Source organism: Corynebacterium sp. MSK073, assembly GCF_030232085.1.
Lineage (GTDB): Bacteria > Actinomycetota > Actinomycetes > Mycobacteriales > Mycobacteriaceae > Corynebacterium.
In genome coordinates this window covers 1-57,671 of record NZ_JASPIY010000004.1, presented here as the reverse complement: position 1 = coordinate 57,671, position 57,671 = coordinate 1, and the positions used below count along the sequence as shown (strand labels likewise).

Sequence of the window (57,671 nt, the reverse complement as noted above, 5' to 3'; positions counted from 1 at the left end):
GGCCTTCTTTTCGGCATTCGCGCGCTCGCGGCGCCGGCGTGCCTCATCTGTAGCACGGGCATCGAGATACTTCTTATAACCCATGTTGTAGACATCCGCCTCGCCGCGCACCGCGTCGAGGAACCAGACCTTATTACACACGGCCTCGAGCAACTCGACGTCGTGGGAAATCATGACCAGTCCGCCCTCATGCTTGGACAGGAACTGGCGGAGCCAGACGATGGAATCCGCATCTAGGTGGTTGGTCGGCTCATCGAGGAGCAACGTGGTCTGGGATTTACCCGAGCCTTCGCTGGCTGCAAAAAGGATCTGTGCCAGCTCCACGCGGCGGCGTTGGCCACCCGATAGCGTCTTGAGTTTTTGATCCAAAACGCGCTGAGGCAAGCCTAGGTTATCGCAGATTTGGGCGCACTCGGAATCAGCCTCATAGCCGCCCAAGGAGTCGAATTGCTCTTCCAACCGGGAGTATTTACGGATGGCCTTATCGCGGAATTTCTCATCCGTGGCCGTTTCCATCAGCTCTTGCTGCTTGGCCATGCGCCGTTTAATATCATCCAGCCCGCGGGCAGAAAGCACGCGCTCGCGCGCGGTTTGTTCGATATTGCCTTCGCGCGAATCCTGCGGAAGGTAGCCAATCGGACCCGAGCGAGACACCGTGCCGCCATAGGGCTCGGTCTCGCCGGCCAAGATGCGCATGGTCGTGGTCTTTCCCGCACCATTGCGGCCCACTAGCCCGATGCGGTCGCCGGGCTGGACGCGGAGGTGCTGTCCGGGGGCATCGAGAAGCGTGCGGGCGCCTACGCGTACCTCAAAATCATTGGTCACAATCACGACAAGCCAGTCTAGCAATCAAAGCCCAAGGCACTAATTCACGCAAAAAAGCGGCGGTAATACTACCGCCGCTTTCCCACTATTCCGTGGTGATTAAACCGCAAAGCCCAGAGCTTGGAGCTGCTCGCGGCCTTCTTCGGAAATCATGTGTGGGCCCCAAGGCGGCATCCACACCCAGTTGATACGCACGCCATCGGCAAGCTTCTTGCCGGTAACGATGTCCTCAACCTGTTCCGCAATGACGTCGGTCAAAGGGCAGGCCGGCGAGGTCAACGTCATGTTGATCATGGCAAGCTCTTTGCCGTCCTTTTCTTCCAGCCACAGGTCATAGACCAAGCCCAAGTCAACGACGTTGATGCCGAGCTCCGGGTCGATGACATCGCGCATGAACTCGGTGATGTCAAAGGCCTTCGACAGCTGTTCTTCCGTCTGCTCTGGCCGCTCACTGCCTGCGCTGAAGGACGAATTCTCGTTCTGGTAAGGATCTACGGGATCGGTCATTTACTTCTCCACTTCATTGAGCGCATCTGCGGTGGCGGCCTGAAAAGCCTTCCACCCTAGCAGCGCGCATTTAACTCGTGCCGGGTATTGGGAAACACCTGCAAAGGCAACACCATCGCCGATGATGTCCTCATCGCCCTCGTCCTGGCCACGGGAGGTGACCATCTTTTCAAACTCGGCAAGCTTTTTATTGGCTTCCTCCAAGGGCAAGCCGACGATCTCTTCCGCCATGACGGACGTCGATGCCTGCGAGATGGAACAACCTTCGGCGTCGTAGGACACATCTTCAACGGTCTTGCCGTCCGCGGAAAGGTTGACGCGCAACGTGAGCTCATCGCCGCACGAGGGGTTCACGTGGTGAACCTCTGCCTGGAACGGCTCGCGCAACCCCGCGTGTTGCGGATTTTTATAGTGATCCAAGATCACGTCTTGGTACATCGAATCTAGATTCATTAGGCAACTCCAAAGAAATCGCGGGCGGCCTTAATGGCTTCTACCAGCTTATCTACTTCGGCTTCCGTGTTGTACAGGTAAAAGCTAGCGCGCGCGGTCGATTGCGCACCGCAGGCGCGGTGCAGCGGCCACGCGCAGTGGTGGCCTACTCGAATGGAAACGCCTTGGTCATCCAGAACCTGACCCAGATCGTGCGGGTGCACGCCCTCCACGGTAAAGGAGATGGCCGCGCCGCGGTTCTCGGCCGTTTCTGGGCCGATGATGCGCAGGCCCGGAATCTCACGAAGCTGTTCCAAGGCATAAGCGGTGAGCTTTTGCTCGTGGGCATGGATATTATCCATCCCCACCTCCTCGAGGAACTTCACCGCGGCGCCGAGGCCGACGACCTGGCTGGTCATCTGCGTTCCCGCCTCAAATCGCGTGGGCGGTTCCGCGAAGGTGGTTCCTTCCATCTTCACTACCTCGATCATGGAGCCACCCGTGAGGAACGGGGGAAGCTTGCGCAGCAATTCGTCCTTGCCGTAGAGCACGCCCACGCCATTCGGGCCACACATCTTGTGGCCCGAGAATGCGGCGAAATCCACATCCAAGGCATGGAAATCTACCGGCATGTGCGGGACGGACTGGCAGGCATCGAGCACCACCATGGCATCGACCGCACGGGCACGGCGCACCATTTCCTCGACATCGGATACAGCGCCAGTCACATTGGACTGATGAGTAAACGCAACAACCTTGACGGATTCATCAAGCTCGAGCGAATCCAAGTCGATGCGGCCATCGTCAGTCAACGAGTACCACTTCAAGGTGGCACCGGTGCGCTCACAGAGCTGTTGCCAAGGCACGAGGTTGGCGTGGTGCTCAAGCTCCGTGATGACGACGGTATCGCCTTCTCCTACGTACAGCTCGCCCGCGCGCTCATCGGAAAGCGTATAGGCAACCTCATTGAGCGCCTCGGTGGCGTTTTTGGTAAAGGCAATCTCATCGCGGTCCGCACCAACGAAGGCCGCGATGGCCTGCCGGGCCGACTCATAAGCGTTATCCGCCTCTTCAGCCAACTGGTAAGAGCCGCGGTGGACGGGGGCGTTGGTATGGAGAACGAACTCCTCCTCTGCCTTCCACACCGGCAACGGGCGCTGGGAGGTAGCCCCCGAATCCAAGTACACCAGCGGCTTATCGCCGCGCACGGTGCGCTGCAGGATTGGGAACTGCTCCCTAATTGCGTTTACATCAAATCCAGACATAAAACTTCTTCGATTCATCGAGGATGAACCAGCACTGGGCTGGTCTTTACTGCAGGAACTGGTCGTAGCCGTCAGACTCAAGCTGGTCTGCCAGCTCGGCCCCGCCGGTCTTCACAACCTGGCCGTTAGCGAATACGTGCACGAAATCCGGCTGCACGTAGTTCAGGATGCGCTTGTAGTGGGTAATCATCAAGATGCCGCCATTGGTGTCATCCTGGTAGCGGTTGATGCCATCAGAAACGATGCGCAGCGCGTCAACGTCCAAGCCGGAGTCGGTCTCATCCATGACCGCGAACTTGGGCTTTAGGATGTCCAGCTGCATGACCTCGTGGCGCTTCTTCTCGCCACCGGAAAAGCCCTCGTTGACGGAGCGGGAGATGAAGGACTTATCAATCTTCAGGTTCTCGCGAGCCTCAGTAAGTTCCTTATTCCACTCGCGCAGCTTGGGGGCCTCGCCGCGGATGGAGGTCACGGCGGAGCGCATGAACTGCGATACCTTTACGCCCGGCACCTCGGTTGGGTACTGCATGGCCAAAAATAGGCCGGCGCGAGCGCGCTCGTCGACGGGCATGTCGAGGAGGTTTTCGCCATCGAGAAGCACCTCGCCCTCGGTGACCTCGTACTTCGGGTGACCAGCAATGGTGTAGGACAAGGTGGACTTGCCGGAGCCGTTAGGACCCATGATGGCGTGGATCTCGCCGGAGTTAATGGTGAGGTTGACGCCCTTGAGGATTTCCTTGGGCTCGCCGTTTTCTTCGTTCGGCAGAACCTGGGCGTGGAGATTCTTAATTTCCAGAGTAGACATAGTGTGTGGGTTTCCTTCTGTAAGTGCGTTAAGCGGAGATCTTTTCCAGTTCTTCGGAAATGCGGTTTTCCAGTTCCTCGGACAGGGATTGCACCGGGATGCGGTGGATGACCTCATTGAAGAAGCCACGAATGATGAGGCGACGAGCCTCTGCCTCCGGAATGCCGCGCGACATCAGGTAGAACAGCTCAATATCGTCAAAGCGTCCAACCGTTGCGGCGTGGCCGGCGCCGGTGATTTCACCGGTCTCAATCTCCAGGTTCGGGATAGCGTCAGCGCGCGCACCGTCCGTAAGGATGAGGTTATTATTCGTCTCATAGGTATCGGTGCCCTGTGCGTTGGAGCGGATAAGCACGTCTCCTACCCAGCAGGTACGAGCCTCGTTTTTCTTCTCACCCTGCAATGCGCCTTTGTACAGGACATTGGAGCGGCAATTCGGAACCGAGTGATCCACGAGCATGCGGTTTTCGAAGTACTGACCAGAATCGGCGAAGTACACGCCCAGCAACTCAGCGTCGCCGCCGGGAGCGGTGAAGTTCACGCGCGGGACAATGCGCACGACCTCGCCGCCGAAGATGGCGCAGTTATGGCGCAGCACGGCATCGCGCCCCACCTGTGCTACCTGGTTAGACAAGTGGACAGCATCGTTTTCCCAGTCGACGTCCACGATGACGGTCAGGTGTGCGCCATCGCCAAGGATGAACTCCACGTTATCCGCGTGGGTGCCGGAACCAACGTACTTCAGCACAACGGTGGCTTCTGCATGGTGACCGACCTCGATGGAGGTGGCACCGAAAGAGGTCACGTCCTCGCCCTTGCCCGTATAGGTAATGGTGATGGGATCTTCCACCTGCACCTCAGGGTCAATGGCTACCACTTGACCCTCGGGCATGGAGGTCCATGCCTGGGCGGCCACGCGGTCAGAAGGCTTGCCCACGCGGCCAAGACGCTCATCGTCACGGTCTACAGTCTCCGCAGAAACGCCTGGGTGCTCGCTTACCTTGACGTCCTGGGCAACCGCTTGAGCAAACTCCCCGTTGTGCAGGCCCCGCAGCTTGCGCAGGGAAACAAAGCGCCAGACCTCATCGCGGCCGTGCGGTACCGGGAAATCCTCCACGTTGGTAGAGGTAAAGACGTCACCCTTGGTGATCTTATCCGGATTGAATTCGTTCGAAGCGACCATTTCTTTAGCCGACCGATCCTTCCATTTGCAGTTCGATGAGGCGGTTGAGCTCGAGGGCGTACTCCATCGGCAGCTCCTTAGCAATCGGCTCAACGAAGCCACGCACGATCATTGCCATTGCTTCTTCTTCCGCAATGCCGCGGGACATGAGGTAGAACAGCTGCTCTTCAGAAACCTGTGAAACGGTTGCCTCGTGGCCCAACGTGACGTACTCGTTGCGGATGTCGTTATACGGGTATGTGTCCGAACGCGAGATATTGTCCACGAGCAAGGCATCGCATTCCACGTTGGACGTGGAGTGGTGCGCATTCTGGTTGACCTGCACCAAGCCGCGGTAAGCAGCGCGGCCGCCGGCGCGGGCAACGGACTTGGAGACGATATTGGAGGAGGTGTAGGGCGCCATGTGCGTCATCTTCGCACCGGTGTCCTGGAACTGTCCCTCGCCAGCGAAGGCGACGGAAAGTACCTCGCCCTTAGCGTGCGGTCCGGTCATCCACACGGCCGGGTACTTCATGGTGACCTTGGAGCCGATGTTGCCATCGACCCATTCCATGGTGCCGCCTTCTTCCACCTTGGTACGCTTGGTCACCAGGTTGTAGACGTTGCTGGACCAGTTCTGAATCGTCGTATAGCGGCAGCGGCCGCCCTTCTTCACGATGATCTCAACTACCGCGGAGTGCAGGGAGTCAGACTTGTAGATGGGCGCAGTGCAGCCTTCCACGTAGTGAACGTAGGCATCCTCATCCACGATGATGAGGGTGCGCTCGAACTGGCCCATGTTCTCGGTATTAATACGGAAGTAGGCCTGCAGCGGGATATCAACGTGCACGCCTTTCGGCACGTAAATGAAGGAGCCACCGGACCACACTGCGGAGTTGAGCGCGGAGAACTTATTGTCACCGGCAGGAATAACGGTGCCGAAGTGTTCCTTAAAAAGCTCCGGGTAATCGCGCAGCGCGGTATCAGTATCGACGAAGATAACGCCCTGGCTTTCCAGGTCCTCGCGAATCTGGTGGTAGACAACCTCAGACTCGTACTGTGCGGCCACGCCGGCAACCAAGCGCTGCTTTTCCGCCTCAGGGATGCCCAGCTTATCGTAGGTGGCCTTAATATCATCCGGGAGGTCGTCCCAGGTCTGCGCCTGCTCTTCGGTGGACTTGACGTAGTACTTGATCTGGTCAAAGTCGATGCCGGAGAGATCTGCGCCCCAAGAGGGAATAGGCTTCTTATCAAAGATATTCAGAGCCTTGAGACGCTGGTTCAGCATCCACTCGGGCTCGCCCTTCTTTGCGGAAATATCGCGGACAACGTCCTCGTTCAGGCCACGGGCGGCAGAAGCGCCGGCCGAGTCCGAGTCGTGCCAGCCGTACTCATACGCACCAATGGAATCGATGATCTCATCATCGGTCATCTTATTGTCAGGTGCCGATTGTGCTTGGGTCATGACTCGCTCCTTTCAGTATTAGTTTTGACAGGTGTCAAGGGGATATTCGTGGTACAAATTCCGTGGCCATCTGCGATAGACGCCAAAGGTTGTACGTGTTTGCCTAAGAGGGCGGAAAAGACTTCCTGCTCTGCCTCGCACAGTTCGGGATGCTCCGCCGCCACATGGGCAACCGGGCAGTGGTGTTGACAGATTTGCACTCCCTGGCCAGCGCGGTCCACGGTTGCGGCGTACCCGTGCTTATCCAGGGTTTCAGCCAGTTTGCGCGCTACTTCCTCGACCGATTCTTCCGCGTCCACGAAGGGACGCACATCGGCGATGATGCGCTCAAACCGAGCCTTAGCGAAGTTCTTTACAGCCTCTGAACCGCCCGCAGAGCGCAGCGCGGTCAACGCTTCAGAAGCTAATTCATCATAGGCGTGGCCAAATTGCGCACGCCCACGATCCGTCAGGCGGAAGTGCTTTGCCGGTCGCCCACGACCCGCTCCGGAGTGCATCCGCGAACGAGAAACTGGACGGCGCTCGACAACTTCCGTTAGTTCTTCTTCCACCAGAATGTCTAAATGCCGGCGGATCCCGGCGGTCGAAAGACCAAGGCGCTCACCCAGGTAAGAGGCGGTTACAGGGCCATCTTTAAGCAATAGCAGCAGTACCTGGCGGCGGGTATCACCATCCGTGGACCGCGATTCTTTCACCGCCACATGCGCCGCTGCCGCGCGCTGTGAGTTACCCATGCCCTAAAACCTCCCTTCCTTAGGTCAGTTGCCTGCAGCCACCGTGCTCCGTCGCGCCGAAAATACCGTCGCCACGGAAGCTCCATAACTGCGCTTTCATCATTAGACAACACTAGTGTTCCTTAATTCATTCCGGAATGCCACCATTGCAGTTACCGGGCGTGGCAGCGGGGGTAAATTTCCCACCCTACGGTCCTCGCGTAAGGTCTAAAGCCATGAAAGGGAAACTACGGGGAGTGCTCGATAGCGTTAAGGCAGAACTGCCGCGCTTGGGTACCGCAGGTTCTCGTTCCGCACAGTTGCACGCTGAAGGCACAGGCGCGCAAGCCGGTGATACTCGCTACGATTTCATCACCCAAGCGCCAGAGGTCCTCCAGCACACCACAGTCTCCCAAAAGCGCACCTTTTTCATCTTGCGGTGGGCGGGAACCGTCGGATCCCTCCTCATTGCCTTTGGTGCTTTGGGCGCGGGTGCCTTGCCGGTCGTGGGCAACCCTTATGACAATGTGCCCTTTGGCTCGCTCATGTCTCGCATGCTGCAGACCTCGTCTGCGCTCGTCATGGTGGGCGTGGGACTTTTAGTTACGGCCTGGATTTTCCTCGCCCCATTCGTGGGCACCCCGCTGCGCCAGGCCCGACCCGGCGAGCCCGCCAGAGATCGCCCCCGCCGGCTCGTTTCTCCGCGCCAGCTGTGGATCACGTGGGCCGGGTGGGTCATCCCCCTCATCTTCACCGCTCCCTTATTTACCCAAGACATCTATTCTTATTTGGCCAATGGCTCCATCGTGGCCCAAGGGATGGATCCCTATTCCGCCGGCCCGGTGCAGCTCTTGGGTGCTGGCAACGAACTCGCGCGTTCCGTTCCGTTTATCTGGGCAAATTCACCGTCGCCCTATGGGCCAGTTGCCCTGGGGCTGGCGGCCATAGTCAGCATCGCCACCGGAAATTCCATTGTCTTAGGCGTCATCGCCCACCGCCTACTTTCCATCGTAGGAATCATCGTGGCCGGCTGGGCCATCACGCAGCTTGCTCAGCGATGCCGCGTCTCCCCTGCCTCCGCACTATGGCTCGGCATCTTGAACCCGCTGACCATCCTTCACCTCGTCGGCGGTATTCATAATGAATCCATCATGCTTGGATTGTCGTTGTTGGGCATGGAGTTTGGATTAAGGGGCATCGATAAGCTGGGGCAGGATAAAAGAGGGGCCTACTTAGCGCTGATAGCCTCGGGAATTTTCCTATCCAGCGCCGGAATGGTCAAGGTCACCGGCTTTATTGGGCTCGGCTTTATCGGCATGGCTTATGCCCGCCACTTGCACGTGCAGGCGCGCGTGCCGCGCTGGAAGGCCTTATTCACGGCCATCGCCGTGCAGGCTGCGGTGCTCATAGCCACCATTGCGCTCATCAGCCTCATCACGGGCATTAACCTCGGATGGATTACCGGGCAAGGCGGCGCCGCCACGATTCGCTCCTGGCTTTCCCTATCCACGGCTGTGGGAGTGGGCGCCGGTTTCCTCGGGATGTTCTTAGGGCTTGGGGACCATACAGACGCCATATTGACCATCACCCGCAGTTTCGGCGTCTTGGTCGCCGTCGCCTTCATGGCCCGCATGCTGTATGCCACCCTGCGCGGATATATCCATCCCGTCGGCGGCTTGGGAATTTCTACCCTGGTGCTCGTCATTTTCTTCCCAGTGGTCCACCCCTGGTACATCCTGTGGGCCGTTTTGCCGTTGGCGGCGTGGGCGAACCGGCACATCTTCCGGTTTAGCGTCGTTGCCTATACCGGTGCGATGAGCTTTTTCGTACTCCCGCGCGGCTTGGGCCTACCTGCGGGAACGGTGCTTTCCATTTATATCGCCGCTGCCTGCGCATTCGCCGTAGTGGCCGGAGTGTGGTGGGTTGCTATGCGCCGAAATGGAATCCGTGTCTTAAACTAGGCACCCGTGAATGTAATTCCAGCCGATAGCCCCGCCCTGTCCTTGGAAGGTGTGGTAAAGAAATTTGGCCCCACGGCAGCCGTCAACGGGCTCAGCCTGAGCGTTGCACATGGCGAAATATTCTGCCTGCTTGGGCCCAATGGTGCTGGCAAATCCACCACCATCGAAATGTCTGAAGGCTTTATCCACCCCACCGCAGGTTCCATTAAGGTATTGGGCCTTGACCCCAGCACCGCACCAGATAAGGTGCGCGAAAAAGTGGGAATCATGCTGCAAGGCGGCGGATCCTACTCAGGTATCCGCGTGCTAGAGATGTTGGAATTGACGGCTCGCTATAACGCCAATCCACTGCCACCGGAATGGCTGCTAGAAACCTTGGGCCTGCAAGGCGTTGCACGCACGTCCTACCGGCGGCTTTCCGGCGGGCAACAACAGCGGCTATCGCTCGCACTCGCGGTCATCGGCAGGCCAGAGCTGGTTTTCCTCGATGAACCCACCGCGGGCATGGACGCCCAATCCCGTCTCGCCGTGTGGGATCTCATCCGCGCCCTCAAGCGCGACGGGGCCACCGTTATATTGACCACCCACCTGATGGATGAGGCTGAATCGCTGGCAGATCACATCGCCATCATGGATCACGGCGCGCTCGTGGCGCAGGGAACCCCGGCAGAACTTACCTCCCAGGGCGAGGGCGCCGGTTTTAGTTTTAGCGCCAACTCCGCAGTTGACTTGGACGCCTTGCAGCGAATTGGGATCCCCACGACCGCCTCGCGGCCGCTGCACTACAGGGTGAGCCAGCCCAGTTCGCCGGAACTGATTTCCGCCCTCGCCGCCGAGCTCGCCCGGCAAGGCGTGCTTTTGCGAAGCCTGGAATCCCACCACCGGAACCTCGAGGAAGTATTCCTCGATCTCACAGGCAGGCACTTGCGCAGTTGATGAAGCCCTGTGTCCTGTCTTCATCCTAGAATCACCAGTACCTACAACCACCACTTTGAATTTTCAAGGAGTAGGCCCCCGATTATGAGCGCAACGTTTTCCCCCGGCACCTTCCGCCCGGCACCCAAGCGGGCGAGTGCAGTCGCCATCATCCTTGCCCAAGGCGGCATGGAGGCCAAGCTCATGCTGCGCCACGGCGAGCAACAATTGCTCAGCATCATTATCCCGCTCACCATCCTGATTGGGACCGCACACTTGGAATCCACCACCGGCCATGGTCTGCACGAGGTTTTTCCCATGGTGCTTGCGGTGGCGGCGACATCGGCTGGCTTTACCGGGCAAGCCATTTCCCTGGCCTTTGACCGCCGCTACGGGGCCTTAAAGCGCACCGGCGCCTCCGGCGTACCGGCATGGGCGATTATCGGCGGCAAAATCATCGGCGTGTTGACGATGGTGGTATTCCAGATTCTCGTGCTCGGTGCCACGGCCTTTGCCTTGGGCCTGCGCATCAGTGCGCCCGGCATTCTGCTCATGATCGTCTCGCTCATATTTGGCGTCGCTGCCTTTACCGCCATGGGTTTGGTGCTTGGCGGGACCCTCAGCTCTGAGGCCGTACTCGCACTGGCTAACCTCATTTGGTTCATCCTGCTGGCGATCGTCGGATGGGCCCTGTACTCCCAAGGCTTGGGCGATAATGGCCTGCTCAATATCGTTCCTACGGTGGCGCTAGCGGGCGCGCTTGCCGATGCCTCCAATTCCATCTTCCCCGGCATCGAGCTCATTTCCTTGACCGCGTGGCTGGCAGTGGCGTCGTATGCGGCCGTTCGTTGGTTCCGCTTCGACGGCTAAATGTGAGTTATACCCAGTTCCCCGCGAAATAGAGCCAAAGGTTTCGGCTCGCTACACACCCCCTAGTAAGATGCAGCTTGTGAATTACTGGACCAGAACTAAACGCTTTTTTAAAGAAGCCGTCCCTACCGTGGAGCAACAGCGCCTCATCGCGCTGATCCTGATCTTCTGCCAAGGCGGCATCACCGTATCTGGTTCCATCGTCCGCGTCACTGGCTCCGGCCTGGGCTGCCCCACCTGGCCCCAATGCCAGCCTGGTTCCTTGGTGCCGGTCGAAGGCGCAGCCCCGGCAATCCACCAGATCATTGAATTTGGTAACCGCCTACTCACCTTCGTCGATTCCGCCGCCGCCGGCGCGGCAGTCATCGCCATGTATATGGCGTGCCGCCGTCCTGAGCTCAGGGTCTATGCCTGGCTCAACGTGGCCGGCATCGTCCTGCAGGCCGTCATCGGCGGCATCTCCGTGCACTTGGATCTGCGCTGGTGGTCCGTGGCGCTTCACTTCCTGCCCTCCATGGTGCTGGTGTGGCTTGCCTGCATGTTGTACGCCCGCATCAAAGAACCCGATGATGGCACCGCACAGCCGCGCTTCCCACAAGCTATTCGCATCATCGCCGTCATTGCGACCATCGCCCTCTCGATCGTCCTGATTACTGGCACCATGGTGACCGGTTCTGGCGTCCACTCCGGCGACTCCGGAGTGGGAATGGACGGCCGCTTGGATGTAGATACCGAGTCCATGGCCATCGCCCACGCCATGTGCATGTACGTCTACCTCATCTTTACCGCCATTACCGTCTTCCTGCTGTACAAGCACCGCACCCCGCAGGAGACCAAGAGGGCCGGGTGGGTCCTTATCGTCTGCATCCTCATCCAATGGGCGGTGGGCGTCTTGCAGTTCTACCTGGGTGTGCCGCGGTGGACGGTCCCCTTCCACATCGGTATGTCCGCCGTGGTCACCGGCTTTACCGCCCTGCTCTGGGCACACGGGCGCCACCGCGTCGGCGGCACGCCAGACCTCATCTCAGGCTCTCCCGCCGGCGACGATAAATACGCCGTTCGCCAGCACGCATTAAAAGAGGAACGCGCCGCCGTCTAGGACCTAGGCAGCACCATTTTTCTGCAGCTACTGGGCTTTGTGGGATAGCATGGCCCTATGCATGCTATCCAGATCACAGAAACGGGCGGGCCGGAAGTCCTGCGCTACGCCGAGGTTCCTGCGCCCACGCCCACTGAGGACGAAGTCTTAGTCGATGTCACCGTGGCGGGCGTGAACTATATCGATACCTACTACCGCGAGGGTATCTATAACGCCCAGACGCCTTTTATCCCTGGCTTTGAGGGAACGGGGCGCGTTGTCCATGATCCCAAGGGAGAAATTGCGGAGGGCACCCTGGTGGCATGGCACCACGCCTTTGGTTCCTATGCCGAGCAGGTCTGCGTCCCCCGGAATGGCCTTGTCGCCGTACCGGATGATTTCCCCACCGAGATCGCTGCCTCCATGCTGCTACAGGGCATGACCGCCCACTTCCTTTCCCACGGCGTGTATGAGCTTGGCGAAGGCGCCACGTGTCTCATCACCGCTGGTGCGGGCGGCGTGGGCCAGCTGTTGACCCAAATGGCTTCCTCTTTGGGCGCTACGGTCTACACGGTCGTCTCCACCGATGAAAAGGAAGAGATCTCGTACAAGTGCGGCGCCGACCACGTCTTCCGCTACAACGATTGTCTGGGCGAGCAGGTTCGCCGGTTTAATGGCGGCCGCGGCGTCGATGTGGTCTATGACGGCGTGGGGCAATCCACCTTCTTCGAATCGCTCGAGGCCGTTCGCCCGCGCGGCACCGTCGCACTCTTTGGCGCCGCTTCTGGCCCGGTTGAGCCCATCGATCCCCAGCTGCTCAATAAGCATGGCTCCATCTTCTTGACCCGGCCTTCGCTCGGCGCGTGGACGGCGCAAGAGGGCGAATTCCAGATGCGCGCGCAAGCAGTCGTCCAGGCCGTCATGGACGGAGACCTCAAGTTCAACGTATCGGCCTCCTATCCCTTGAAGGAAGCAGAGCAGGCCCACCGCGATCTACAATCGCGCAGCACCACCGGTTCTATTGTTCTGCGGGTAAAGCAGGACTAATGCAGAAAGAAGCGCGAGCCACGAAGGCTCGCGCTTCAGCATGCTACTGGGATCTAAAACAGGGTGGCGGACCAACCAAGCATCCGGCCGATTGGCTCCCAGCCCAAGACGGCATCGATGGACAGGCCAATAAAGAGTACCGATAGGTAGTTATTTGAATAGATAAACAGGCGCATGGGTTTTACCTTTGCGCCTTTCTTTACGCCTTGGTGCAGGCGGATGGCTAGCCATAAGAAGACCGCGCCAGAAGTTACGGCGGCGATGAGGTAAATCCACGATGCCGCGGGAACGATAAGCAGCGTGACGATGACCGTGCCGACGGAATACCACACAATCTGGCGGGTTACCTCTTGTTCCGTTGCCACTACCGGCAGCATCGGCACCCCAGCCTTGCGGTAATCTTCCTTGTATTTCATGGCCAAGGCCCAAGTGTGTGGCGGGGTCCAGAAAAAGATAATAAGGAATAGGACTATTGCCTGCCACCAGCGGTCGGGCTCGCCTGCTGGCGCGTTATCGCGGATGACTGCCCAGCCCACCATGGCCGGCATGCACCCCGCTAAACCGCCCCACACGATGTTTTGGGCATTGCGCATCTTCAAAAACTTGGTGTAGACGAAGACGTAGAAAAAGTTCGTCAGAATGACGAAGAACGCCGCCAACCAAGAATTGGCCAGGATTCCCAGCCAAAGCACCGAAACCACGAGCATGATCCAGGCGAAAATCGCCGCATTCCGCTTCGAAATCGTGGCGCGCACTAGCGGCCGCGCGCGGGTGCGTTGCATCTTCTGGTCAATTTCATAATCGACCACGTTATTAAAGGTATGGGCGGCCGCAGCGCCCATCCATCCGCCGAAAATGGTGGAAATGATGAGCCAGATATTTTCAGAAACCGCCTCAACGCCCCGTTGTGCTTGGAGCATCGCCGGAATTGCGGCCACGAGGAGGAGTTCAATAATCCTCGGCTTCGTTAGCGCAAAATAGGCCTTGATGGTCTCCAAGGAATTCCTCCACTATCTGAACAGACGTTGATCTACAGCACACACGCTACACAGTGCGGTATGCCCACGGTGTAGTGGTCGCACACCCCGGCACAAAAGTTCCGGAGAATTAATTCACACTATGGCTTACATTTAAAATGCGCTACACATGGATCGTATCAATGCAGCGGAAATGCAGAGAGTAACTAATGCTGTGCCGTACACCGCTTAGCCATGCCAGCTTACCGGTTCCCCGCGGCTTTCAATAATTCCGCACCGCCGTCAAAAAAGTAACTAGACTGTGTGGAGTTCAGTAATTAACGCCTAGATTTAAGCGAGGCCTTATACCGTGTCGAAAGATAATTTGTCCCCAGACCTGCAAGCTATGGTCGAGCGCCGTTATCCGGACGACTGGACAGACACTGATACTCGCGCGGTCGACACTGTGCGCGTGCTTGCTGCCGATGCCGTCCAAAACTGCGGCTCCGGACACCCGGGCACGGCGATGTCGCTGGCTCCCCTCGCCTATACGCTCTACCAGCGCGTTATCAATCACGACCCCAATGACGTGAATTGGGCAGGCCGCGACCGCTTCGTATTGTCTGTCGGCCACTCTTCCCTGACCCTTTACATCCAGCTCTTCTTGGGTGGATTCGGTTTGGAGATGAAAGATCTCGAGCAGCTCCGCACCTGGGGCTCCCTTACCCCTGGCCACCCTGAGGTGCACCACACCGATGGCGTGGAGATCACCACCGGCCCACTCGGCCAGGGTCTGGCATCTTCGGTAGGTATGGCGATGGCCGCCCGCAAAGAGCGCGGCCTCTTCGATCCTGAGGCACCAGTCGGCCAATCCCCCTTCGATCATTACGTCTACACCATTGCCTCCGACGGCGACCTGCAGGAAGGCGTAACCGCTGAGGCATCGTCTTTGGCTGGTACCCAGAAGCTGGGCAACCTGATTGTCTTCTGGGATGACAACCGCATTTCCATCGAGGATGACACCAATATCGCCTTCAATGAGGACGTCGCTGCGCGCTATGAGGCATACGGCTGGCACGTCCAGACCGTTGAGTCCGGCGAGGACGTCGTTGCCATTGAAGAGGCAGTGCGCAATGCACAGCAGGAAACAGAGCGCCCCTCCTTCATCCGCGTGAAGACAGTCATTGGCTACCCTGCCCCGACCAAGATGAACACCGGCGGCGTCCACGGCGCCGCGCTTGGCGATGACGAAGTTGCCGCCACCAAGGAAGTCCTCGGCTTCGACCCAGAAAAGACCTTCCACATTGATGATGAGGTCTTGGCCCACACCCGCAAGCTGCGCGATCGTGGCGCTGAAAAGCACGCGCAGTGGCAAGAGAAGTTCGACGCGTGGGCAGCGGACAACGCCGAAAATAAGGCGCTCTTTGACCGCATGAGCGCCCGCGAATTGCCGGAGAACTTCGATGCCGAGCTCCCCGCATGGGAGCCAGGGGATGCGATTGCCACCCGTAAGGCCTCTGAGGCGACCATTCAGGCGCTGGCCGCCGCTTTGCCCGAAATGTGGGGCGGATCGGCCGACCTGGCGGGGTCCAATAACACCGTGATTAAGGGCGCGGATTCCTTCGGCCCTGAAAACATCACCACCAATAAGTGGTCCGCACAGCCTTATGGCCGCAACCTTCACTTTGGCATCCGCGAGCACGCGATGTCCGCCATCATGAACGGCATCGCCCTCCACGGAAATACCCGCGTATATGGCGGTACATTCCTGATCTTCTCCGAGTATCAGTACCCTGCCGTGCGCCTCGGCTCGCTGATGTCTACCGATACCTACTACGTGTGGACGCACGATTCCATTGGTTTGGGCGAAGACGGCCCTACCCACCAGCCGGTAGAAACCCTGTCAGCCTTGCGCGCCATTCCGAATTTGTCCGTCATCCGGCCTGCCGATGCCAATGAAACCGCGCAAGCTTGGGCCGCAGCGATGGAATACAAGGCAGCCCCGAAGGGCCTTGCGCTCAGCCGCCAGAACCTCCCCATCTTGGAAGGCACCAAGGAAAAGGCACACGATGGCGTTCGCCGCGGTGCCTACACCTTGGTCGCAGGCTCCAAGGATGAGCCCGATGTCATCTTGCTGGCCACCGGCTCGGAGGTACAGCTAGCCGTCGAGGCCGCCCAGCAGCTCGAAAGCGAAGGCACGGCCGCTCGCGTGGTATCCGCGCCGTGCCTGGAGTGGTTCGACGAGCAGGACGCAGAGTACCGCGAATCGGTTCTGCCCAGCAGCGTGAGGGCCCGCGTTTCCGTCGAGGCCGGCCTCGCTCAGTCCTGGCACAAGTACACTGGTACTTTCGGCCGCAACGTCTCCCTAGAGCACTACGGGGCCTCCGCTCCCGGCGATGAGCTCTTCGAAAAGTTTGGCTTTACCTCTGCTGCGGTGGCCGATGCCGCACGCGAGAGCATCGCCGAAGCCCAAAGCTAAGCCCCACCTCACCGACGCTAAAAGGAATGACTATGAACAACATTTCTGAACTTGCCCAATTGGGCACCTCCACGTGGCTCGATGATCTCTCGCGCCAGCGCTTGGAATCCGGAAACTTGAAGGAGATTATTTCCTCCAAGTCCATCGTGGGCGTAACCACCAACCCGGCCATCTTCGCCACCGCCATGACCAGCGGCACGGCCTATGACGAAGACCTGGCGGCCTTGAAGGAGAAGAACGCTTCGGCCGATGAAGCCGTCTACTCCCTGGCCATTACGGACGTACAAAACGCCTGTGACCTTTTTGCCGATATCTATGCTGAGACCGACGGCCAGGATGGCCGCGTATCCATCGAGGTGGATCCGCGCATCTCCGACGATGCCGCGGCAACTCTCAAGCAGGCCCGCGAACTGTGGGACCAGGTGGCCCGCCCCAATGCGATGATCAAGATTCCGGCTACCAAGGGCTCCCTCCCCGCTATCGAGGATGCCTTGGCAGAGGGAATCAGCGTCAATGTCACCCTGATCTTCTCGGTGTCTCGCTACCGCGAGGTCATCGCCGCATTCCGGGCCGGGCTCAAGCGCGCGGCTGATAATGGCAAAGACGTTACCAAGATTCACTCGGTCGCATCGTTCTTCGTCTCCCGCCTAGATACGGAAGTTGATAAGCGCTTGGAGGCTATCGGTTCCGATGAGGCCCTGTCCCTCCGCGGCAAGGCCGGTGTTGCCAACGCGCAGCGTGCCTACGCCCTCTTCCAAGAGGAATTGCTCGGTGATAACGGCCTCCCCGAAGGCGCGCCCGTACAGCGTCCACTGTGGGCTTCCACCGGCGTGAAAAACCCCGACTACCCAGCAACGCTGTACGTGACCGAGCTGGCTGGCCCGCACACGGTAAATACCATGCCGGAAAAGACCATTGATGCGGTACTGCAGGAGGGTGGATTCCACGGCGATACCCTCTCCACCGCCGGCGAAGAAGCCGAGAAGGTCTTCTCCCAGCTCGAATCGGTGGGCATTGACCTAGAAGATGTCTTCGCGGTCCTCGAGCGCGAGGGCGTGGATAAGTTCGTCGCCGCGTGGAATGACCTCCTTGATTCCCTCAAACAACGACTCGCGTAAACTACGACCGTGGTCCTAGCCCCGCCGGATAGCCGGCGGGGCATTATGCCGCCACTAGTTGAAAGACTACTTAGCTTTTCCCTCCAGGAAGGATAATCCGTGACGGACTCAGCCGCTTGGGTCAATCCCTTGCGTAATGCCGCCGATAAACGATTGCCACGCATCGCGGGCCCCGCGGGCATGGTCATCTTTGGTGTGACCGGCGATTTAGCTTTCAAAAAGCTCCTGCCGGCCATCTATGACCTTGCCAGCCGCGGTCTCTTGCCCGCTGGCTTCACGCTCGTCGGCTATGGCCGCAGGGACTGGGATAACGCGGACTTCTGCGATTATTTCCGCAGCGCGGTAGAAGCCGGTGCCCGCACTGACTTTAACCACGACGTGTGGGAGCACTTATCCCAAGGAATCGAGTTCGTGCAAGGCTCCTTCGACGATGAGGGCTTCGACAAGCTTTCTGCGCGGTTGGCCGAGCTGGATAAAGCCCGCGGCACGGGAAGCAACTGGGCATACTACCTTTCGGTGCCGCCAGAGTTTTTCTCCGATATCTGCCACCAATTGGAACGCGTGGGCATGGCCAATTCCATGGAGGACTCGTGGCGCCGAGTGATCATCGAAAAGCCGTTTGGCCACGACCAGGAATCTGCGCGCGAGCTCAATGAGATCGTCAACGCGGTCTTCCCAGAATCTGCTGTCTTCCGCATCGATCACTACCTGGGTAAAGAGACCGTGCAAAACATCATGGCGCTGCGGTTTGCTAACCAGATTTTTGAGCCGATGTGGAACGCGCACTATATCGACCACGTGCAAATCACCATGGCCGAAGATATTGGGCTTGGCGGCCGTGCTGGCTATTATGACGGAATCGGCGCGGCCCGAGACGTCATTCAGAACCACCTCCTGCAGCTGCTCGCCCTCGTGGCAATGGAAGAGCCTTCCTCCTTTGAACCGGAGGCGCTGCGCGCTGAAAAGGTCAAGGTGCTGCGCGCTACGCAGCCGGTCCATCCGCTCAATAAAACCACCGCCCGTGGCCAGTACACCGCTGGCTGGCAGGGCTCGGAATACGTGAAGGGCTTGCGTGAGGAGGAGGGCTTCGATCCCGCCTCCACTACTGAGACCTATGCGGCGTGCACGTTGGAGGTCAACTCTCGGCGCTGGGGAGGCGTGCCTTTCTACCTGCGCACCGGAAAGCGCTTGGGGCGTCGAGTCACCGAGATCGCCTTGGTCTTCAAGGCCGCACCGAACCAGCCCTTTGTCGATGGCGAAACCGATGCCCTCGGCCAAAATGCCGTGGTCATCCGCGTTCAGCCCGATGAGGGCGTGACCATGCGCTTTGGCTCAAAGGTCCCGGGCTCCACCATGGAAGTCCGCGATGTGAATATGGACTTCGCCTACGCCGAGGCCTTTACCGAGGAGTCCCCGGAGGCCTATGAGCGCCTCATCTTGGATGCGCTCCTCGATGAATCATCCCTGTTTCCCACTAATGAGGAAGTCGAGCTATCGTGGTCCATTTTGGATCCGATCCTCGATTATTGGTCCAAGCATGGTGAGCCCGAAGATTATAAGGCGGGCACCTGGGGGCCCACTTCAGCCGATAAGATGCTGCGCCGCCGGGGCCATTCCTGGCGCCGCCCATAGAAGGGACGTAGTCAATGATTATCCCATTGCCTAATACCACCACCGGTGAAATTGCCAAGAAGCTTGTCGATGCCCAGGAGCATTACACCCGCACCACGGGCCGGGTGCTCACCCTCATCGTTGAGGCACAAGAAGGCGACGATCTCGAGCAAATCCTTGCCTCTGTGCGCGATGCCTCTCATGAGCACCCCTCCCGCGTGCTCGTGGTGGTCCCCGGCGATCCAAATACTGATACCCAGCTCGATGCCCAGCTCCGCGTCGGTGGCGAGGCCGGTGCGTCCGAGACCGTCGTCATGCAATTGCACGGGGCGCTGGCGGATCAAGCCGAGTCCGTGCTCACCCCGCTCTTGCTGCCGGATACCCCGCTGGTTGCGTGGTGGCCGAACCTGTGCCCGCAGGTTCCCTCCGAAAGCCCCGTGGGCAAGTTGGCGCAGCGCCGCATCACCAACGTGGCGCATAAAGGCACCGTGGGCGAGCAGGATCTGCGCGCGCTTTCTAATGGCTACTCCCCCGGCGATTCCGATATGTCCTGGGCCTCCATTACCTTGTGGCGCGGCGTCGTCGCATCGGCACTCGACCACCATCCCCATGAAAAGGTGCTATCGGTAGAGGTCGCCGGCCCCGCCGGGCATCCCGCGCCAAACTTCGCTGCGGGGTGGCTGCTTGACCGCCTGAGCGTCCCGGTACAGCGCATGGCCGAGGAAGCTAATAGTGACTATTTCCCGGTTACCCACCTGCGCTTTAACCGGGAGACGACCCACGTCGATGTGGATGTCGTGGATGAGCGCACCGTGCGGGTGCGCGTGCCTGGTACGCCAGACTCGCTGGTCAGCTTGAGCCCGCGCACGCAAACCGAAATCCTCTCCGAGGAATTGCGGCACCTCGACGCCGATAAAACTTATGCTCAGGCGCTGCGTGCTCTGGGAGAAGTAGACTACAGTAAGCTTTAATAGCGCACTTGCTCATACCGATTCTTTGCAAAGGATTCTGATACCGAATGGTAACGCTTCACCGCGTCAGCGATGTAGATGACCTTATTTCCCAAGCCGCACTCAAATTTATTGAGACCATCGCCGGTATTCAGGCCGGCAATGGTGGCCTCCATGGTGACGGCGTGGCAAGAGTCGTACTAACTGGCGGGGGCGCAGGAATTGGGCTCCTGCACGAGCTCGCGCGCTTGGACTTCGCCGCCCAGCAGCAAGGCGAGAACTACCCTGCCCTGCGCATCGATTGGTCCCGCGTGCACATCTTCTTTGGCGATGAGCGCAATGTCCCGGTCAGCGACCCAGATTCCAACGAAGGCCAAGCGCGTTCCGCGCTGCTCGATCACGTGGATATCCCGGATCAGAATATCCACGGTTTCGACCTCGGTGCGGTCTCCATGGAGGCGGCCGCAAATGCCTACGAGCCAGAGTTGAAGGACTTCGCACCTTTAGGCTTCGATCTACACCTTTTGGGCATGGGCGCAGAAGGCCACATTAACTCCATGTTCCCCCACTCTCCTGCCATCCGTGAGCAGGAAGAACTCGCGGTACCGGTACACGATTCGCCGAAGCCGCCCAGCGAGCGCATCACCCTGACGCTGCCGGCGGTCAACAGGTCTGAGCGCGTCTGGCTCTTGGTTGCCGGGGAGGAAAAGGCCGCTGCCGCAAAGAACATCGTTGACGGCGTCGACGCTGAAGAGTGCCCGGCCGCTGGTGCGCAAGGGACGAAGGAAACGATCCTCTTCCTTGCAGACGATGCCGCGCAGGAGCTGTAAAGCCAGCAGCGCCGGCACCGCCGCTTAACGCATACAGCGCCGGTACCTCGGTCCCTTCTTGCGAAAGGTTAAGGGACTGACGTACCGGCGCTGTTTTGCGCGGTTGGCCGCCGCTAGCGGTTAGCGGGGGCCTGCTGCGTGCTTCCTAGGAAGCGTAGGCCTGGATAAGGTTAAGGCCAACGATGCAGGCCAACCAGATAATCACCATGACGACGGTATAGCGGTCTAGGTTCTTTTCCACCACGGTCGAACCGGACAGGTTCGATTGCACGCCGCCGCCGAAAAGGCTAGACAGGCCGCCGCCTTTGCCCTTGTGTAAAAGCACAAAGATGGACATCAAAATAGCTGAAATTAGCAAAATGATTTCCAGTGCTAAGACCATGAGGTTCTTCCTTTTCTCAACGTGCGCCCAGTGGCACCTTCGATGTACTACCGAAAGTCACGCTAGCCACCGGCGCGAAGTACTTACCGGCTTTGCCTACGCAAAGCAATCACAAGGGCCTACTGTACACCATGCCGCGGGCGGGACTCACCCCAACCCGCGGCACAACAGTTACCTTGTGATGGTTGTTAACGCATGTTAACTAACGGCATTAGCGGCATTGGCGGCCAACTTGGCAAAGTCCTCTCCTACCAAGGAAGCACCGCCAATCAGGCCACCGTCCACGTCCGGCTTGCTGACGATATCAGCAACGGAATCGACCTTCACGGAACCGCCGTACAGGATGCGGATGCCCTCGGCGACCTCGTCGCCTGCAAGCTCCTTGACCAAGCCGCGGATTGCAGCACATACTTCCTGCGCGTCATCAGCGGAGGCAACCTTGCCGGTGCCGATGGCCCACACGGGCTCGTAGGCGATAACCGTCTTGGATAGCTGCTCGGCGCTCAGTCCCTGCAGGGAATCGCGGGTCTGGTTCACCACGTAGTCAACGTGGGTGCCGGCCTCGCGCACGTCGAGCGGCTCACCCACGCAGACGATGGGGCTGATGCCATTTTCCAAGGCCGCTGCGGCCTTCTCAGCGACCAGCTGGTCGGTTTCGCCGTGGTATTCGCGGCGCTCGGAGTGGCCGACGACTGCCCAGCTGCATCCCAGTTTGTTCAGCATCTGGCCAGATACCTCACCGGTGTAGGCGCCAGACTCGTGCTTGGAGATGTCCTGCGCACCGTAGGTGATCTTCAGCTTATCGCCCTCAACGAGCGTCTGAATCGTACGGATATCGGTAAATGGAACTATGTAGGCTACATCTACCTTGTCGTAGTAATCCTCCGGCAGGGAGAACGCGAACTTTTGAACGGAGCCGATGGCCTCAATGTGATCGAGGTTCATCTTCCAGTTACCAGCAATAAGTGGTGTACGTGCCATAATTAGTCCTTTCTTTGTACGCCTTTAGTTAACTGTTTTAGGCGGTTTATGCTTCGAGCACGGAAACGCCCGGCAGCTCCTTGCCCTCGAGGTATTCGAGGGATGCGCCGCCTCCGGTGGAAATGTGGCTGAAGCCTTCCTCATCGAGGCCCAGGGTGCGCACGGAGGCCGCGGAGTCGCCGCCGCCGACGACGGAGAAGGACCCGTTAGAGGAGGTGGCATCGATAATCGCCTGCGCTACCCCAGCCGTGCCCTTTGAGAAGGCTTCCATTTCGAATACACCCATGGGGCCGTTCCAGAATACGGTCTTGGAGTCTGCCAGTACGGTGGCAAATTTCTCGACGGACTTCGGTCCGATGTCCAAGGACATCCAGCCTTCAGGAATGCCATCGAGCTCAACGACCTTGGTCTCAGCATCTGCGGCGAATTCGCTGGCGGCGGTGAGGTCAACGGGCAGGACAATCTTGTCACCGAAGCGCTCCAGCAGGCTCTTGCAGTTTTCAATCTGGTCCTCTTGCAGCAAGGACTCCCGAACGTTGTAGCCCTTGGCTGCCAGCAGGGTGTAGCACATTCCGCCGCCGATGATGATCTTATCGGCCTTTCCAGCAAGGGCTTCGATAACGCCAAGCTTGTCGGAAACCTTCGCGCCACCCAGCACAACGACATATGGGTGCGCCGGATCCTTTGCCACGGTGGATAATACGTCCAATTCCTTTTCCACCAGCTTACCGGCGTAGGCGGGCAGGCGCTTGGCGACGTCATATACCGAGGTCTGCGCGCGGTGCACAACGCCAAAGCCGTCGGAGACGAAAGCGCCGTTATCGGCAGCCAGGGCAACGAGCTCGTCGGCGAATTCGCCGCGCTCTGCCTCATCCTTAGAGGTTTCACGCGGATCAAAGCGGACATTTTCTACCAGCATGACATCGCCGCTGTTTAGCCCGTTCGCGCGCTCGTGGGCGTCTTCGCCGGTGACGTCGTTGGCCAAGGCAACGTACTGATCCAAAGCTTCAGACAACGCTTCTGCAACCGGGGCCAGGGAGTACTTGGAATTTACCTCACCCTTGGGTCGGCCGAGGTGGGCGGAAAGGATGACCTTCGCGCCACCATCGACCAGCGCCTTAATGGTGGGAAGAGAAGCGGTAATGCGGCCGGGGTCGGTGATATTTCCGTCATCATCCAGCGGCACGTTGAAGTCAGAGCGGACCAGAATGTGGCGGTCCTCTACGCCTTCTTCTAGCAGGTTATCTAGCGTCTTAAAAGCCATGTGTTACTCCTTTTAGAGTGGATTCTGCAGTTGAGGTTGCTACATAAAATGATACCGGCCACAACGTCGTGCCGTCAGGGCGTTCGTTGTGGCCGGTATCGCATTAAGGGCTGCTCTGTATCAGAACTTTAGAGCTTTTCTGCAACTAGGTTGGTCATGCGGACGAGCTGGGAGGTGTAGCCCCACTCGTTGTCGTACCAACCCAGAACCTTGACTAGGTTGCCATTGGAGACCTTGGTCATGCCGGCGTCGAAGATGCAGCCGTGCGGGGAGGTTACGATGTCGGTGGAAACCAGAGGATCCTCGGTGTATGCGAGGGTGTCCTTCAGCTCGCCCTCAGCTGCCTCCTTGAGTGCTGCGTTGATTTCCTCAACGGTGACGTCGCGGGAAGCGGTGAAGGTCAGGTCGGTTGCGGAACCGGTGATGACCGGAACGCGCATAGCGTAGCCGTCCAGCTTGCCTTCCAGCTCAGGCAGAACCAAGGACACGGCCTTAGCTGCACCGGTGGAGGTAGGTACCAGGTTGACGGCTGCGGCGCGGGCGCGGCGCAGGTCCTTGTGGGGAGCGTCCTGCAGGCGCTGGTCACCGGTATAAGCGTGAACGGTGGTCATCAGGCCCTTTTCCACACCGAACTTGTCATTCAAGACCTTGGCCATTGGAGCCAAGCAGTTGGTGGTGCAGGAAGCTGCGGAAATAACGTTGTGCTCAGCTGGGTCGTAGGTGTCGGAGTTAACACCGTAGACGAAGGTTGCGTCAACTTCCTTACCAGGGGCGGAAATGATGACCTTCTTGGCGCCGGCCTCAATGTGAGCCTTTGCGTCGTTACCGTTGGTGAACAGGCCGGTGGACTCGATAACGAGGTCTACGTCCAGTTCGCCCCACTTCAGGTTCTTCGGGTCCTTCTCGTTGAAGACCCGGATGCGGTTGCCATTGACGGTGATGGAGTCATCGTCGTAGGTAATCTCGCCGTCGAAGCGACCCAGTACGGAGTCGTACTTCAACAGGTTAGAGAGAGTCTGGTTATCGGTCAGGTCGTTGACGGCAACGACCTCAAGGTCATTGTCGGTCCGGTTAACAGCGTGGAAGAAGTTACGACCAATGCGGCCAAAGCCGTTAATGCCTACGCGGGTAGTCACTGTAAATCTCCTCAAAGAGTCGAGTAATTATTTCTATGGGCCTACCGCGGGTCCTTCGAGTACTTTACTGCTCTGGGTGAGTAAGGTGCCCGAGGCTTTGCCCAACAACCGCAATACTACAGAGCCTTTAAACAGCGTGCAGAGGCCTTCACGGCTGGCAGTGCAGTATCTGAAACTTTCCCGATATAGGCGTACAATCTTCCCGAGTTCTTTTGTTTTTTCCGAATGAACCGGCTGTTCAAGCCCGTTTAGGTTGGTTCTTGTGGACTTTACACCGTTAATGTGCGATATATCACTACGCGAAGCATTTTCCCACTTCCTCGCACACCGATCGCCAAAGATGCGGTGCTATAAACTAATTTAACCCAAATCACACCACAGTTTTTATGACGCGATATGCTTATCGCTAACTCACTGTGTTCCAGGTAGCACTCGAGCATTCGCTGGGCGCTAATCTCTCTCCTGAAACGCGTGAGCAACAAATTTACATCCCCCCGCAGACCGAATGCGTCTGCGATAGTACCCCCGTTAGAATCGAGGATACTCAATGTTTGAGATAAACACCTCTGTTGTGGGAGACAGTCTTGGGCTCACCGCGCTCGTGGCGATTCTCCCCCTCGTCGCTTTCTTCATTATGTTGATGGGCTTTAAAGCCCGCGCACATACATCAGGAGCCGTCGCCCTTGCGACCTCCATCATCCTAGCCATAGTTGCCTTTGCGATGCCCGTCGATATGGCATTGTCCTCTGCAGTCCGCGGTGGGCTCTTCGGCCTACTGCCCATTGTCTGGGTCATTATTACGGCAATTTGGTTTTACGAGATCACGGTCGCCTCAGGCCGCTTCGAAGATCTACGTAAGACATTCGATCTCTTAGGCGATGGCGATATCCGCATCCAATCGATGCTCATCGCGTTCTGCTTCGGTGGCCTCCTTGAAGCCCTTGCGGGCTTCGGTGCCCCCGTGGCCATTACCGCCACGATGATTATGGCGCTCGGCGTCAAGCCTCTGCGCGCAGCCACGGTAGTTCTTATTGCGAATACCGCTCCAGTCGCATTCGGCGCAGTTGGTATTCCAGTCACCACCGCCGGTGAGGTCGGCGGACGTACCGCCGAGCAAACCCAAGATATTGCCGGCCTTATTGCCCTGCAGGTCTTGGTCATTGCCGCCATCGTCCCGTTCCTTATCGCATTCATCCTGGACGGCATGCGCGGCGTGAAGGAAACTGCGCCCGCCGCCGCGGTCATCGGTATTTCCTTTGCCGGAGCACAGTGGCTTACCGCAACCTTCTTTGCTTACCAGCTCACCAACGTTATTGCCTGCATTGTGTCCTTGGGGGCCGCCTTCATCTTCCTCCGCGTGTGGAAACCACGGGGCGTTACCCAGCTGCGCGAGCGCATGGAGCTGCCCGCCGCAGAAACCGCGACCGACTTGAACGGCCGCCGCATCTGGATGGCGCTGCTGCCCTACGCCGTCGTTACCGCAGTATTTGCCGTTGCTACCGCAGCACCAGCGATCTTCGGATTCTGGAAGCTGAAGTTCGCGTGGCCGCTGCTTGATGGCACCGTCATCGGCACTAACGGTGAGGCCATGGACACCAGCTTTAGCTTCAATGTCTTTGGCAACCCGGGTACCTTGCTCTTGCTCTCCGGCATTATTGTGGCCATCGTTTACCACTTCTGGAACGAAAACGGCCGCTACAAGCTCAGCTTCGCCCAACCCGTGCAGGCCTTTGGTGAAGTTGCCAACCGCATGAAGTTCTCCGGCCTGACCATTGTCTTGGTCCTCGCTTTGGCCTACACGATGAACTACTCGGGTCAGACCATCGCCATCGGTGAATTCGTTTCCTCCGCTGGTTCCATCTTCGCGCTCTTCGCTCCGGTGCTGGGCTGGATTGGTACCGCGGTTACTGGCTCCGATACCTCTGCAAATGCGCTCTTTGGCAACCTGCAGGTCGCCGCCGCTGACCGCATTGGTGTGAACCCTGACCTCATGCTGGCCGCCAATACCGCCGGTGGTGTTGTGGGTAAGATGATTTCGCCACAGTCCCTGGCCATTGCGGCAACCGCCGTATCCATGGAAGGCAAGGAATCCGTCATCCTGAAAAACGTCGTGGGCTACTCCATCGCGTTCTTGGCCGTTGTCTGTGTCATCGTCTTCTTGATGACCAACGTCTTGGGCTTCTTGGTCCCATAAAGCACAAGCCACCGCTAACTAAAAGCACCTCAGCCGCGGCACAACACAAGGCGGGAAGGAAAGCACCTCAATGCATTCCTTCCCGCCTTTCGTGGATCAATGAGCTGAAGTCAATCGTGCCCTGCGATTATGAGTCACCAAAAAGATCGTCCGAGATGGACTCGTTGGTATCGGGGATATCCAATTCTTCGGCCCGCTTATCCGCCATGGATAACAAGCGCCGAATGCGCCCGGCCACGGCATCCTTAGTCATGGGCGGATCCGCGAGCCTGCCAAGCTCCTCCAACGAGGCCTCGCGATGCTGCACGCGCAAGCGGCCGGCATCGGCTAGGTGCTCAGGAACGTCATCACCGAGGATTTCCATCGCCCGATCCACGCGCGCCGCGGCGGTCACGGCGGCCCGTGCCGAGCGGCGCAGGTTGGCATCATCAAAATTATCCAACCGGCGCGAAGTATCGTGCGCCTCACGCTTTACCCGCTTCTTTTCCCAAGACAAGCGGGTCACTTGCGCGCCCATGCGGGTAAGCAGTGCACCGATGGCATCGCCGTCGCGGACAACCACCCGATCTTCGCCGCGGGTCTCTTTAGTCTTCGCGGAAATCCCCAGGCGCCGTGCGCAGCCCACGAGCGCCAACGCGGCCTCTTGGCAGGGGCAGGTTACCTCCAATGCCGAAGAGCGCCCTGGTTCCGTCAGGCTGCCGTGCGCAAGGAAGGCACCGCGCCACGCCGCCTCGCTATCAGCCACGGTGCCGGAAATGACCTGCGGCGGAAGACCCACCACGGCATGACCGGAGCGAGTAATCAGGCCTAGGCGCCGGGTAAGCTCCTTCGCTCCTTTAGTGATGCGCACGATGACGCGCGATTTCTTCACCGTCCCCGCAGGGCCGACAACGTGGCTTTCCGCTTCGATCCCGTAAAGCTCGTCTAATTCCACGAGGATGCGCTGCGCAATTGCCTGGTTATCGAGCTCAAGCTCATAGGCCATGCTCTCGCCAGAGACATCTACTTCTCCCGCAAAGCGCAGGATAGATGCAAGCTCCGCCGCACGCGCGGACTGACGTGTCACGCCAACCGCCGCTAGTTCTTCTTTGACCTGTTCGGTCAACGGTGTGGTCACCTAGTTCGCCCCATTTCTCTGTCACAGTCACGAATGACGCATGTGCAATGCACGGTCCCACGCACACCAACTACTGCGTGGGAAACGGAATTCTCTTATTTTACCGAGTCCCGCGCCCTGAGGACTGGCTGGCCTGACCTTAGCTAGGCCCGCCGGTACTCGTTATAAAGATCCACGATGACAGAAGAAAGTTTGTCTGGATCGTGTTTCATCAATCGCTGTCCATTGTCATCCTGGATACTGACATCCGCAAATACCGCGCGTGCGCCCAAGGCTTGCGCGGCGCGCTGCACATATACCCGTTCGCTTTCATTTGGCAGCGCTGCCGCATCCACGACGATGCGGTCGATGCGCAAATCCGGGGCGTGACGGGCCAGCACATGCACGTGGCGCTCCGCGGAAAAGCCTTGGGTTTCTCCCGGCTCGGCCGACAGGTTGAGCATGACCACGCGCAAAGCATTGGACTCAGAAATGGCCTGGACGATTTCTGGCACCAACGTGTGCGGCAAGACCGAACTAAACCAGGATCCTGGACCGATGGTGATAAGGTCAGCCTGCCTAATGGCCTCCAGCGCGGCGGGATTGGCTTGTGGGGCTTCAGGCAGGATTCGCACGCGCCGCACATGCCCCGGCGTCGATGCCACCGCGACCTGGCCGCGGACCTGGCGCATGACTCGGGGGTCATCGTCAAGCCCTGAGACATCGGCCTCAATCTCTAAGGGGTGCGGAACCACGGGGATGACCCGCCCGTGCGAGTGGGTAAGCTCCGCTACCGCGTCCAAGGCGGCCTGATAATCGCCCAAGACCCCGGTCAAACCCGCGATCATGAGGTTGCCCACGGCGTGGCCAGCCATGGCGCCATTGCCGCCGAAGCGATGCTGAAGGGTTTTGCCCCACAGCTCGCCTACGCGATTGTCATCGGCTAGCGCGGCCAGCGCCATGCGCAGGTCACCGGGCGGAATGATATCCAGTTCCCGGCGCAGGCGCCCCGAGGAACCGCCATCATCGGCAACCGTCACGATGGCAGAAATATCCGCCGCATTACTGCGCCGTGCGGATAAAAGCGTTTGATAAAGGCCATGGCCGCCGCCAAGGCAGACCATATGAGAAGGGTGTTTCATACAGTTATTAATGCTCCTCAGCCCTAATTACGGGCGATGTCCCGGTGCAAAATGCTGACGTCAAGGGTGTCATTAGCGCGCAGGCGCTTGGCGATGTCCTCAGCTACCGCCACCGAGCGGTGATGCCCGCCCGTACAGCCGACGCCCACGGTGATGAAGTTCTTTCCCTCGTGCCGGTATCCCTCCAGCATGGTGGAAAACATGGCGACAAAATTATCCACGAATTTCTGCGCGGCAGGCTGCGACAGGACATAATCGGCCACGGGCGCATCTGTACCGCGGCAGCCGCGCAGCTCCGGAATCCAATAGGGGTTGGGCAAAAAGCGCACGTCAACGACGATATCCGCATCGCGCGGGGAACCATTCTTAAAACCGAACGATTCCACCGTGACGTGCTGATTGGTATTTTGAAATTCGCCAAACGCAGCTTCGATAGCCCGGCGCAAATCATGAATCGACAGGTTCGTGGAATCAATGATGATATCGGAGCGATCCCTAATTTCCGCCACCGCTTGGCGTTCGCGTTGGATACCCACCTTCAAGGTATCGTCGCCTTGCAGCGGGTGGGTGCGACGCACGGAGTCGAAGCGACGGATGAGCACGTCATCGCGAGCATCAAGGAAGAGCACGGTGGGTTTCATGCCCAATGCCGTTAGCTCATCGATGGTCTCCATGAGGGAGCCCGGAAACATGCGAGAGCGCACGTCCGTTACCGCCGCTACCTTTTCAACGGGCGTTTCTTCCTGGTTACACAATTTCCACAGGTCCACGATGGCGCGCGGCGGGATATTATGCGCCACATAGTAGCCCTTATCCTCAAAAACCTTGGCGGCGGAGCTCAACCCGCCGCCGGACATGCCGGTAATCAAGATGGGCGGAGTGTCGAAGTGCGTCATGCACACCAGTCTAGCGTTTTCGCGCTCGGCACTTCTGCCAGAAAGCTGCTTATTTACTGTGCGTCGTGCAACTTATCGTAGACGGTCTGCGCCAGTTTCAGCCCAAAGCCGTTGACCTCGCAAATCTCATCCACCGTGGCCGCCTTGAGCTTTTTGACGGAACCGAAATGCTTGACCAAATCCGTCCGGCGTTGCGGACCAAGCCCCGGAATTGCATCGAGCGCCGAGGAGCGCATGCGCTTAGAGCGTTGTTGCCGGTGATAGGTGATGGCAAATCGGTGTGCCTCATCGCGAATTTGCTGCAGCAAAAACAGAGCCTGGGAATTGCGCGGCAAAATCACCGGTTCATCATCCCCTGGCACCCAGATTTCCTCCAAGCGCTTGGCCAGCCCCACGAGGGTGACATCGACGATGCCCAGCTCATCAAATACCTCTTGCGCCGCAGCCACCTGGGGCGCGCCGCCGTCCACGATGAACAGCTGAGGAGGATAGGCAAAGCGGCGGCCTGCCTCAGCGGATTCTTCTGCCACTTTTTCTTCCGCGAAGGAGGATTCTTCCTTTTCCTCATCCGGGTTCGCCAATTTATCTTGGTTGTGGCGCTTAAACCGGCGCCGCGTGATCTCCGCAATGGAGCCGACGTCATTGGAATGCCCATCGCCGGCTGCCTCCTTGATGCGGTAGCGCCGGTAATCGGACTTCTTCGGGATACCGTCTTCAAAAACCACCAGGGAGGCGACGACATCGGTGCCCTGGATATGCGAAATATCGGTGCACTCGATGCGCAACGGTGCTTGGTCCATCCCCAAGGCATCCTGGATATCCTGCAGCGCCGCGGACCGCGCGGTAAGGTCACCGACGCGTTTGAGCTTATGCTGGCGCAGCTGCTCCTTAGCGTTCTTTTCCACGGTATCCATAAGCGAACGCTTGTCACCCCGTTGCGGTACGCGCAGATCAACCCGCGCGCTACGCAGCTCTTCCAAGAGGGAGACCACTTGTTCGGATTCTTCCGGCATGGCTTGGACCAAAATCTCACGCGGTATGACGTGGACATGGCGCTGTTCCATGTGCGATTCCTGGTCCACGCCGCGTCGTGGCACATCCGCAGCTAAAGCCGCATCCTCACGGGCTTCTTGTTCTTCTCGCTCCACGGCATCGGAGTAAAACTGGATGAGGAAGTTTTGCACCAAGGCGGGCAAGGCCGGATCGGGTTGGCCCTCCTCGATGGGTTCAGAGGTTGCCTGGTCGCCGGCGCGTTCAACAACCCAGCCGCGCTGGCCCCGGATCCTGCCGCCGCGCACGTGAAAAATTTGGACCGCGGCTTCCAATTCATCGGAATTAAACGCAATCAGATCGGCATCGGTGCCATCGGCAAAGACAACCGCCTGCTGCTCCATGATCTTATCGATGGCCCCAAGGTCATCGCGCAACCGCGCGGCACGCTCAAATTCCAGGTTTTCGGCGGCAGCCTCCATGTCTTTAACCAGCTTGCGCCTAACACCAGCCGTATTGCCATTCATGAATGAGACCAACTCATTGACGGTTTCGCGATGTTCTTCTTTGCTCACCCGCCCGATACAGGGCGCATCGCACTTGCCGATGTACCCCAAAAGGCACGGCCGCCCCAGCCGTTCATGCCGGTTATATACGCCTTTAGAACAGGTGCGCATGGGGAAGACGCGGGTGAGCAGGTCGAGGCTTTCCCGCACCGCCCACGCATGGGAATAGGGGCCAAAGTACCGCACTCCCTTGCGCCGAGGACCGCGATAGAAAAAGGCGCGCGGAACCACCTCTCCCACGGAGACGGCAAGCATGGGATACGTCTTGTCGTCGCGGTACATGACGTTAAAGTGCGGATCGAACCGCTTGATCCAGGTATATTCCAGCTGCAGCGCTTCAACTTCGCTGGCAACCACCGTCCACTCCACAGAGCTCGCGGTCAACACCATTTGCCGCGTGCGCGGGTGCAGTTGCGTAATGTCTTGGAAATAATTAGACAGGCGCGCCCGCAGGTTTTTGGCCTTGCCTACGTAAATGACGCGCCCGTTCTCATCGCGGAACTTATATACGCCCGGCTCCGTCGGAATGGTTCCCGGGGCGGGGCGATAGGTCGTTGGATCTGCCAATGCTTAATCCTGCGGCATGTATTTGGCTTCCAGATCGCGGAAGTCACGGACTCTTGTGATCACGGTGTCTTTATCGCCGGACTGTAATGCCCACACGGGGACGGCCTCAAATTCGGGCAGCTCAAGGCGGGCCATGCGCTGGCCGACGGGGAAAGACAGCCCATATATCACCTGCCACGGGTAAAAGCGCGTGCCGATGATATTGCGGACCTCTACCCCGTCTTCATTGGCTCGCAGTCGCGGCCGGTTGAGCGCAATCCACGACAAGATGGAAATGACTACGCCGACACCAGGAAAGGCGAATTTATCGATGGTGGTCACGTGCGCACCGGTAAAGGAAATATCGAGCGTGACACCCATAAAGATATGGATGGCCATGACAAGAATGACCCAACCGATGGCAATCTTTCGCAAGAACGGGGACTTGGCGGTGTATTCCCACGGCTTCGACGTGGTCCGTGCGAAGGGATCCGCGCTGGTATAGGCCAATACCTCCGCATCACTAAGGGTGCGGCGCGGTTGGGGTTCATTCGAGGCTGCGGCCTCATTCATGTGCTTTACTCCTCTGGAAGTCCTGCCTGCCTGTAAGTGGTCAGGATTTCGATTGGCCTTTTATTAATATTCTGTGTTTAGTCTACGCAATTGCAACGCGGTGTCTAAAGCCGCAATCATGGATTCTGCGCCCTTATTTTCCGCCGAGTCAGGGAATCCTGCGCGGTCGATGGCCTGCTGCTGATCATTGACCGTCAAGACCCCATTGCCAATCGGCGTCGATTCATCCAAGGAGATACGCGTTAGGGCTTGGGTGACGGAATCGCAGACATAATCGAAGTGCGGAGTGCCGCCGCGGATGACGCAACCCAAGGCAACGACGGCGTCGAATTTCCGCGCGGCCGCCTGAACAACCACGCCCAATTCCAGGGAACCGACGACGCGGAACTCCGCAACCTCTGCCCCATTAGCACGTGCGGTCTCCACCGCCTGCTGGTGTAACTGATCGCAGACCTCTTCGTTCCAAGTCGCGGTCACGACCGCGACGCGGAGGCCGCGCGCATCTACCTGCGCGATAGCGGGTAATCCTTCTTTACTCATTTGCCTAATTCTCCTTCGTGCTGCGCGTCCCACTGTGCCACCTGCGGAAGATCGTGGCCCATGCGGTCGCGTTTGGTCCGCAGATAACGAATATTATCGGCGTTGGCGGCGATGGTAAGTGGGGTATGTTGGCTGACTTCGATGCCGAATCCGGCGAGCCCTTCCCCCTTGTGCGGGTTATTGGTCAACAGTTGTGCCGATTCCACCCCAAGGTCCTTCAGGATCTGGCCCGCCACGGAATACTCCCGGGCATCTTCTGGCAGTCCTTGTTCCAAGTTGGCATCGACTGTATCCCAGCCCTCGTCCTGGAGGCGGTACGCCTGGAGCTTGTGCACCAATCCGATTCCGCGGCCTTCGTGGCCGCGCAGGTAAATGACTACCCCGCTGCCGACTTCTTGCACCTTGCGCAGGGATTCCTGCAATTGGGGGCCGCAGTCGCACCGGCGCGAGCCAAAGACGTCACCGGTAAGGCACTCGGAATGCACGCGCACCACGACATCGCGGGCTCCACGAAGCTGCGCGGGATCCCCGGCGATTAGGGCAATATGTTCTTGGCCATCGAGGTCATGGCGGTAACCAATCGCGGTGAATTCGCCATACTCCGTGGGCAGGCGGGTTTCCACCGCGCGCTGGGTTTGCACCTCATGGTGGCGGCGCCACTCAATAAGCTGCGCGATAGAGATCAGCGCAAGGCCATGCTTATCGGCAAAGCGGCGCAGTTCCGGCCCGCGGGCCATATCCGTCGGGTCTTCTTCTGATACGACTTCACACAGCACGCCGGCGGGACGAAGGCCTGCAAGGCGCGCCAAATCGACGGCGGCTTCCGTGTGCCCATCGCGCTCTAATACTCCGCCGGGTCGCGCGCGCAAGGGGACCACGTGGCCGGGCCGGGTGAAGTCACTGGAGCGAGTCGAAGAATCAGCCAAGCGGCGGATGGTTTCCGCGCGGGAGGCCGCAGAAATTCCGGTAGAACCCGTCGCAGCATCCACGGTGACCGTATACGCGGTCTGGCGCACATCCTGATTCTGCGCCATCATCGGCGGCAAATCGAGCCGCTGGCAATCTTCCGGCATTAATGAGGCACAGACATATCCGGAGGAATACCGCACCATAAACGCGACCAGTTCCGGGGTTGCCAGTTCCGCGGCAAAGATCAGATCCCCTTCGTTTTCCCGTCCTTCATCATCCATGACGATGACCGGCTTGCCGGCGGCAATCTCCGCAATGGCGTGATCGATGGCATCAAAATGGATGCTCTCTTCAGTCGCGAACATAACCTAGCAGTCTAGTCCTTTGCTTGAGCAATTCCGGATTCGGGGTGAAGCATCTTTTCTACATACTTCGCCAGCACATCCACCTCGAGGTTTACGATATCGCCGGGCTGAGATTCGCCGTGCGTCGTCTCCCGCAAGGTGGTGGGAATAAGGGAGACCTCAAACCAGTCGTCACCTACGGCGCTGACCGTCAAAGACGTGCCATTGACCGCAATAGAGCCCTTTTCCACGACGTACTGGGCAAGCTCGCGGGGCAAGCTAAAACGCAGCACGTCCCAATTCTCCGAATGCTCGCGCGAGACCAACCGTGCTGTGCCATCGACATGGCCCTGCATAATGTGTCCACCCAGCCGCGTGGTGGGCAGTACTGCCGGCTCGACATTCACCCGCGCGCCTTCATCCAGCTGACCGAGTCCCGTCCGATCCAATGACTCTTGCATCACATCGGCGCAGAAAATATCCCCATCCAATTCCGCGATGGTAAGGCACACGCCATTGATGGCAATGGAATCCCCTAGGCGCGCGTCACTCACCGTCTGCGGCGCGCGGATGCTCAACCGCAGCGAATCCGCCTGTGGCTCAAGTGCGGCCACCGTGCCTAGCTCTTGTACTAGCCCTGTAAACAATGATTCCCCTTGTATTTATCTCTAAAGTATCTAATCTTTTAACGCTCGTTCCGCGCCTCGTATTCGATGAGGACATCGGGCCCGAGGTTGGTGGTGCGCACGGTGGTAAAACGTGGGGCATCGGCAAGCGTGTGCGCCACCGCATTTGCCAGAACCCCGCGCCCCTGGCCTAGCAAAATAGGGGCAATATACGCAGCAAGCGCGTCCACAACACCGGCCTCGATGAAGCTCTGGGCTAGTCCCGCCCCACCTTCAACCAAGACGTTCCGCGCGCCGCTGGCATACAGCTCCTTCAACGCGCCCTCGATGGTGTCATATTGTTCGAATCCCAGTTGCTGCAGGTGAGAGGCCTTCTCACCGGCGGCCTGGAGCTCGCGCTTGCCGATGACCACCCGGCGCGGCTGGTGCTCCCGCAGGCTCCCATCGCCATTACGTGCAGTAAGCGAGGGGTTATCGGCAAGCGCGGTGCCGGTGCCGATGATGATGGCGTCGCGCCGCGCCCTATCGGCGTGGACCCACTCGCGGGCCTTAGGCCCGGTGATCCACTGGCTCGTGCCATCGGCGGCAGCGGTAAATCCATCTAGGGTCTGCGCAAATTTCAGGGTGACATGCGGGCGTTGTAGCTTCACAGCGCGCAACCATGCAAGCACCGCGTCTTCGACGCCATCTGGTGCGGTGAGCTGGCCCACCTCAACCCCGGCTGCGGCTAAGGCCTGCGCTCCCCCGCCTGCTTGTGGTGTGGGGTCGGCATGCAGGTAGTACACGCGGGCAATTCCGGCATCGATAAGTGCGGTGGCGCAGGGACCCGTCCTGCCCGTATGTGCGCACGGCTCCAGGGTAACCACGGCCGTACCGCCGCGCGCCTTCTCGCCGGCCGCGCGCAGCGCCATGACTTCCGCGTGGGCACCGCCCACCGGCTGGGTCGCACCAATGCCCACAACGGCGCCGGTTGCGGATAAAATCACCGCACCTACCGGTGGATTGGGGCTCGTGGTACCGCGCACCACCGCACCGGCCCGCATGGCCTGAACCAAAGCTCCGGAAACGTTGGTTTCATCCATCGCGCCGGCCATTATGAACGCGCCGCAAGCGCGCGCAGTTCTTCCACAGCCTGCGCTGGATCATCGTTTTTGAATACGGCCGAACCGGCCACGAAGGAATCGCACCCGGCCTCCGCGGCCAAGCCAATGGTCTCCGGATCGATGCCGCCATCGATTTCAATGACGGTATCCAGGTTCTGCTGGTCAATGCTTTCGCGCAGGGCGCGGACCTTATCCAGCATGGCGGGCATAAATTTCTGCCCGCCAAAACCTGGTTCCACGGACATGACCAGCACCTCATCAAAATGGTGCAGCTTATCCAGCCACGGCTCGATAGGAGTATCCGGCTTGATGGAAAAAGCGGCACGCGCGCCTAAGTCCCGAATCTTTTCTGCCAATTCCACCGCGGCTAGTTCACCCTCAACCGCTTCCACGTGGAAAATGATGGTGGTGGCACCGGCCTTGATATAAGTCTCCACCCATTTCGCCGGCTCCTCAATCATGAGGTGCACGTCAAGCGGCTTATCCGTGGACCTTTTCACCGTGGCCGTAATATCCGGACCGAAGGAAAGGTTGGGCACAAAGTGCCCGTCCATGATGTCTACATGGATCCAATCGGCATTCGAGATGGCCTCTAGTTGTTCACCTAGCCGCGCGAAGTCAGCAGCCAAAATTGACGGAGAAATAAGTGGTGCAGGCATACCGTTAATCCTAGCGCCCTTCCTCATCGCCGCGCCGCAATACCGCCATGAACATGGCATCGGTGCCGTGGCGGTGCGGCCACATTTGGACGGATTTTTCTTTGCCCACATTGCCCATATCAGGGATAAATTCCCGCGCATCCAGCTCCTGGGCGCCCAGCTTTTCTACCGCCTGGTCCACGATGGCGCGGGTTTCGCGCAGATCCGGCGAACACGTGGAATACACCACGACCCCGCCCGGCCGCACGAGCTTGAGAGCAGAGGACAATAGCTCGAATTGCAATGTCGAAAGCTCGGCAATATCGGCTTCAGATTTCCGCCAGCGTGCCTCTGGACGGCGCCGCAAAGCGCCCAGCCCCGAACACGGCGCGTCCACTAAGATGCGATCGAAGCCCGAGCCCACCTGCGGGTCGCGGCCATCGGCCACATGGACGGTCACCGGCAACCCCTGCACGGTCTTTTCAATCAGTTTCGCGCGGTGCGGTGATACCTCCACCGCATCAACGTGCGCGGATTCGATGCGCGCTAAGGCCCCCATCAGGGCCGCCTTGCCGCCCGGGCCCGCGCACAGGTCGAGCCAACGTCCCTGATCAGTACCGCTGACGGGCACCTCGCAGACCGCGCGGGCGATAAGCTGCGAGCCCTCATCTTGTACCGCGGCCATTCCCTGCTGAACCGGTTCCAATTGGCCTGGGTCCCCGGAATCCATATACACCGCGTAGGGCGAATAGGTACCTTCTTCATTTCCCGTAATCAGCGCCAATTCCTCGGCGGAAATTTCGCCTGGACGCGCCACTAGGTGCACGCTCGGGCGCTCGGAATCCGCCGCTAGGGCAGCGGGCAATTCCTCGGGGTCTACAACGCGGGCAAAAGACTCTGCAATCCACGTTGGGTGCGCATGCCTAAAGGCCAGGCCTGCGATTTCGCCTTCTGGGGCGAGCCGCTTGAGCCACTCATTCGGTGGCGTGCGGGTAATGGTGCGCAAGATGCCATTGGCGAATCCTTTAGCTTTTTCTTCCCCACCTGCTACAACGAGCCGGACGGAGGTATCTACCGCCGCGTGGGGTTCTACGCGTGTATACAGCACCTGGTAGGTGCCCAAGCGCAGCGCATCGATGACCACCGGCGAGATTGACTCAAGCTCGCGCGAAGAACACTGCGCGATCACCGCATCGAGCACGCCCAGGGTGCGCAGGGTGCCATAGGTAATCTCCGTGGCAAATGCGGCATCGCGGCCAGAAAGCTTCTGCTTGCGCAGTGCCTTGGGCAAGACGAGGTTGGCAAACGCCTCCTCTTCGCTTACCCGGCGCACCACCTCGAAGGCGACAGCGCGGGCCGGATCCACGCCCTGGTCGATGGCTGCCTGCACAAGTGACTTCCCCGCGCCTTTGTTCTTTGCGCCCGCATCCCGAGTACCTCGATTACCTCGGTTATCCCGGTAGTCGCGGTTGCGTTGGCCTTGTGTGCCGCGTCCGCGCTGGGCAGAACTACGCTGACCTTGGCCGCGCTGAGCCTTGCCTCGCTGCCCACCGCCGCGTTGGGGCGCGCCGTTCTTGCCGTGCTGTTTAGACTCCGGCGCCTTGTCGCCAGACTTACTGCGGGAGCGGAATCCACCAGTCACTGGAACCTCACCTCTGCGTTCTTTCCTAATCCACGCGCCCAATCGGCCGCATTCATCATCTTTTTGCCCGGTGGCTGAATCCTATCCAGCTGCACCGGCTGCGTCGCGGTCCCGATATACACCGCGTCCTTGCTAATCAGCGCCTCGCCAGGCTGCAGGAGCTTGTCGATGCCCTCGGTGAGGCGGACCGGGCCTACCTTGAGGCGGGCATCGTCAAGCAGCGTCCACGCGCCCGGGCCCGGGGTGTGGGCGCGGATATGCCGGTCAATGGCAAACGCTGGCTGCGTCCAGTCGATGCGGGCTGCGGCAGTAGAGATTTTCGACGCATAGGTGGCCTCCCCATTTTGGGCCTGCGGCTCCAGCGTGCCGGCCTCGAGCCCATCCATGGTGGCTACCAGGAGATCCGCGCCGGAATACGCCAGGCGCGTGAGCAGGTCGTCCGCAGTATCTGTCCCGGTTATGGTTTCTGTGACCGTGCCGAAGACCGGGCCCGTATCCAGGCCTTCTTCGATCCGGAAGGTGGACGCGCCGGTAATATCATCGCCCGCCGCGATAGCCGCTTGCACCGGTGCCGCACCCCGCCAGGCGGGAAGAAGGGAAAAGTGCAGGTTGACCCAGCCATGGCGCGCGACATCCAAGAGATCCTTGCTAATGAGATTGCCATAGGCCACCACCGGGATGGCCTCTGGCTGCAGCTCCGCCAGGCGCTGGCGCAGGTTATCGCCATCCTCCGTGCCAGGCCGCAGCGTAGATGGGGTCAGCACCTCGATGCCGTGCTCTTGCGCTAAGGCCTTGACCGGGCTCGGGTGAAGGCTGCGGCCCCTGCCCTTCTTCGCATCGGGCCGGGTAATGACCGCTACCACTTCGTGGCTGGAGGCAAGCAATTTCTCCAATGCCACCACCGCCGGCTCTGGGGTGCCGGCAAAAATAATCCGCATACTGGATGAGTCTCCTCGAGGTCTCGGGTGAAAATTCTAGGGTACAACGAGCCTGCCTGCGTTGCCGAAGCTCGCCTACCCCGCGCTATTAAACCAATCGGCTTCGCGGATGGTACGCATGGCGGCCTTGCGGTCGGCATCGCCAAGCCGGCGCAGGAATAACACTCCATCAAGGTGATCGGTTTCATGCTGAATGCACCGAGCCAAAAGCCCTGAGGCGACCATCCCCACCGGCCTGCCTTCTACATCGCGCCCAGAGACAAATACCCGGTTGTGCCACGGCGTATCGGCGCGAATCCCCGGGATGGATAGGCATCCTTCCAGGCCAGTCTGCATGTCTTCTCCCAGCGGCGTCCACACGGGGTTGATGAGAACCCCGCGCAATCCGGCCTGGATAGGCGAACAGTCATAGACAAAGATGCGCTTGAGTATGCCCACCTGGTTCGCCGCGAGCCCCACCCCGCCGGCGGCATCCATGGTCTCCAACATGTTCTGCGCCAGCGTGCGCAGGCTGGAATCAAAGGTCGTAATCTCTTCGGCCCGCGTGCTCAGTACGGGATCCCCGTAGAGCCTGATGTCTAATTCCGCCACTGATTTATCCCTTTCTCTTGTACTGCCTAACCGCTTAAGTCTATGCACACTTCTAGCCCACGTGAATGGGATCGACCGTGATGCGAAGCGGCAATTCATCTTTTCGCGCGCTGCGCGCCGCATTGGCCTTGCGCAGCGCGCGCCCCAGCTGCGATCGCGGCCCCAGCGGGACGCGCACCACCAGGCGTTGGGGTGGGCCAAAGCGGTCCACATCGTATTCCCCGGGGAGGCTGTCCCCTGGCGGGAGCGGAACTGGGCCTAAGACCTCGGCGTGCTCTGGCAGATCCACCAACTGCTCGAAGGAATCCAGAGCCGCGTCCGCCCCGTCGATGGCGGCGAAGTGCACGGCCGGCGGAAAGCGCACCTCGCGCCGGGCGCACAATTCCTCTGCCGCGGCCGCGACCATGTCCCAGCTCATGAAGTGGCGGACGACGGGAAGTTCCGGATCCGCGGCGATGATGACGCGCCCGCCCTTAAAATGCGGCCTGACCATGGTGGCCGCCTGCGCCCATTTGGCCAGGCAGTCCTCGGTGGCGCGCAAGTCTTGCCGGTTTAATAAGGTGCCCGCGTCCAACAGGAGCGCCGCACCATAGGCGCCGCCATTCACCCGCGGCTCGGCGCCAGGGGTAGCAATCACTAATGCCGGGGCATTTTCAATTGAGCCCACAACCTTATTTCCGCCGGAGACCACAACGGATGTATTGGGAAAGGCGCGCCCCAATTCCTCCGCGGTGCGTTCAGAGCCTAAAACTATGGCGCGCAGCCGCGGCGAGCCGCACTCGGTACAGCGGTGATTGGTGGCAATGCGCCCACACCAGCGGCAGGTAGGCATGACCGCCTCCTCGCTTGAGCGCTCGGAGCTCGGAGGCAACCCCAATGGCCCGTTACAGTGGCGGCACCGCGCAGGAGAATGGCACTTTCGACAAGCCAAAATAGGCGCGTAGCCCTTGCGCGGGACCTGCACAAGCACCGGTTCACCGCGGTCGAGGGCCTGCTGTGCTGCCTGAAAGGCCGGCGCTTGCACAGAGGTCGTACCGCCCTCCAAATCCCGGGAAATGGACAGCCCGTAGGCACCAATGGCCAAAATATCGGGCCGGCGCGCTTCTATGGTTGAGGCGCTCGGTATAAGGTCGTGTGCCCACCCAGAGTCCACCAATAATTGGGTTTCTGCCGTGCGCGAATGATTGGCCGCAATGAAACTGCAATTTTCAAAGGCAGAGCGGGTGGTAAGCACCTCCCGGGCGTGGACGTAGGGCTTGATATTGTCCACCAAGTTATCGTTACCGTCATCAAAAATAACAGCTAGCTGGAGGTTGTCCACGGGAGTAAAAGCCGCCGAGCGCGTACCAATGACTATTCGCGCCTGGCCCACCAAGGCCGAAAGATAGCGGCGATAGCGCGCTTGCGGGCCCATACTATTGGTCAGCACCGTGATTTGTTTCGGCCCCACGACAGCGCGCAGGGCGTTTTCCAGGGCATCAACCACCTTTTGGTCTGGGACGACGATAAGTACGCCTCCCCCGCCCAAGGCGACCTTGGCAGCTAAGGCCGCCAGCGCGTCTTCCCATTCATCGCCGGGGGCGATTTGCCACGCGGCGCGGGCTAACTTCCCGCCCAAGATGGAATCAACAAACGTTTCACCATGCTGATAGGCAGACCACCCTGATAAATCGGGCTCGCTGGCTGCGCCGAGAGCTTCCCACGGGGTGTCCAAATCCGCTTCTTCTGCCTTTGCATGGCGCGGCGGAATGGCAGAGCGAATGATATCGGAGCAAATCCCGCCATAGCGATCCGCCAGGGCTTCTACCAGCCGGGACAGCTGCGGTGGGTAGACCTGGAATGGCGAGATGACTCGCTCAATAAAGCGCAGCTGGCCACCGAAGTCGGAATCATGCTTGCGCTCGACGATGATCGCATCCACCAGGCGCCCATTGAACCGGATGCGTACCTTCACCCCGGCTTGGGCACTGTCAGATTCGGCCTCATCTACCAGGTAATCAAATCCCCGATCAAGGTGAGCAACCCCTAAAAGAGGCAACACCCGCGCGACCGGTTTCCGGGCGGCGGGTGTTTTCTTAGGCATAAGCCCATATTCTACAGACCAGCGGCAGCGCGCAATTCCTCCACGCGGTCCAACTGCTCCCAAGGCAGGTCAACGTCAGTGCGACCGAAGTGACCGTAGGCGGCGGTCTGGGCGTAGATAGGACGCAGCAGATCCAATTCGCGGATGATGGCGGCTGGGCGAAGGTCAAAGACCTTATTGACGGCAGCTTGGATGTGCTCATCGGTCAAGTTCTGCTTCGCGGTGCCGAACGTCTCGACGTATAGGCCGACCGGCTTGGCGCGACCGATGGCGTAGGCCACCTGCACCTCTGCGCGGTCTGCCAGGCCTGCGGCGACGATATTCTTAGCCACCCAACGCATGGCGTAGGCCGCAGAGCGGTCCACCTTGCTGGGGTCCTTGCCGGAGAAAGCACCGCCGCCGTGGCGGGCCATGCCACCGTAGGTATCCACGATGATCTTGCGCCCGGTAAGGCCTGCATCGCCCATCGGGCCACCCAAAATGAAGGAGCCGGAAGGGTTGACCAAGAGGTTGGTGTCCTCGGTGTAGTACTTATCAAGGCCGGCGTCCTTGATAACCCATTCCAACACCTCGCTGCGCAGGTGGGTTTCTAGCCACTTGCTATCTACCTCAGGATCGTGCTGGGTAGAAATGACGACCGTATCCAGGTGAGACGGCTCATTGTCCTCGGTATACGCGAAGGTCACCTGGGTCTTGCCATCCGGGCGCAGGTGGTCCACAATGCCCTCTTTGCGCACCTGAGTCAGGCGGCGGGACAGGCGGTGTGCCAAGGCGATAGGCAATGGCATGTACTCCGCAGTTTCATTCGACGCGTAACCAAACATCAGGCCCTGGTCGCCGGCGCCGGCGGTGTCATTTTCTTCGTCATAATCAGCACCCTGATCGCGTGCCTCGGTGGAGGTATCCACGCCCGCACCGATTTCCTGCGACTGCTCGCCGATGGCGATATTAACGCCACAGGTATTGCCGTCGAAGCCCACATCGGAAGAGGTAAAGCCGATGGACTTCAGGGTCTCACGCACCAGAGCCGGGATTTCCACGTAGGCATTGGTGCGAACTTCGCCCACGACGTGTACTTGGCCGGTGGTAACCAGCGTTTCCACGGCGACGCGGGACTCCGGATCCTTATCTAAAAGCGCATCCAGGATGGCATCCGAAATGGCGTCACAGATCTTATCTGGGTGCCCCTCAGTAACGGACTCGCTTGTAAAAAGACGAGCTTCCACTGCAGCGTTATCAGTCACAAAAACTTCCTTTGATTATTACGTATTCGATACCGAGGCATTCTGCCCCTACCCATCATATCGCCACCCTAGACTAAGCGGTCTATAAACGCAATATTTAATTTCCCGGTTCAATCATTTCATTCACGACGCTGAGAATCTGCGCCGCGACTACCTGCTTAGATCCGTGCTCTACGCGCTGCGGTTCCGCGTTCCGGCGCAGGATCCACCCCTCGCTATTTTCCTGGCCAAAGGTCACGCCGCGGCCAACCTCATTGGCCATCAGGACGTCGCACCCCTTTCGCGCAAATTTTTCTTGGGCATACTTCAGTGCCGAGGAATCAGCATCTCCCGTCTCGGCCGCGAAACCAACGATGACGCAATCCTGCGGCACCTCACCCTCCTCGCGCGCTGCTACGAGAGACTTCAAAATATCTGGGTTTTCCACCATCTCCAGTGCGGCAAGCACATCATCCGCTTTGCCCTTTTTCATCTTGGACTCGGCCACGTTCGCAGGCCGGTAGTCCGCGACCGCCGCGGCCATGATGACGATATCGGCATCGCGGGATTCCTCGCGCATCGCGGTTTCTAGGTCTTGCGCGGACACGATATTCCGGATTGTAGCGCCGCTCGGTACCGGCAACTCCGCCGTATTGCCGGCCACAATCGTGACATCCGCACCCTTGTGCGCGGCCACCTCTGCCAGCGCAAACCCCTGCCGCCCGGAGGAACGGTTTCCTATATAGCGAACCGGATCCAATTCCTCTTGCGTGCCACCGGCGGAGATAACAACCTTTAGCCCCGACCAGCTGTGGTCGATATGAAAGCCAGCGAGTTCGGTGCGTACGATGGCTGCAATCTGTTCTGGGTCTGGCAGCCTTCCTGCGCCCGTATCCTTTCCGGTAAGACGCCCGTGTGCCGGCTCCATGACGGTAATTCCGCGCCGGCGCAGGGTCTTTACGTTGTATTGTGTCGCTGGGTTATTCCACATCTCGGTGTGCATGGCAGGCGCCACAATGATGGGACACGTTGCCACCAGCACTGTCGCGGTCAAGAGATCATCGGCGCGTCCCGCAGCCAAACGCGCAATGAGGTCAGCCGTGGCAGGGGCGATGACCACGGCATCAGCCTCCTGCCCTACAGCTACGTGTTGAACGTCCTCGACGGCTTCAAAAACACTGGTGGAAACCGGATTTCCGGATAATGCCTCAAAAGTGGCGGCACCTACGAAGTTCAATGCGCTATCTGTGGGAACGACGCGGACATTATCGCCATGTTCTTTGAAATTGCGCACCAAGTGGCAGGCCTTATACGCGGCGATGCCACCGGCAACGCCCAACACGATATTGCGAGGAGATTTTAAGTCAGTCACATCGCCCAATCGTACCGTGCAGGCATGGCAAGAGCCCCGCCCGGCCACCACGGTAGTTCCACAAAAGTGAAACCATGTGGGGTTGGCCGGACGGGGCTGAAATGAGGCACAAGGTGCGCACGCGAAAGCGCGCGCTAGTTACTTGCCTTCCTCGTGGTCCAACAGGCCTGCGTCGATTTCGCGCAGCGCGATGGACAGTGGCTTCTCGCCGGGCTCTGGGTTAACCAGTGGGCCGACGAACTCAAAGACGCCTTCATCTTGCTCTTGGTAGTAGCTATTGATCTGGCGCGCACGCTTGGCAGCGAAAATTACCAAGGCGTACTTGGAAGAAACCTTGTCCAACAGCTCATCGATTGGCGGGTCCGTAATGCCAATCGGGTCATCAAATACCGGTTCCGACTTCGCGGATTCAGTGTTAGAAGGGGTGGTCACGTTAGTCACATGCACCTTTACATTGGTTGAAGATGGTCAAAAGAAGAGTCTATCCACGCAGGATATCACTAATGGCGGCCACTGCCTCATCTAGGTTTTCATTGACCACAACGTGATCAAACTCATCCTGTGCAGCTAGTTCCTCGTACGCAGTGTGCAACCTACGATCAATGACGTCTTGCGGTTCGGTACCGCGACCGGTCAGGCGCTCTACCAACACCTCCCAGGAAGGAGGGGCCAAGAAGACCAAATCCGCTTCCGGCAAGGCCTTGCGAACGCTGCGCGCACCGGCCAAATCGACCTCGACGAGGACCGGGCGACCGGCGTCCAAGGCCTCTTCTACGGGCCGGGCGGGTGTTCCGGAACGCTGCAATCCGCCGTGAATATCTGCCCATTCGAGCATCTCACCGGCATCAATGCGTTCCTGAAAGGCCTCAGGGGTGACGAAGAAATAATCCACGCCATCTTGCTCCCCGGGGCGGGGCTGGCGCGTAGTCATAGACACGCTGAAATACAGCCCCTCGACGTCATGCCGTAGACGCGAGACTACGGTGGATTTCCCCACTGCGGAAGGACCCGCCAACACGACGAGGCGACCGCGAGCAGTTACGTCAGCCATAGACGTGATTATTCGTCGTCGTAACCGAAGCGCTCAAGCAGAGCACGACGCTGGCGCTCACCCAGACCGCGCAGGCGACGGGTCTGCGCAATCTCCAGATCTTCCATGATTTCCTTGGCCTTGACCTTGCCAACCTTAGGCAGAGCCTCGAGGAGTGCGGAAACCTTGGTCTTGCCGATGATCTCATCGGTCTCAGCCTTTTCCAGCACGTCCTTCAGGTCGGTCTCGCCGCGCTTAAGCGCAGCCTTGAGCTCAGCGCGAGCCTTGCGGGCCTCAGCGGCCTTTGCGAGAGCTTCCTTACGCTGCTCATCAGTCAACTTTGGAAGGGCCACGAGTTTCCTCCGATTCATTAGATTGCTTCTATTACTTCTGATACTTGGTACCAGATTCCGGCTGCCAAACGCGATGGAAATACCGCGGAAAGTTACCCTGAACCTTCGAGCACACCGACTTCTGATTATCCTAGCACCGCTAGTGACACGATGACGATCAACGGCCCAGATGGGCCGCTCGTTTTAGCACGTCAACGCACATGCTTAGACCAAAATACCAGGTAAACGGCGCGGCCGTTAATTGGCCCCGCCGCGTGTTCTAATCCCGGAATTGGTCTGCGGTATCGATCACCGCTTTGCGCAGGTCATCGACCTGGGGGCCGCGTTGCAAGACGGCGCGCGAGACATTGGCGAACCCAAGCTGCGGGCACGCAGACACAGTGGAGTGCACCTGCGCGGGACCCGCCCCCTGGGCGCCGACGCCGGGAAGCAGCACCGGGCCATTAAGCGCGTCCAAGCGGGGCGGGTTCTCGACGGTCGCGCCCACCACAACGCCGACGCTTCCAGCAACGCCAGCCTCAAGCGCTGAGGCATTAAAGGCGGCGCACTCATCGATAACCGCCTGGGCAATCGAGTCCGCAGTCCCCGCGGGCACCGCCTGAATGGCGCGCGCCTCTGGATTAGAGGTTGCCGCGAGGACGAATACTCCGCGGTTGTTTTCTTGCGCCATGGTAATGGCCGCGCCCAGCGCCCCAACGCCGAGGTATGGCGAAAGTGTAACCGAGTCAGCGCGCAGCGGCGAGGTCTCCCCTAGCCAGGCATCGCCATAGCCTTCCATCGTGGAGCCGATATCGCCGCGCTTGGCATCTGCTACCGTCAGGCATCCTGCCTCGCGCAGGCCGGCCAGCGTTTCTTCCAAAACCGCAAAGCCAGCAGCGCCGAAGCGCTCGAAGAAGGCCACCTGCGGCTTTACCAAGGCAGCGGTGTCCGCAAAGGCCTCGACGCAGCGCAGGCTGAAGGTGCGCAGGCCTTCTGCGGTATTTTCCAGCCCCCAGTGCTCTAAGAGGTACGGGTGCGGGTCGATGCCTACGCAAAGCCGCCCGCGCTCGCGGCCGGCGCCTTCCAAGCGCTGGCCAAAGGATTTAGTTGCGTGGGCCATGCTCAAGCTCCTGAAGTGCACGGACCTGCAAATCACCCTGGCGCAGCGCCTCGATGCCCTGCACCGCCGCCGTAATGCCCTGGACCACCGTGACGAGCGGCAGGCCCATGTGCACCGCTGCGGCGCGGATATCGTAGCCATCGTGGCGCGCACCGGCAGAGCCGGCTGGCGTATTGAGAATCCAGTCAATCTCGCCGTTGAAAATCTTGTCCACGATGGACTCTTCGCCCTCCTTGGCCTCAGAGACCTTGACGGCAACCTCGCACTCGATGCCATTGCGGCGCAGCATCTGCGCGGTACCTGCGGTAGCGACGATGTTGTAGCCCATGCGCGCCAAGCGCTGGATGGGGAAAATCAGGGTGCGCTTATCCCGGTTGGCCACGGAGACGAAGATGGTGCCTTCCGTGGGCGGCACGGCAAAGGCGGCGATTTCACCCTTGGCATAGGCCGCACCAAAGTTGGTGGCCAGCCCCATTACCTCACCGGTGGACTTCATCTCCGGCGACAACAGGGTATCGAGAAGGCTGCCGTCTGGCCGACGGAAGCGCTCGAAGGGCAAGACCGCTTCCTTGACCGCAATCGGGTGGTCAAGCGGCAAGGAGCCGCCGTCGTAGGCCGATGGGATGAGACCTTCTTCCCGCAGTTCCGCGATGGTAGATCCCATCATGATGCGGGCGGCGGCCTTAGCCAGCGGCACGCCGGTCGCCTTGGACACGAACGGAACGGTGCGCGATGCGCGCGGGTTGGCCTCAATGACATAAAGGATGTCATCCTTCAAGGCGAACTGGACGTTCATCAGGCCCTTTACGCCAATGCCCTCGGCCAAGCGGCGCGTGGATTCGCGTACCTTGTCGATGTCCTCTGGTCCCAGCGTCATCGGCGGCAGGGCGCAGGAGGAGTCGCCGGAGTGAACGCCGGCTTCCTCGATGTGCTCCATCACGCCGCCCAAGTAGACCTCGTTGCCGTCGCACAGGGCGTCGACGTCGATCTCGATGGCCGAGTCCAAGAAGCGGTCCACCAAGACCGGGTGGTCTGGGGAGAGCTCGGTGGCGCGCTCGATATAGTTCTCCAGCGACTGCTCATCGTAGACGATTTCCATGCCGCTGCCGCCCAACACGTAGGAGGGGCGAACCAGAACCGGGTAGCCGATGGAGGCCGCGACCTTCCGGGCCTCCTCGAAGGAGGTGGCGGTGCCATACGATGGCGCTGCCAGCTCGGCCGCGTCCAGTACCTTGCCGAATTCGCCGCGGTCCTCGGCGGAGTCGATGGCCGCAGGGCTGGTGCCCACCACCGGCACGCCGGCCGCATCGAGGCGCTCGGCCAAACCCAGCGGGGTTTGGCCGCCCAGCTGCACCAACACGCCGGCGACCTCGCCGGAGGCTGCCTCTGCGTGGTAGACCTCCATGACGTCTTCGAAGGTCAGCGGCTCGAAGTACAGGCGATCAGCGGTGTCATAGTCGGTCGATACCGTCTCAGGGTTGCAGTTGACCATCACGGTCTCATAGCCCTTGCGGGAAAGCTCAAGGGCGGCGTGCACGCAGGAGTAATCGAATTCGATGCCCTGGCCAATGCGGTTCGGGCCAGAGCCCAAGATGATGACCTTGCCCTTCGAGCCTTCCGGCGCCGGGTGGACCTCGGTTTCGGCATCGGGGTCCAGCTCATAGGAGCTGTAGTGGTATGGCGTTTGCGCCTCGAACTCGCCGGCGCACGTATCGACGGTCTTGAAGACGGGGCGAATGCCCATGCGCCAGCGCAGGCTGCGCACGCCGTCTTCGCCGTTGAACTCGGGGCGCAGGGCGGCAATTTGGGCATCGGAAAGCCCAAAGACCTTGGCCTCGCGCAGGAGCTGCTCGGTGAGCACGGGGGCATCAACAAGCTCCTGGCGGAATTCCACCAGGCCCTCGAGCTCCGCGATGAACCATGGGTCCACGCCGGAGGCCTCGTGGACCTCGTCGACCGTAGCGCCAAGGCGCAGGGCCAGCTCGATATCGTACATGCGGCCCTCGGTGGGGCGCTCGAGATCCTTGAGCACCGCCTGCACGTCGGTGGCGCGCTCGCCCGCAAAGTACTCATCTGGCTTGGTCCAGAACCCGTTGGGCTTGTTTTCCAGCGAGCGCATCACCTTATTCAGGCCGGAGATGTAGTTGCGGCCGATGCCCATGGCCTCGCCCACCGATTTCATCGTGGTGGTCAAGGTGTCATCGGCGCCGGGGAACTTCTCGAAGGCAAAGCGGGGCGCCTTGACAATGACATAATCCAAGGTCGGCTCGAACGCCGCTTGGGTTTCGCCGGTGATGTCATTTTGCACCTCGTCCAACGTATAGCCAATGGCCAATTTCGCGGCCAACTTTGCAATGGGGAACCCCGTGGCCTTGGAGGCCAGCGCCGAGGAGCGGGAGACGCGTGGGTTCATCTCAATGACGATGATGCGGCCATCATCCGGGTTCAAGGCGAACTGGATATTACAGCCGCCGGTATCAACGCCGACCTCGCGGATGATGTCGATGCCCAGATCGCGCATCTTCTGGAACTCGCGGTCCGTCAGCGTCAGCGCCGGCGCCACGGTCACGGAGTCCCCGGTATGCACGCCCAGGGCATCGACGTTTTCGATGGAGGCGACGACGACCACGTTGTCATCGCCATCGCGCATGAGCTCGAGCTCGAATTCTTTCCAGCCGAGGATGGATTCCTCGATGAGCACGTTGGCCTCCGGCGAAGCCGCAAGCCCGCCGCCGGCGATGCGGTCCAAATCCTCGTTATTGAAGGCCAGGCCAGAGCCCAGGCCACCCATGGTAAAAGACGGGCGCACCACAACGGGAAGGCCGAGCTTGTCGACGGTCTCGTGGACCTCATCCATGTTGTGGCACACCGCCGAGCGGGCGGATTCCCCGCCTACCGAGGCCACGATGTCTTTAAACTTTTGGCGGTCCTCGCCGCGCTCGATGGCATCGATATCGGCACCGATGAGCTCGATATCGTACTTATCCAAAATGCCCTGGCGGTCCAGCTGCACCGCGGCGTTCAGCGCGGTTTGCCCGCCCAAGGTAGCCAGCACGGCGTCGATGGGGTGGCCTTCCTCGGACTCCTTGACCAGGATCTTTTCGATGTATTCCGGTTCGATGGGCTCGACGTAGGTGTGGTCAGCGAACTCGGGGTCGGTCATGATGGTGGCCGGGTTCGAGTTCACCAGGGTCACGCGCAGGCCCTCCTCCTTGAGGACGCGGCAGGCCTGGGTTCCGGAGTAGTCGAACTCGCAGGCCTGGCCGATGACGATGGGCCCGGAGCCGATGACCAGGACGTGATTAATGTCAGTGCGCTTTGGCATAATATTTCTTCCTTTTCCTGGGTGACTACTTTTTCGGGGTGTGGTTGGCCATGAGCTCTAAGAATTGATCAAAGAGCGGGTTGGCATCGTGCGGGCCGGCGGCGGATTCCGGGTGGTACTGCACCGAAAAGGCCATGCCATTGCGCAGGGCGACGCCCTCGACCGTGTCATCGTTCAAGCAGATGTGCGTGATGTGGGCCGGGCCGAAGTCCGAGGCGAATTCGGCGTCCTTCTCGGCCAGGTCGTAGTTATCTGGCGCTTTCAGCGCGAAGCCGTGGTTTTGGGAGGTGATGTCGATCTTGCCAGTCAGCAGGTTGCGTACCGGGACGTTGATGCCGCGGTGTCCGAATTTCATCTTGTAGGTATCTAGGCCCAGCGCGCGCCCGAGCAGCTGGTTGCCAAAGCAGATGCCAAAGAACGGGATGTCCGCCGCGAGCACCTTTTTGATGGTGGCAACGGTGTCATCGGCAGTAGCCGGGTCACCCGGGCCGTTGGAGACAAAGACGCCATCCGGGTTATAGGACTGAACTTCTGCAAAGGTGGTCGTTGACGGCACTACGATGGTCTCGATGCCGCGCTGGGAGAGGTAGCGCGGCGTTGCGGACTTCACGCCCATGTCAAAGGCGACGATGGTGTGCTTCTTTTCTCCTTGGGCCTCAACAACATAGGGCTTATCGGTGGATACCTCGGCGGCAAGATCCGCGCCCTCCATGGAGGATTGGCTCTTTACTTCCTCGAGGAGTTCCTCGACGGGCCGGGTGGCGGCCTCGCCGGAGAAGAGGCCCGCGGAGATGGAACCATAGTTGCGCAGGTGGCGCACCAGGGTGCGGGTATCGATGCCGCGGATGCCGATGACGCCTTGGGCCTGCATTTCTTCGCTCAAGCTGCGCTCGGCGCGCCAGCTGGATACGCGGCGGGACAGATCGCGGATAACCAGGCCTGCGACCCAGATATTATTGCCGTGGGACTCGTTGTCCTCATCGTTCCAGCCGGTATTGCCAATGTGCGGGGCGGCGGAGACGACGATCTGGCGGTGGTAGGACGGATCCGTCATCGTTTCCTGGTAACCGGTCATCGCGGTGGTAAATACGGCCTCACCGAGGGTGGTGCCGGTCGCGCCGAAGCCGTAGCCACGGAAGGTACGCCCATCCGCAAGGACGAGGATTGCTGGGGTTTTATCAGTCACGTCGTGGCCTTTCTGTGCCTTGATTGGTTTCTGTGTGCAAGGTTAGTCATGGGTTGCGGCGTTCAGATCGAACGTTACCGAGCCGCGCAAGATGGTGTGGGTAACTCGCGCACCAAATTCCTCGCCCGCGTACGGGTTGTTCTGGGACTTGGATGCAAGCTGAGCGGAATCGGATACCCAGTGGTGTTGCGGGTCGACGATGGTTAAGTTAGCTGGCTCCCCTACTTCCAAGGGGCGGCCGTGGCCTGGCAGGCGCGTGATCTCGGCGGGGCGCTCGGACATGACGCGGGCAATAAAGCGCCAGTCCGCCAGGCCGGTTTCCACAAAGAGCTTGGCGATGACCGCCAGCGAGGACTCCAATCCCAGCATGCCGGGACGCGCATTTTCGAATTCCACGCACTTGTCTTCGGAGCCGTGCGGCGCGTGGTCGGTGGCGACGCAGTCAATGGTCCCATCAAGAAGCGCCTGGCGCAGCGCCTCCGTATCGCGCTGTTCGCGCAGCGGCGGGTTCACGCGGAAAAGGCCGTCATAGGTGCGCAGCTTGTCATCGGTCATCAGCAGGTGGTGCGGGGTGACCTCTGCGGTAAGCGGAATATCGTGTTCCTTCGCCCACTGCAGGAGCTCCACCGTGCCCTGCGTGGAGGCGTGGCAGATGTGCACGCGGTTGCCGTAATCGCGAGCGAGCAGGGCATCGCGGGCAACGATGGATTCTTCCGCCACGCGCGGCCAGCCGCGCAGGCCCAGCCGTGCGGCGTTTTCGCCCTCGTGGGCGGAAGACCCACCGGTCATGCGGTCATCCTCGGCGTGCTGGGCCAGTAGCACGTCCATTCCCTTGGCGTATTCCAGCGCGCGGCGCATGAGCTGTGGGTTTTGCACGCACTTGCCGTCATCAGAAAACATGCGCACCTTGGCATCGCTACGCGCCATCATGCCGAACTCCGTCAAGGACTTGCCTTCTAGGCCCTTGGTGATGGAGCCAACCGGGTGGACATCGCAAAGCCCCAGCGCCTGGGACTTCGCCCACACGGATTCGGCGATGATGGGCTGATCCGTGACCGGCGTGGTATTGGCCATGGTAAAGACCGCGGTAAACCCGCCCTTGGCCGCGGCCTTGGAACCGGACTCGATGGTCTCGGTATCCTCGCGGCCTGGCTCGCGCAGGTGCACGTGCATATCAACCAGGCCTGGCAGCAACACGTTGCCGCCGCCGTCGATGGTCTCGGTGCCTTCTGCCTGCACCTCGGGGCCGATGGCGTCAATAACGCCACCGCGGATGAGGACGTTGGTGGGCTCGCCTTCCCCGTACAGGCGAATATTTTTAATCAGTAGTGGGTTCTCGGCCGGGGCGGACAGCCGGCCGGTAGCTGGGTACGTAGTCATTTTCTCTCCCTTTTACGTGGCTTATGCTCTGCCCGGTTTAAATCCCGGCGTTGTCCCCATTGGTCAGCAGCGTAAAAAGCACTGCCATGCGCATGTGGACACCGTTATTGACCTGCTGCAATACCGTGGTTTTATCCATATCGGCCACGGCGTAGTTGATCTCCATGCCGCGCAGCATGGGACCTGGGTGCATGACAATGGCGTCCTTGTGCAGCGCCGCGGCGCGCTGCTGCGAGAGCCCGAAGAGCTGCGCGTACTCGCGGTGGGAGGGGAAAAAACCGCCGTCCATGCGCTCTTGCTGCACGCGCAGCATCATCACGACATCGGCATCCGCAAGCTCTGCATCAAAGTCATAGGACACGCGGACCGGCCACTTGTCCACGCCCCACGGCATCAAGGTCGCAGGCCCCACGAGGGTGACCTCCGTGCCCAAGGTGTGCAGGAGATCCACGTTGGAGCGCACCACACGCGAGTGCAGGCAATCGCCCACAATCTTTACCTTCAGGCCTTCAAAGCCATTATTGCCGCGCAGGCCCAGTCGCTGGCGCATCGTGACGGCATCGAGCAAGGCCTGCGTCGGGTGCTGATGCGCACCGTCGCCGGCATTGATAACGGCAGGGCCGTTGCCATCTGGGTCCACCCACTGGGCCAGCTGTTGCGGCGCGCCGGAAGAGGGGTGGCGCATGATGATGGCATCGGCGCCGATGGCCGCCAGCGTCAGGCCCGTATCTTTGAGGGACTCGCCCTTTTTCACGGACGAGGTAGACGCCGAGAGGTTGATAACGTCAGCGGACATCCACTTTCCGGCCGTTTCAAAGGACGAGCGCGTGCGCGTGGAGTTTTCATAAAAGAGCGTATAAATCGTGCGCCCGCGCAGCGTCGGCAGTTTTTTGACCTCGCGGCCATCGAGCGCCTCGCGGAAACGATCGGCCTCATCCAGCAGGCCGATGATCTCTGCGCGGGATAGTTCCGCGCTATCGATGAGGTGTTTCATGAGTGCGTTCCCCTTATCTGCGCGGCATCGCCCGCGGACGTAGAGCGGGTGAGGACTACGGCATCGCGGCCATCGATGTCCTGGATATATACGGAGACATCTTCTTCCCGCGCCGTGGGCAGGTTCTTGCCCACATAATCGGCGCGGATGGGGACTTCGCGGTGACCGCGGTCCACCAATACGGCCAACTGGATAATCGAAGGCCGGCCAACATCGCCCACTGCATCGAGGGCGGCGCGGATGGTGCGGCCGGAATAAAGGACATCATCGACCAAGATGACGGTGGCATTATCGATGCCTCCGTCTGGGATGGAGGTCGGTTGCAGGGCGCGGTGCGGGAAATTGCGCAAATCGTCCCTGTACAACGTGATGTCGAGCGAGCCCCATGGAACGGGGACCCCGGAAAACTCGTGTATCTTTTGCGCGAGGCGCTCCGCTAGGGGCACTCCGCCTGAGGGAATGCCCAGCAAAATGACCCGCGGGGCCTCCGCGGAATCGAGCGCCGTCTTTTCAATAATCTGGTGCGCGATGCGTGCAACGGTACGCGAGACATCATCGGCGCTTAAAAGCTCCAATTCGTTCGCGTTCACGTCAGTTCCACTCATCGTGACCTCCTTCCCCGCCTCACGGTGCGGTCCTTAAAGGATGCCTGTCAATGAACTTGTAGACGTCTATGCTGATAGACACGTATTACTCTAGCACCTTACCCACCCCGTGGGTGAGGCTTAACCGAAAGAGGTGCATCACGCAGTGAGTTTCTCCGCGCAGCACGTAGTCCCAGCCTCCCGCGAACACGTCTGGCAATGGCATACCCGGCCAGGGGCGCTCACGCGCCTGAACGCCCCCTTCACCTTGATGAAGCCGGTACAGCAGGCCACCGATCTGGGCACTGGCACCTCCCTGCTCGCCCTGCCCGGTGGTTTGCAGTGGACGGCTCAGCACGACCTTGCGCGCTACCAGGCCGGCTATAGTTTCAGCGATGTGTGCGTCAACGCCCCCATCCGCAAATTTGCCAAGTGGCGCCATACGCACCGTTTTGCCGATCACCCAGACGGGACGCTGATCACGGACGAGGTAGATACCCGCATTCCCGCCGCGGCCCTCACCTCGGTATTCGCCTATCGGCAGCACCAGCTCATCGAGGATATTGCCTTTGAAAACCGCCTGCGCGAAGGCCAACTTGGCCACAAGCCCTTGACCATCGCGATGACCGGCTCGCGCGGCAGTGTGGGCAGCGCGCTGACCGCGCAGCTACAAACCTTAGGCCACACCGTGATCCCGCTGGTGCGCGGCACGGCGGAGGCAGGCCAGCGCGAGTGGCGCCCGCACCACCCGCGGCCCGATCTCCTCGAGGGCATCGACGTGCTCGTACACCTGGCCGGCGAACCCATCTTTGGGCGCTTCAACGATAGCCACAAGTCCGATATCCGCGACTCCCGCGTGGGCCCCACCGAAAACCTCGCCCGCCTGGTCGCCGCGACCGATTCCGTGCAGGCGATGGTGTGCGCCTCTGCCATCGGCTTTTACGGTTCCGAGCGCGGCGCTGAGCTGCTTTCCGAGGACGCCGAGCGCGGCGAGGGCTTTCTTGCCGATGTCGTGGCGGACTGGGAACGAGCCTGCGACCCCGCCCGCGAGGCCGGAAAGCGCGTGGTCAATATCCGCACCGGCATCGTCATGTCCGGCAATTCCGGCCTGCTGCCGCTCTTGCGCGCACTGTTTTCCACAGGGCTTGGCGGCGCCTTTGGTGACGGCAACTTTTGGTACAGCTGGGTCGCCTTAGACGATCTCACCGATGCCTATATCCGCGCCATCGTGGATGAGAAGCTTGCGGGGCCGGTCAATGGGGCATCGCCAGGCCCGGTGCTCAATAAGGACTTCGTCTCTGCCTTAGCAGCCGAATTGCACCGCCCCACCATACTGCCGATCCCCCAATTCGGCCCAGCCCTGCTCCTGGGCAAGCAAGGCGCGCAAGAACTCGCCTTGGCCGACCAGCGTGTGAAGCCACAGGTACTGGAGGATATAGGCCATACCTTCCGCTACCCCACCATCCAGGGCGCCTTGGCGCACGAACTCGGCGGCGAAAACCTGCTCTAAGGCCAGGCCATTGCAATACTCTTGGCGGCCGAAACGCCTCTACGCAGGCAAGAGCTCCGATGCCTCCCCGACCACGCTGACTAGGAGCATGTCGCGGGCACGCGACGCCGCAACATAAAGCAGCGCCCGCTCTCGTTGAAGAGCTTCATCGGCCTCGGCGGGGGCAAGCCCTCTCAATAGGTAACGCTGAGGGAGGGCCGCGGCGTTGACGTCGAGGAGGATGACGTGCGTAAACTCTAAGCCTTTGGCGTTGTGCATCGTCATCACTGCCACTGGGCGCTCCGTGGAGGTGCGGCGGCCAGCACTGACGGCTACGTCGTGCTCACCCAATTGGCGGGCGATCTCTTCGCCGCGCTGGTTGGTACGGGTAAGTACGCCGATGGAGACGTCTTCTTCGCCCTGGGTCCAGTCCTTAATGTGCGCAGCCAGCACTGCGGCTTCCTCCGCTTTGGACTCCGAATGCAGCACAATCGGTGCTGGGCCCTGGCACACTGAGTGGTATCCGGTGAGTTCATCCACGTCCTCTTCGGAGTCCACCCATTCAGTTCCCTCCAAAATCGCGGTGGCATAGCCCAGAGGGCAAAGAGCAGTCCAAACGAGTCTCAGCGACAGCCGGCAGACTCATGAAAGGAGCCCGAGTTTCCGGCTGGAAACAAGCCATCAACCAGATGGTCGTGGCCTACCCCGACAGCTTCGACAATTACCTATAAAACTAACCCCACACTCAAATAACTTGGCACGCTCAAGCTAAATACATATTCGATCCATCCGCGATCGGGCCTGACCCCGGTGTGTCTACTTTCCGAGACCAAGCCCTACCCTCCCCTCAATCCTGATAGCGCCTATCAACCAAATAAACGTACTAATCCCCCTTCCTCGCTAGTAAACATGACGCGGGCTTGTTTTAGGGACCGGTAAGGCGGTACCAGGTACCGGGGTGGCGGTAGCCGCCCGGTAGCCGGTTTTACCCCCGCTTATCGTTTGGACCGTTGACGTTGCTTGAGCTGTTTGCTAAGTGTTCCCCTTTCTTCTTGGAAGTCGTCACGGGTGCGCATGTCTTCACCGATGAGGGTGAGTTTGCTGCCGTTGTTTGCAAGTCGGGATAGGACAGCGTCGGCGATCGCGTTTTCACTAAAGACGCTGTACCAGTATTCCGGCTCGTGCTGGCTGACGATGACGGTTGAGGAATGCTCCCGCTTGACCAGGAGGTTGAATACCTGGGCTAAGGCGAAGGCAGATACGTCCGTGGCCAGGAAGTCGTCGATGACCAACACAGCCGGCTTTGTCAGTTCCTCAAGGAGGGCTTTGCGCTCATAGGCAGCGTCGGCTGTGGCGTCGAACTCGTCGGCTAAGTCGGCGAGTCTAAAGTAGCGTGCGGTTAGTTTATGCCGGCACGCAGCCACGGCTAGGCCTTGGGCGAGGAAGCTTTTGCCGGTGCCGGTAGCT

At 59.8% G+C, this 57,671-nt stretch carries 52 protein-coding genes (1 of these 52 running past the window's edge); 12 read left to right on the top strand and 40 right to left on the bottom strand.

The annotated features are described in order from the left end of the window. The 8 genes from QP970_RS03830 to QP970_RS03795 form a co-directional block, all read right to left on the bottom strand. A protein-coding gene (locus QP970_RS03830; RefSeq protein WP_284869670.1) for an ABC-F family ATP-binding cassette domain-containing protein crosses the window boundary here: on the bottom strand, positions 1-831 show its 5' portion. It extends 801 nt beyond the left edge of the window; only the first 831 of its 1,632 coding nucleotides appear in the window; it begins with the start codon at positions 829-831; the stop codon falls past the left edge of the window. Positions 832-924: 93 nt separating this feature from the next. After that, entirely contained in the window at positions 925-1,332 is a 408-nt protein-coding gene (locus tag QP970_RS03825; protein WP_284869669.1) for a metal-sulfur cluster assembly factor, read from the bottom strand. After that, positions 1,333-1,785, bottom strand: a complete 453-nt coding sequence (sufU, locus tag QP970_RS03820) for a Fe-S cluster assembly sulfur transfer protein SufU (protein ID WP_005279143.1) — start codon at positions 1,783-1,785, stop codon at positions 1,333-1,335. It lies immediately after the preceding gene. After that, the gene (locus tag QP970_RS03815) at positions 1,785-3,029 is read right to left on the bottom strand and encodes a cysteine desulfurase (RefSeq protein ID WP_239268172.1); all 1,245 of its coding nucleotides are present in this window, start codon (positions 3,027-3,029) and stop codon (positions 1,785-1,787) included. The genes sufU and QP970_RS03815 overlap by 1 nt, the downstream gene beginning before the upstream one ends. 46 nt (positions 3,030-3,075) lie before the next feature. Then, positions 3,076-3,834 (bottom strand): Fe-S cluster assembly ATPase SufC, encoded by a 759-nt coding sequence (gene sufC / locus QP970_RS03810; RefSeq protein WP_005279139.1) that lies wholly within the window; start codon positions 3,832-3,834, stop codon positions 3,076-3,078. Between the two features lie 28 nt (positions 3,835-3,862). Then, entirely contained in the window at positions 3,863-5,017 is a 1,155-nt protein-coding gene (gene sufD, locus QP970_RS03805) for a Fe-S cluster assembly protein SufD (protein ID WP_239268174.1), read from the bottom strand. A gap of 4 nt (positions 5,018-5,021) precedes the next feature. Beyond that, positions 5,022-6,461 carry a Fe-S cluster assembly protein SufB gene (gene sufB / locus QP970_RS03800; protein ID WP_005283048.1) on the bottom strand — a complete coding sequence of 480 codons (1,440 nt, stop codon included), beginning with the start codon at positions 6,459-6,461 and terminating at the stop codon, positions 5,022-5,024. Further along, positions 6,458-7,195, bottom strand: coding sequence for a helix-turn-helix transcriptional regulator (locus QP970_RS03795; RefSeq protein WP_239268176.1), 738 nt, complete (start codon positions 7,193-7,195; stop codon positions 6,458-6,460). Before QP970_RS03795 ends, sufB begins: the two co-directional genes overlap by 4 nt. Positions 7,196-7,410: 215 nt before the next feature. Here QP970_RS03795 and mptB point away from each other — a divergent pair, with 215 nt between their 5' ends. The 5 genes from mptB (at position 7,411) to QP970_RS03770 (ending at position 13,045) form a co-directional block, all read left to right on the top strand. Then, positions 7,411-9,135: a polyprenol phosphomannose-dependent alpha 1,6 mannosyltransferase MptB gene (mptB, locus tag QP970_RS03790; RefSeq protein WP_284869668.1), complete on the top strand. Its 1,725-nt coding sequence runs from the start codon at positions 7,411-7,413 to the stop codon at positions 9,133-9,135. A 6-nt stretch (positions 9,136-9,141) separates the two neighbouring features. Next, positions 9,142-10,071, top strand: coding sequence for an ABC transporter ATP-binding protein (locus QP970_RS03785; RefSeq protein ID WP_284869667.1), 930 nt, complete (start codon positions 9,142-9,144; stop codon positions 10,069-10,071). An 84-nt stretch (positions 10,072-10,155) separates the two neighbouring features. Continuing rightward, positions 10,156-10,920 (top strand): ABC transporter permease, encoded by a 765-nt coding sequence (locus tag QP970_RS03780; protein ID WP_284869666.1) that lies wholly within the window; start codon positions 10,156-10,158, stop codon positions 10,918-10,920. Between the two features lie 70 nt (positions 10,921-10,990). Then, a complete protein-coding gene (locus tag QP970_RS03775; protein WP_284869665.1) occupies positions 10,991-12,019 on the top strand; it encodes a COX15/CtaA family protein in 1,029 nt (342 codons plus the stop codon). Positions 12,020-12,076: 57 nt separating this feature from the next. Further along, positions 12,077-13,045, top strand: a complete 969-nt coding sequence (locus QP970_RS03770; protein ID WP_284869664.1) for a quinone oxidoreductase family protein — start codon at positions 12,077-12,079, stop codon at positions 13,043-13,045. Positions 13,046-13,098: 53 nt separating this feature from the next. On the opposite strand, the gene QP970_RS03765 is transcribed toward QP970_RS03770, so the two are convergent. Further along, the gene (locus QP970_RS03765; protein WP_239268188.1) at positions 13,099-14,043 is read right to left on the bottom strand and encodes a heme o synthase; all 945 of its coding nucleotides are present in this window, start codon (positions 14,041-14,043) and stop codon (positions 13,099-13,101) included. A gap of 364 nt (positions 14,044-14,407) precedes the next feature. Here QP970_RS03765 and tkt point away from each other — a divergent pair, with 364 nt between their 5' ends. From tkt to pgl, 5 genes are all read left to right on the top strand, one after another. Next, on the top strand, positions 14,408-16,480 hold the full coding sequence (tkt, locus tag QP970_RS03760; protein WP_239268305.1) for a transketolase: 2,073 nt from the start codon (positions 14,408-14,410) through the stop codon (positions 16,478-16,480). Positions 16,481-16,512: 32 nt separating this feature from the next. Further along, complete coding sequence (gene tal, locus QP970_RS03755; protein ID WP_239268190.1) at positions 16,513-17,598, top strand: transaldolase; 1,086 nt, start codon at positions 16,513-16,515, stop codon at positions 17,596-17,598. A gap of 99 nt (positions 17,599-17,697) precedes the next feature. Next, positions 17,698-19,230 carry a glucose-6-phosphate dehydrogenase gene (zwf, locus tag QP970_RS03750; RefSeq protein WP_237800863.1) on the top strand — a complete coding sequence of 511 codons (1,533 nt, stop codon included), beginning with the start codon at positions 17,698-17,700 and terminating at the stop codon, positions 19,228-19,230. 14 nt (positions 19,231-19,244) lie between these two features. Beyond that, positions 19,245-20,180 carry a glucose-6-phosphate dehydrogenase assembly protein OpcA gene (locus tag QP970_RS03745; RefSeq protein ID WP_239268192.1) on the top strand — a complete coding sequence of 312 codons (936 nt, stop codon included), beginning with the start codon at positions 19,245-19,247 and terminating at the stop codon, positions 20,178-20,180. A 47-nt stretch (positions 20,181-20,227) separates the two neighbouring features. Then, complete coding sequence (pgl, locus tag QP970_RS03740) at positions 20,228-20,989, top strand: 6-phosphogluconolactonase (protein ID WP_239268194.1); 762 nt, start codon at positions 20,228-20,230, stop codon at positions 20,987-20,989. A gap of 145 nt (positions 20,990-21,134) precedes the next feature. Here pgl and secG read toward each other — a convergent pair whose 3' ends face one another. The 4 genes from secG to gap all read right to left on the bottom strand — a co-directional run bounded on the left by secG (position 21,135) and on the right by gap (position 24,752). Continuing rightward, positions 21,135-21,371 (bottom strand): preprotein translocase subunit SecG, encoded by a 237-nt coding sequence (secG, locus tag QP970_RS03735; RefSeq protein ID WP_005279116.1) that lies wholly within the window; start codon positions 21,369-21,371, stop codon positions 21,135-21,137. Between the two features lie 198 nt (positions 21,372-21,569). Next, positions 21,570-22,352, bottom strand: coding sequence for a triose-phosphate isomerase (gene tpiA, locus QP970_RS03730; RefSeq protein WP_284869663.1), 783 nt, complete (start codon positions 22,350-22,352; stop codon positions 21,570-21,572). A 46-nt stretch (positions 22,353-22,398) separates the two neighbouring features. Beyond that, the gene (locus QP970_RS03725) at positions 22,399-23,616 is read right to left on the bottom strand and encodes a phosphoglycerate kinase (protein ID WP_023022448.1); all 1,218 of its coding nucleotides are present in this window, start codon (positions 23,614-23,616) and stop codon (positions 22,399-22,401) included. A gap of 128 nt (positions 23,617-23,744) precedes the next feature. Then, a complete protein-coding gene (gene gap, locus QP970_RS03720) occupies positions 23,745-24,752 on the bottom strand; it encodes a type I glyceraldehyde-3-phosphate dehydrogenase (protein WP_023022450.1) in 1,008 nt (335 codons plus the stop codon). A gap of 547 nt (positions 24,753-25,299) precedes the next feature. Here gap and QP970_RS03715 point away from each other — a divergent pair. After that, on the top strand, positions 25,300-26,946 hold the full coding sequence (locus tag QP970_RS03715; protein ID WP_023022452.1) for an L-lactate permease: 1,647 nt from the start codon (positions 25,300-25,302) through the stop codon (positions 26,944-26,946). 127 nt (positions 26,947-27,073) lie between these two features. On the opposite strand, the gene whiA is transcribed toward QP970_RS03715, so the two are convergent. The 25 genes from whiA to pyrR all read right to left on the bottom strand — a co-directional run bounded on the left by whiA (position 27,074) and on the right by pyrR (position 54,736). After that, positions 27,074-28,063, bottom strand: a complete 990-nt coding sequence (whiA, locus tag QP970_RS03710) for a DNA-binding protein WhiA (protein ID WP_284869662.1) — start codon at positions 28,061-28,063, stop codon at positions 27,074-27,076. A gap of 143 nt (positions 28,064-28,206) precedes the next feature. Continuing rightward, complete coding sequence (locus QP970_RS03705; RefSeq protein WP_023022456.1) at positions 28,207-29,184, bottom strand: gluconeogenesis factor YvcK family protein; 978 nt, start codon at positions 29,182-29,184, stop codon at positions 28,207-28,209. Positions 29,185-29,207: 23 nt separating this feature from the next. Beyond that, positions 29,208-30,089, bottom strand: a complete 882-nt coding sequence (gene rapZ / locus QP970_RS03700) for an RNase adapter RapZ (RefSeq protein ID WP_198010490.1) — start codon at positions 30,087-30,089, stop codon at positions 29,208-29,210. Between the two features lie 44 nt (positions 30,090-30,133). Beyond that, the gene (gene uvrC / locus QP970_RS03695) at positions 30,134-32,203 is read right to left on the bottom strand and encodes an excinuclease ABC subunit UvrC (protein WP_284869661.1); all 2,070 of its coding nucleotides are present in this window, start codon (positions 32,201-32,203) and stop codon (positions 30,134-30,136) included. Positions 32,204-32,206: 3 nt separating this feature from the next. Then, positions 32,207-32,755 carry a PH domain-containing protein gene (locus tag QP970_RS03690; protein ID WP_284869660.1) on the bottom strand — a complete coding sequence of 183 codons (549 nt, stop codon included), beginning with the start codon at positions 32,753-32,755 and terminating at the stop codon, positions 32,207-32,209. 63 nt (positions 32,756-32,818) lie between these two features. Continuing rightward, positions 32,819-33,295 (bottom strand): 6,7-dimethyl-8-ribityllumazine synthase, encoded by a 477-nt coding sequence (gene ribH / locus QP970_RS03685; protein WP_284869659.1) that lies wholly within the window; start codon positions 33,293-33,295, stop codon positions 32,819-32,821. After that, on the bottom strand, positions 33,292-34,569 hold the full coding sequence (locus QP970_RS03680) for a bifunctional 3,4-dihydroxy-2-butanone-4-phosphate synthase/GTP cyclohydrolase II (RefSeq protein WP_284869658.1): 1,278 nt from the start codon (positions 34,567-34,569) through the stop codon (positions 33,292-33,294). Before QP970_RS03680 ends, ribH begins: the two co-directional genes overlap by 4 nt. An 11-nt stretch (positions 34,570-34,580) precedes the next feature. Beyond that, a complete protein-coding gene (locus tag QP970_RS03675; protein ID WP_284869657.1) occupies positions 34,581-35,195 on the bottom strand; it encodes a riboflavin synthase in 615 nt (204 codons plus the stop codon). Positions 35,196-35,233: 38 nt separating this feature from the next. Then, entirely contained in the window at positions 35,234-36,256 is a 1,023-nt protein-coding gene (ribD, locus tag QP970_RS03670) for a bifunctional diaminohydroxyphosphoribosylaminopyrimidine deaminase/5-amino-6-(5-phosphoribosylamino)uracil reductase RibD (protein ID WP_411702209.1), read from the bottom strand. Positions 36,257-36,267: 11 nt separating this feature from the next. Beyond that, a complete protein-coding gene (rpe, locus tag QP970_RS03665; protein WP_284869655.1) occupies positions 36,268-36,936 on the bottom strand; it encodes a ribulose-phosphate 3-epimerase in 669 nt (222 codons plus the stop codon). 10 nt (positions 36,937-36,946) lie between these two features. Beyond that, a complete protein-coding gene (locus QP970_RS03660; protein WP_411702211.1) occupies positions 36,947-38,557 on the bottom strand; it encodes an RsmB/NOP family class I SAM-dependent RNA methyltransferase in 1,611 nt (536 codons plus the stop codon). After that, entirely contained in the window at positions 38,554-39,495 is a 942-nt protein-coding gene (gene fmt / locus QP970_RS03655; RefSeq protein WP_284869654.1) for a methionyl-tRNA formyltransferase, read from the bottom strand. Before fmt ends, QP970_RS03660 begins: the two co-directional genes overlap by 4 nt. Positions 39,496-39,570: 75 nt before the next feature. Then, on the bottom strand, positions 39,571-40,086 hold the full coding sequence (gene def / locus QP970_RS03650; RefSeq protein ID WP_284869653.1) for a peptide deformylase: 516 nt from the start codon (positions 40,084-40,086) through the stop codon (positions 39,571-39,573). Between the two features lie 52 nt (positions 40,087-40,138). Further along, entirely contained in the window at positions 40,139-42,169 is a 2,031-nt protein-coding gene (locus QP970_RS03645; protein WP_284869652.1) for a primosomal protein N', read from the bottom strand. Between the two features lie 11 nt (positions 42,170-42,180). Then, positions 42,181-43,413 carry a methionine adenosyltransferase gene (metK, locus tag QP970_RS03640; RefSeq protein ID WP_023022480.1) on the bottom strand — a complete coding sequence of 411 codons (1,233 nt, stop codon included), beginning with the start codon at positions 43,411-43,413 and terminating at the stop codon, positions 42,181-42,183. 97 nt (positions 43,414-43,510) lie between these two features. Then, positions 43,511-44,764, bottom strand: coding sequence for a bifunctional phosphopantothenoylcysteine decarboxylase/phosphopantothenate--cysteine ligase CoaBC (gene coaBC / locus QP970_RS03635; RefSeq protein WP_284869651.1), 1,254 nt, complete (start codon positions 44,762-44,764; stop codon positions 43,511-43,513). A gap of 138 nt (positions 44,765-44,902) precedes the next feature. After that, positions 44,903-45,205 (bottom strand): DNA-directed RNA polymerase subunit omega, encoded by a 303-nt coding sequence (gene rpoZ, locus QP970_RS03630; protein ID WP_005279075.1) that lies wholly within the window; start codon positions 45,203-45,205, stop codon positions 44,903-44,905. A gap of 40 nt (positions 45,206-45,245) precedes the next feature. Then, positions 45,246-45,815 (bottom strand): guanylate kinase, encoded by a 570-nt coding sequence (gene gmk / locus QP970_RS03625; protein ID WP_284869650.1) that lies wholly within the window; start codon positions 45,813-45,815, stop codon positions 45,246-45,248. An 8-nt stretch (positions 45,816-45,823) separates the two neighbouring features. Next, the gene (gene mihF, locus QP970_RS03620) at positions 45,824-46,147 is read right to left on the bottom strand and encodes an integration host factor, actinobacterial type (RefSeq protein WP_023017443.1); all 324 of its coding nucleotides are present in this window, start codon (positions 46,145-46,147) and stop codon (positions 45,824-45,826) included. A gap of 259 nt (positions 46,148-46,406) precedes the next feature. Further along, positions 46,407-47,246 carry an orotidine-5'-phosphate decarboxylase gene (gene pyrF / locus QP970_RS03615; protein WP_284771918.1) on the bottom strand — a complete coding sequence of 280 codons (840 nt, stop codon included), beginning with the start codon at positions 47,244-47,246 and terminating at the stop codon, positions 46,407-46,409. Beyond that, entirely contained in the window at positions 47,230-50,571 is a 3,342-nt protein-coding gene (gene carB / locus QP970_RS03610) for a carbamoyl-phosphate synthase large subunit (protein ID WP_284771919.1), read from the bottom strand. Before carB ends, pyrF begins: the two co-directional genes overlap by 17 nt. Before the next feature lie 25 nt (positions 50,572-50,596). Further along, positions 50,597-51,757, bottom strand: a complete 1,161-nt coding sequence (gene carA / locus QP970_RS03605) for a glutamine-hydrolyzing carbamoyl-phosphate synthase small subunit (RefSeq protein WP_284771920.1) — start codon at positions 51,755-51,757, stop codon at positions 50,597-50,599. A gap of 42 nt (positions 51,758-51,799) precedes the next feature. Continuing rightward, positions 51,800-53,137, bottom strand: a complete 1,338-nt coding sequence (locus QP970_RS03600) for a dihydroorotase (RefSeq protein WP_284771921.1) — start codon at positions 53,135-53,137, stop codon at positions 51,800-51,802. 37 nt (positions 53,138-53,174) lie between these two features. After that, positions 53,175-54,131 (bottom strand): aspartate carbamoyltransferase catalytic subunit, encoded by a 957-nt coding sequence (locus QP970_RS03595; protein ID WP_284771922.1) that lies wholly within the window; start codon positions 54,129-54,131, stop codon positions 53,175-53,177. Continuing rightward, on the bottom strand, positions 54,128-54,736 hold the full coding sequence (gene pyrR, locus QP970_RS03590) for a bifunctional pyr operon transcriptional regulator/uracil phosphoribosyltransferase PyrR (RefSeq protein ID WP_284771923.1): 609 nt from the start codon (positions 54,734-54,736) through the stop codon (positions 54,128-54,130). Before pyrR ends, QP970_RS03595 begins: the two co-directional genes overlap by 4 nt. 145 nt (positions 54,737-54,881) lie before the next feature. Between pyrR and QP970_RS03585 the strand changes: the two genes are divergently transcribed. Continuing rightward, complete coding sequence (locus tag QP970_RS03585) at positions 54,882-56,225, top strand: TIGR01777 family oxidoreductase (protein ID WP_284771924.1); 1,344 nt, start codon at positions 54,882-54,884, stop codon at positions 56,223-56,225. A 39-nt stretch (positions 56,226-56,264) separates the two neighbouring features. Here the strand turns inward: QP970_RS03585 and QP970_RS03580 are convergent, their stop codons facing one another. Both QP970_RS03580 and QP970_RS03575 read right to left on the bottom strand, forming a co-directional pair. Then, a complete protein-coding gene (locus QP970_RS03580; RefSeq protein WP_284771925.1) occupies positions 56,265-56,762 on the bottom strand; it encodes a 3'-5' exonuclease in 498 nt (165 codons plus the stop codon). 437 nt (positions 56,763-57,199) lie between these two features. Further along, a partial coding sequence (locus QP970_RS03575; protein WP_284869647.1) for an ATP-binding protein occupies positions 57,200-57,671 on the bottom strand: 472 nt, incomplete at its 5' end.

Coding starts and splice junctions, on each gene's coding strand:
- pyrF (WP_284771918.1), bottom strand. CDS start 47,246: ATGGCCCACGCAACTAAATCCTTTGGCCAGCGCTTGGAAGGCGCCGGC.
- sufD (WP_239268174.1), bottom strand. CDS start 5,017: ATGGTCGCTTCGAACGAATTCAATCCGGATAAGATCACCAAGGGTGAC.
- QP970_RS03775 (WP_284869665.1), top strand. CDS start 10,991: ATGCAGCTTGTGAATTACTGGACCAGAACTAAACGCTTTTTTAAAGAA.
- pyrR (WP_284771923.1), bottom strand. CDS start 54,736: ATGAGTGGAACTGACGTGAACGCGAACGAATTGGAGCTTTTAAGCGCC.
- QP970_RS03595 (WP_284771922.1), bottom strand. CDS start 54,131: ATGAAACACCTCATCGATAGCGCGGAACTATCCCGCGCAGAGATCATC.
- QP970_RS03715 (WP_023022452.1), top strand. CDS start 25,300: ATGTTTGAGATAAACACCTCTGTTGTGGGAGACAGTCTTGGGCTCACC.
- gmk (WP_284869650.1), bottom strand. CDS start 45,815: ATGGCTGACGTAACTGCTCGCGGTCGCCTCGTCGTGTTGGCGGGTCCT.
- secG (WP_005279116.1), bottom strand. CDS start 21,371: ATGGTCTTAGCACTGGAAATCATTTTGCTAATTTCAGCTATTTTGATG.
- pgl (WP_239268194.1), top strand. CDS start 20,228: ATGGTAACGCTTCACCGCGTCAGCGATGTAGATGACCTTATTTCCCAA.
- QP970_RS03645 (WP_284869652.1), bottom strand. CDS start 42,169: ATGCCTAAGAAAACACCCGCCGCCCGGAAACCGGTCGCGCGGGTGTTG.
- QP970_RS03690 (WP_284869660.1), bottom strand. CDS start 32,755: ATGAATGAGGCCGCAGCCTCGAATGAACCCCAACCGCGCCGCACCCTT.
- tpiA (WP_284869663.1), bottom strand. CDS start 22,352: ATGGCACGTACACCACTTATTGCTGGTAACTGGAAGATGAACCTCGAT.
- QP970_RS03680 (WP_284869658.1), bottom strand. CDS start 34,569: ATGTTCGCGACTGAAGAGAGCATCCATTTTGATGCCATCGATCACGCC.
- QP970_RS03600 (WP_284771921.1), bottom strand. CDS start 53,137: ATGACTACGTACCCAGCTACCGGCCGGCTGTCCGCCCCGGCCGAGAAC.
- ribD (WP_411702209.1), bottom strand. CDS start 36,256: ATGGATGAAACCAACGTTTCCGGAGCTTTGGTTCAGGCCATGCGGGCC.
- sufC (WP_005279139.1), bottom strand. CDS start 3,834: ATGTCTACTCTGGAAATTAAGAATCTCCACGCCCAGGTTCTGCCGAAC.
- QP970_RS03780 (WP_284869666.1), top strand. CDS start 10,156: ATGAGCGCAACGTTTTCCCCCGGCACCTTCCGCCCGGCACCCAAGCGG.
- QP970_RS03770 (WP_284869664.1), top strand. CDS start 12,077: ATGCATGCTATCCAGATCACAGAAACGGGCGGGCCGGAAGTCCTGCGC.
- tal (WP_239268190.1), top strand. CDS start 16,513: ATGAACAACATTTCTGAACTTGCCCAATTGGGCACCTCCACGTGGCTC.
- QP970_RS03815 (WP_239268172.1), bottom strand. CDS start 3,029: ATGTCTGGATTTGATGTAAACGCAATTAGGGAGCAGTTCCCAATCCTG.
- rpe (WP_284869655.1), bottom strand. CDS start 36,936: ATGCCTGCACCACTTATTTCTCCGTCAATTTTGGCTGCTGACTTCGCG.
- sufU (WP_005279143.1), bottom strand. CDS start 1,785: ATGAATCTAGATTCGATGTACCAAGACGTGATCTTGGATCACTATAAA.
- QP970_RS03725 (WP_023022448.1), bottom strand. CDS start 23,616: ATGGCTTTTAAGACGCTAGATAACCTGCTAGAAGAAGGCGTAGAGGAC.
- QP970_RS03705 (WP_023022456.1), bottom strand. CDS start 29,184: ATGAAACACCCTTCTCATATGGTCTGCCTTGGCGGCGGCCATGGCCTT.
- ribH (WP_284869659.1), bottom strand. CDS start 33,295: ATGAGTAAAGAAGGATTACCCGCTATCGCGCAGGTAGATGCGCGCGGC.
- sufB (WP_005283048.1), bottom strand. CDS start 6,461: ATGACCCAAGCACAATCGGCACCTGACAATAAGATGACCGATGATGAG.
- fmt (WP_284869654.1), bottom strand. CDS start 39,495: ATGCGGATTATTTTTGCCGGCACCCCAGAGCCGGCGGTGGTGGCATTG.
- mptB (WP_284869668.1), top strand. CDS start 7,411: ATGAAAGGGAAACTACGGGGAGTGCTCGATAGCGTTAAGGCAGAACTG.
- QP970_RS03825 (WP_284869669.1), bottom strand. CDS start 1,332: ATGACCGATCCCGTAGATCCTTACCAGAACGAGAATTCGTCCTTCAGC.
- tkt (WP_239268305.1), top strand. CDS start 14,408: ATGGTCGAGCGCCGTTATCCGGACGACTGGACAGACACTGATACTCGC.
- QP970_RS03795 (WP_239268176.1), bottom strand. CDS start 7,195: ATGGGTAACTCACAGCGCGCGGCAGCGGCGCATGTGGCGGTGAAAGAA.
- carB (WP_284771919.1), bottom strand. CDS start 50,571: ATGCCAAAGCGCACTGACATTAATCACGTCCTGGTCATCGGCTCCGGG.
- QP970_RS03745 (WP_239268192.1), top strand. CDS start 19,245: ATGATTATCCCATTGCCTAATACCACCACCGGTGAAATTGCCAAGAAG.